The organism is Microbacterium sp. HMH0099 (assembly GCF_049384025.1).
GTDB lineage: Bacteria > Actinomycetota > Actinomycetes > Actinomycetales > Microbacteriaceae > Microbacterium.
In genome coordinates, this window is sequence record NZ_JBMRJR010000001.1 from 527,153 (window position 1) to 582,625 (window position 55,473).

Genomic DNA, 55,473 nt, shown 5'->3' on the forward strand with positions numbered 1-55,473 from the left:
AGCTGCTCGAGGTCGCCGAGCTTGGCGCGCAGACGGCGGACGTGGACGTCGACCGTGCGGGCCCCGCCGCGGAACGGATCAGAGTCCGACGTCGGAGGCCTTGAGGAAGCCCGAGTCGATGAGCTTGGACTGCACGTCGTCCTTGACGACGACCTCGGGCGTCAGCAGGAAGGACGGGACGACCTTCTCGCCGTTGTCGTAGGTCTCGGTGTCGTTGACCTCGACCTCGTCGCCGTCCTTGATCTGCTGGATCATCTCGAAGACGCGGTCGCCGAGGGCGCGGGTGTCCTTCCAGACGGTCATCGCCTGCGTGCCCTCGAGGATCGCCTTGACGTTGGCCTTGTCGGCATCCTGGCCCGTGATGATCGGGTAGTCGGTGCCCGCGGTGTAGCCGGCCGACTTGAGGGAGGCCTCGATGCCGATCGCCAGGCTGTCGTTCGGGGACAGCACGACGTTGACCTTCTTGCCGTCGCCGTAGAACGACGACAGGCGGTTGTCCATCTCGGCCTGCGCCTTGTCGGAGGCCCAGCCCTGGATGCCGATGGAGGCCCAGGCGTCGTCGTTCGCGGGCGACTTGCCGCTGGGGACCACGAGCTGGCCCTTCTCGACGTAGGGCTGGAGGACGTCCCAGGCGCCGGCGAAGAAGAACTTGGCGTTGTTGTCGTCGGGGCTGCCGGCGAAGGGCTCGAGGTTGAAGGGGCCCGCGCCGTCCTTCAGGCCGAGCTGCTCCTCGATGTACTGGCCCTGGAGCGTGCCGACCTTGTAGTTGTCGAAGGTGGCGTAGTAGTCCACGTTCTCGCTGCCGTTGATGAGGCGGTCGTAGGCGATGACCGTGGCGTTCTGCGCCTTGGCCTCCTCGAGGACCGGCCCCAGGGTCGAGCCGTCGATCGCCGCGATGACGAGGATCTTCGCCCCGCCGGAGATCTGGTTCTGGATCTGGCTGATCTGCTGGTCGGTCTTGTTGTCGGCGTACTGCAGGTCGACGGTGCAGCCGGCGTCGCTGAGCTTCTGCTGCAGCTGCTCGCCGTCGTTGATCCAGCGCTCCAGGCTGCGGGTCGGCATCGCGATGCCGACGTTGCACTCCCCGCTGCCGCCGGCGGCGGCGCCCCCGTCCGCCGGACGGGTGGAGCTGCACGCTCCCAGACCGACGGCGAGCGCGGCGATGGCCGCACCGGTCAGGATTTTCTTGAGCATGTGATCTGCGTTCCTCTCTGAACGGCAGGGACCCCCGAGGTCATACCCGCGCCTCCCGGGCGTCGGATCGGGTACGTCTATGTCCCGGCTCTATGGACCGTCGGATTATGACGGCTCCGAAAAATTATCCCCGCTGGGGGGTTTTGTCTAGAGGCACGACAAAATTGCCCCGCTCCGTGGCCGGACCGTGATCTGCGACCTCGAGGCCTCAACGCGTGTCGCGGTCGGCGCCCGTCCACAGGTCGCTGCACTCGACGGACTCCGCCCCCTGAGCGATCAGGTAGGCCCGGGCGCCGACGTCGCCGCGCACGCTCGCGGCGAGCGGCGACCAGTGGGCGCGGCCGAGGAGCACGGGATGACCCGGCGCCCCGGCGTACGTCGCCTGGACGAGGGCGTCGGCGCCGGCGCGACGCACGATGCGGGCCACGGCGGCGACGGGCAGGTCGGGGGTGTCCACCGGGACGACGACCGCCGCCACGGCTCCCGACGACTCGAGCGCGGTGAGGCCGGTGCGGAGGGATGCCGCGACCCCGCTCTCCCATCCGCTCGCCGTGACGGCGGTCGCTCCCTCAGGCACGAGGCCCCGCGCCTCCTCGGCACCGGCGCCGAGGACGACGACGACCTCGGCGCATCCCCCGGCGCGCAGTGCCCGGACGGCGAGGGCCAGCCACGGCGTACCGGCGGGAGTCCGGGCGAGGGCCTTGGGGCCGCCGAATCGGCGCCCGGCACCGGCGGCCAGCACGAGACCGAAGACGGGTCCAGCGGGCGCGGAGGGCATGGTCACGACAGCGTAGCGTGCGCGAAACACGCCCCGACTACCGTCGCGTCCATGCTCGAACTGGCCGCCGACCTGGTGCCGCTGCTCGACGCGGGCGTCCCCGTCGCGGCCGTCACGGTCACCCGCGTGGTGCGCAGCGCACCGCGCGGCGTCGGGGCCAGCCTCGCCGTGACGCGCGATGCGCGCGTGCTCGGCTCGATCTCGGGCGGGTGCGTCGAGAGCGACGCCGTGATGCTCGGGCTCGACGTCCTGCGCACCGGCGGCATGCGACGAGCCCGGTTCGGCTTCACCGACGACGGCGCCGTCACGCCGATCGCGGCCGGTCTCGCCTGCGGCGGCGCCGTCGACGTCGTGGCCTACCGCCTCGACGAGACGATGCGACCGGCCCTCGAAGACGTGCGCGCCGGGCGCGAGGCGACGCTGCGGCTCGACCTCGACGGGGACCCGTTGGACCTCCACCGCATCGCTCCCCCGCGACTCGTCATCCTCGGCGCCGGTGAGCACGCCGCCGCGCTGTGCCGCCTCGGAGCCGCCGCCGGCTTCGCTATCACCGTCTGCGACGACTGGGCCCTGCTGGTGACGCGCGAGCGCTTCCCCGACGCCACGGAGCTGGTGGTCGCCGCGCCGCACGAGTACCTCGCCGGCCTCCCTTCGCCCGACGCGCGCACGGCGGTCTGCGTCCTCACCCATGACGAGCGGCTCGACGTGCCCGCCCTGCGCACGGCCCTGCGCCTGCCGGTCGGCTTCGTCGGTGCGATGGGGGCGCGGGCCACCGTCGCCCGGCGCGCCGCGCTCCTCCGTGGGGCCGGAGTGACGGATGCCGAGCTCTCCCGCCTCCACTCCCCCCTCGGCCTCGACCTGGGGGGCTCGACCCCCGAGGAGACCGCCCTCTCCGTGATCGCGGAGATCGTGGCATCCCGCAACGCCGCCGGCGCCCGCCCCCTGCGCGAGCTGCCGGGGACGCGTCTGCATCTCGTCGCGGACGACACGGCGCCGGAAAGCTCCTGCGCGGTGAGGAGCGCGTGAGCGTCGTCGTCGTGCGCGTCCCCGCGGCGTTCGTCGCGCGACCGTCCGGGAGGGTGGCACGATGACCTCTATGGCCTCGGCGACCCCCGTCTCCCCCACCAGCGACGAGCGACTCGGGGCGCATCTGCGGAGCCTCCGCAAGGCGCGCGGCCTCACCCTGATGCAGCTGGCGGAGGCGGCCACCCTGTCGCACCCCTTCCTCAGCCAGCTCGAGCGCGGCCTGGCCCGCCCGAGCATGGCCAGCCTGGAACGATTGGCGCGCGCCCTGGGCACCAGCCGTGTCCAGCTCATCGCCGGCTCGGAGCCGCCCCGCGCCGACCACGACCCCGAGCCGTCGTTCGTCGGCGCGGACGAGGGCGTCATCGGCCCCTACGCCGAGGGGACCGCCCGCGTCCTCGTCACGGGCCCGCGCCGCTTCGAGCCGCTCGAGTTCACCGGGTCCAACGCCGAGCCCGGCGACCACTACGTCCACGACGAGGACGAGTTCCTCACGGTGCTCGAGGGATCGATCGTCATCTCGTTCGGGGCGTTCGGGGAGCGGACGCTCGTCGTCGGCGACTCGGTGTACTGCCGCTCGGGCACGCCCCACCGGTGGCACTCCCCCGACGGCACGACCTACCGGCTGCTCATCGTGAAGGACATCGTGCACGCCGACGGAGGGGACGCGCCCGACGGCGACGCCTGACGCGGGTGGGGCCGCCCGGTCCCGCCGTGACGGCGACCGGAGGGTCACGCGGGGGAAACGCCCCGGAAACAGGTGGTTCCTAGCATCGGAGAAGCACCGGATGTCGGGTCCATCACCACCCGGTGTCGCCGCTTCCTCGGGAGGACACCCATGAGCATCACCGCCGCCGACGTCGTCGTGTCCCCGCTGTCGGAGCCCGCGGCATCCCTTCCCCCCGTCGAGCCGCCGCACCCCCGCGCGGAAGGCGGGCGACGGGACTTCGGTGCGCGCGCCGTCCTGCTGGGGACGGCGGTGGCCGTGCTCGTCGTCCTCGTCGGCGCCTGGTACGCCGTCTCGATCATGCTCTCCGCGGCGGGCGCGGGCTTCGTGCTGCCCATGCCGCACGAGATGTTCGCCCTCGGGTCCGTCGACCCGCGGAGCGCCGAGCTGTTCGCCGCCGCCCTCGCGGCGTGCCTGGCGGGAGTGGGCGTGTTCGGCCTCGTCGGCCGGCTGTCGACGGCGGTCGCCGGCCGCCGCGCCGGCCGCACCCCCTGAGCCGCGCCTCGGAATCGGGCCGCAGAATCGGGGCCACGGAGTCGGCGCCGCGGAGTCGGGGCCGCAGAATCGGATCGACGCCGCAGAGTCGGACGGGATCTGTCTCCCCGTCCGACTCTGCGGCCGTCATCCGATTCCAGGACGGCCGGTCGCCGCCCGCCGACCGGTCAGGACGGCCGGTCGCCGCCCGCCGACGGGTCAGGACGCGTCGACGCTCTCGCGCTCGGGCGTCCGGGCCGCCGCGCGGCGTGCGACCACGCGGTTGCGCACGGCCACGGCGAGCACAACGAGGAGCACGGCGTAGATCGTCAGGACGATCGGACCCTGGAAGAGCGTGGTGAGGTCGCCGTTGGCGCTCATCGCGGCATCCCGGAGGCTCGTCTCGGCCAGCGGTCCCAGCACCATCCCGATGATGAGCGGCGCCAGCGGGAAGTCGTTCGCGCGCAGCAGGAAGCCGAGCAGACCGATGCCCAGCAGCAGGACGAGGTCGAACGTCGCCCCCGACGTGGCGTAGATGCCGAGACCGCAGAACAGGGCGATCGAGGCGTACAGGTACGGACGCGGGATGAGCAGCAGCTTCGCCCACACCATCGCGAAGGGGAGGTTGAGGATCAGCAGCACCACCATCGCGAGGAAGAAGCTCGCGATGAGCGCCCAGACGAGGTCCGGCGCCCGCTCGAACAGCAGCGGCCCCGGCTGCAGACCGTACTGGCGGAACGCCGCGAGCATGATCGCCGCGGTCGCCGACACCGGCAGCCCGAGCGCGAGGAGCGAGCCCATCGCCATGCCCGTGGTCGAGTTGCCCGCCGCCTCCGGCGCCGCCAGACCCCGGATCGCGCCGGTGCCGAAGCGCGGCTTCCTTCGGCGGGAGTCCAGGCGCTTCTCGAGGCCGTAAGCGAGGAACGTCGGGATCTCCGATCCGCCGGCCGGGATCACGCCGAACGGCAGACCGATCGCCGTTCCGCGCAGCCAGGCGGGCGTCGCCTCCTTCAGCTCCTTGCGTGAGAGCCACGGCCGACCCGTCGGACGGATCATGGTCTTGTTCGCCACATGCCGTTCGAGGCATGCGACGTAGATGACCTCGCCGAGGGCGAGGATGCCGACGGTCACGGTGATGAGCGAGATGCCGTCGAAGAGGTTCGGGGAGTCCATCGTGAACCGCGGCGCCCCGGTGACCCCGTCGACGCCGATCACGGTGATGCCGAGCCCGAGGAACAGCGAGGCCAGGCCCTTCACGGCGCTGTCCGTCACCACCGACGAGGTCGCGGCGAAGGCGAACACCGCGAGGGCGAAGAACTCCGCCGGCCCGAAGCTGCTCGACAGGTCCGCGAGCAGGGGCGCGAAGAACACGAGGAGGATCGACGCGATGATCCCGCCGATGAAGGCGCCGATCGCGGCGGTGGCGAGAGCCTGCGCCGCCCGTCCGTTGCGCGCCATCTTGTGACCCTCGAACGTCGATGCGATGGCGGACGCCTGCCCGGGGGTGTTCAGCAGGATGCCGGTGATCGAGTCGCCGAACAGGCCGCCGAAGTACACGCCCGAGAACATGATGAAGGCCGCGGTCGGGTCGAGCGAGAACGTCACCGGCAGCAGCAGGGCCACCGCCATCGACGAGCCGAGGCCGGGCATGACGCCGACCGCCGTGCCGAGCACGCATCCCACGAGCACCCAGATGAGGTTCTGCCAGGTGAGGGCGCCGGCGAATCCTTCGCCGAGGAGAACGAGAACGTCCATGTCAGAAGGCCCATCCCAGGATGCCGGAGGGCAAGGACAAGCCGAGCCCCATGTCGAACGCGATGTAGGTGAGAGAGCTGATCGTCACGCCGACGAACAGGGCGAACAGCACGTTGCGCTGCCCGAAACCGCGGGCGATGCCCGTGAACAGCAGGGCCGCGGCGATGATCCAGCCCAGGATGCCGAGCAGGAACGCGAACGCGAGGAACGACCCCACGACCCACGCGAAGGACCGCCAGTCCACCCCGACCGCCCGTTCGTCCGGCTCCGCGGCATCCGGGGTCCCGCCGATGGCGCGCACCGCGCCGATGCCGAGCACGATCGCGAAGACGTACAGGCCCGCCGCGATGATGCCGGGGAAGAACTGCGGACCGGGGAAGGCCGCGTTCGGGGGCACCCGCATCGTGACGATCCCGACGACGAGGTAGGTGGCGAACGCCGCGAGCACGAGCGGCATGGCCAGCGACTTGACGAGACCGACGAGTCCCCCGCCGCGACTGAGCCGCAGCCGGTTGCCGACAGTCGCCGACACGGACGTGGGGTTGTTCGACGGCATCACAGGCCCATCTCCTCGTACAGGCGCTCGATGCGCGTGCGCTCCTCGGCGAGGAACTCCGTGAGGTCGTCGCCGGTGATGATGCGCTCGGTCCAGTGGTACCGGGCGCGGGCGTCGGCCCACTCCGGGGTCGCCGTCGAGTCCAGGACGAGGTCCGTCAGCCCGGCGACCTGCTCGTCGTCGAGGCCGCTCGGAGCGGCGAGCATGCGCCAGTTGGTGAGGCCCATGTCGTACCCCTGCTCGACGGCCGTGGGGATGTCGATGCCGTCGAGGGGCTCGCTCGCGACCAGGGCCAGCGCGCGCAGACGCCCGGACTCGATCTGGTCGATGTTGTCGGGGTACCCGCCCGCCGCGGCCTGCGCCGTGCCGTTCAGCAGGGCCTGGATCGCCTCGCCGCCGCCGTCGGACGAGATGTAGGTCATCTCGACGGGAGGGATGCCGGCGGCGAGCGCCAGCTCGGCCACGACGAGCTGGTCGAACGAGCCGCCGCCGGTCCACGGCAGGGCGCGGGGGTCGGCCTTCCACGCCGCGACGAGGTCGTCGAGCGTCTGGAACGGCGAGCTCGCGGGGACGACGATGACGTCGTACTCCTCGACCATGACGGCCAGGGGCGTCACGTCGTCGAGCGTCGCCGCGGAGTCGAACTGCACGGTCGCCGCGAGCAGGCCGGTCCCGCCGACGAGCAGGTTGTTGGCCTGCCCGTTGAGCACCGAGACGTTGCCGAGGGCGATCGTGCCGCCCGCGCCCGGCATGTTGACCACCTGCACGTTGTTCACCAGGCCGTTGGCCTTCTGCGCCTGCTGCAGCTCGCGGGCGACGCCGTCCCAGCCGCCGCCCGCGGCCGCCGGGGCGATGATCGTCATCGAGGCGTGGATGTCGTCCCCCGCGGATGCCGAGGTGATCGAGCCGTAGGACGCGATCGCGATCGCCGAGACGGCGACGGCCCCGCCCAGGACGCGGCCGATCCACCGGCGCCGGGCGGGGGGACCCGTCGGCGTGTGGTCTGGGACAGATGAAGGCGTAGGCTCCGTCATCACAACTCCTCCTTGCGAACGTCGTCGTCTCGCAGAATGTGATGACGCTCCCAGGAGGACGCCCGCGGCGCACCCCCCGCCCGCTTTGTGCTCATAACTCGCGTCAGAGAGGACCCGGCCGTGCGCGATGCCCGCTCGACCGCCGCGCGCGCGGCGCGGTGGGGACTCGTCGTGCTTCCCAGCGTCATCGTCCTCGCCGCGGTCGGCCTCACCACCGTCATCGCCGCGGGGGTGCAGGAGCGGCGGATCCACGACGACACCGCGCAGCGCGTCTCGGAGGTGGCCACGAGCATCGCCGAGCTCGACGAGGTGCGCGGCACCGTGGCATCCATGTCCCCCGCCGGGAGCGCGACGGACCTCGCGGATGCCGCCGACCTGGCGCCCGCGACGGCGGCGTTGCAGCCGCTCACCGACCTCATCGAACGGACCACCGGCGTCTTCTACGTCGTCATCACCGATGACGAGGGCGTGCGCATCACGCACCCGTCCGCGGACCAGCGCGGACGGCAGGTGGAGACCGCCAACGCGAGCGTCCTGGCGGGGACGCCGTTCTTCGGCGTCGAGACCGGCCCCTCGGGCAGCTCGCTGCGCGCGAAGGTGCCCGTCCGCGACGGCGGGGACGTGGTCGGCATGGTCGCCGTCGGCGTCCTGCAGTCGAGCATCCTCACCGAGCGCGACGAGGCCCTGGGCGAGCTGATGCCGTGGGCCCTCGGCGCGCTCGTGGCGGGCACGCTCGCGTCGTCCGTCCTGGCCGCGCTGATCGAGCGGCGCTTCCGCCGCCTCGACGCCCTCGCCGCCGAGCAGGAGCAGACCGCGCGCACCATGGCCGCGCTGCGGGAGCAGGCCCATGAGTTCGGCACCCGCCTGCACGTCCTGCACGGTCTCGTCTCGCACGGCGACACGCAGGATGCCGTCGCCTACATCTCGGCGGCGATACCGGGGCTCGAGCCGCGTCCGACCGCGGACAGCCGGCTCGGCGCATCCCTCGTGAGCGCGAGCATCGAGGCGCTGCGCAGCGAGGTCGCGGCCCTCGGCGCCCGGCTGGAGACGCAGATCGACCCCGACGTCGCGATCGACGAGACGGTCGTGCTCATCCTCAGCAACCTCTGCCGGAACGCGGCCGAGGCCGGCGCCACGAGGGTGCGGTGCTCGCTCGCGCAGGTGGGTGGCATCCTCCACGGCGCCGTCGACGACGACGGCCCCGGCCTGGACCCGCGGGAGCAGGAGCGGGCGTTCGGTCTCGGCTTCTCGTCGAAGCCGGACCGGACCGGGACGGGGCGGGGCATCGGACTCGCCGTCGTCCGACGCGCGGTGACCGACCGCGGCGGCGAGCTCCTCGTCTCCCGCTCGGCGTGGGGCGGGGCGCGGTTCGCCTTCGACATGGAGGCGCGGGGATGATCCGGGTGCTCATCTGCGACGACGACGCCGCCGCGCGCGCCCTGCACGGCCGGTTCGTCGCCGCGGCGCCGGGCTTCGCGGTCGTCGGCTCCGCCGGGACCGGCACGGCCGCCGTGACGCAGGCGCAGGCGGGCGTCGACCTCGTCCTGCTGGACATGCGGCTGCCCGACATCAGCGGTGTCGAGGTGCTGCATCGGCTCCGCACGCTCGGCGCGGACGGCCCGGACGTCCTCGTCATCAGCTCGTCCCAGGACCAGGTGACCGTGCGGCAGGCACTGGCCGCCCACGTCGTCGGCTACCTGGTCAAGCCGTTCACGGAGGAGGTGCTGCACCGGCGTCTCGAGGCGTATGGCGCGGAGCGCCGGGAACGGACGGATGCCGCCCGCGAGCGGCGTCTGAGCCAGGGCGACATCGACCGGCTGCTCGACACCGGGACGGTGCGGGTGCCCGCGCCGCGGGCGGCCCCGGCGCTGCCGAAGGGACTCGCGGCCGTGACCCTCGACCGCGTGCAGGCGGCCCTGGACCCCGTGACCTTCGTCTCCGCCGAGGACGTCGCCGCGGCCAGCGGCGTGTCTCGCGCGACGGCGCAGCGCTACCTCGAGCACCTCGTCGCCGCGGGCGTCATCGACCTGGCGCACCGCTACGGCGCGCGCGGTCGTCCGCGGCTGCTGTACCGGCTCGCGCCGGCCGCGCCGGGGTGAGCCGGGGGTCGTGGTCGCGGGCGGGTCAGGGCGGTCGCGGGGGCGCGGAATCGGAGCGGGGCCGCGGAATCGGACGGGATCGGCGGCGGCGTCCGAATCTGCGGCCGTCATCCGATTCCGGCGCGGCCGGGCACCCGGCCGCGGAATCGGAGCGGGGCCGCGGAATCGGACCGGATGGGCTGCGGCGTCCGAATCTGCGGCCCACGTCCGATTCCGGCCGCGCCTCCGACGTGTCGGACCCGGCCGCCGCGAGGCCGCGGGTCAGAGGATGATGCCGTACTGGTCGACCAGCGCCGGCAGTTCCTCGTGCAGGACGCGCGACGCCTCCTCGGCGAGCGGGTTGGTCGAGACGCCGTTCTCGTTGACGAGCTTCCCGCCCACGTAGACCTGCTGCAGGTTGCGCAGGCCGCACGCCAGCACGTAGCTGCGGACGGGGTTCCACAGCGGCCCGACGTCCGGCTTGCGGGGGTCCACGACCACGAAGTCGGCGAACTTGCCCACCTCGAGGCTGCCGACGCGGTCGTCGACGCCCATGATCTCGGCCCCGCCGAGCGTGTGGAGGCGCAGCACGCGCTCCGGCATCATCGAGAGCGGGTCGTGGGTGCGGGCCCGCTGCATGAACATGCCGGTCCGCATGTTCTGCCACGGGTCGGCGACATCGGTGCACGCCTGATCGTCGAGGCCCATGCCCACCTTCATCCCGGCATCCAGCATCTCCGGGACGTGTGCGACGCCCGACGCGAGACGCCCGTTCGACGCGGGCTGCCAGGACATGCTGGCGCCGGCGGCGGCGGCATCCTGGATGATCTCCGGCGTCGTCTGGATGAAGTGGCCGAACATCATGCCCGGGCGGAGCGCGCCCGCGCGCTTGTAGAGCTGGAACTTCGACTGCTGGTGCTCGATGGCCTCGAACGTCTCGAGGAAGTGCGCCTGGTTGGTGACGCCGAACCGGTCCATGACCGCGACCTCGATCTCCGCGGCATCCGGTCGGGTCGACCACTGCACCTGGCCCATGATCGAGGCGCCCAGCGCGATGTCCGGATCCATGGCGAGCACGTGGTCGAGCGAGGCCTCGAAGCGGGCGAAGATCTCCTCGTCCGTGCCGACGGTGGCGTCCAGGGCGATCGAGTCGACGAAGCGGAGGCCCGCGTCGAGGCATCCGTCGCTCTGGCGCGTGTGCCAGGCGTGGTCGCGCAGGACGCCGCCGCCGTCGGCGCGCTTGCCCTCGACCATCGGCTCCCACGGCAGGAGGGGATCGGTGAAGTTGTAGGCGGTCGTGACGCCGTTGGCGAGGAAGTCGAACGAGCCGTGCAGCGTCGCCCAGTAGATGTGGTCCGGCGAGCCGTTGGTCAGGACGCTGAACATCGACGTGCACCACCCGTAGAGCGTCTGGTCGACGCCCAGACCGCGCGAGCCGCTGGTGAAGAGGTGGCTGTGCGAGGAGACGAATCCGGGAGCGACGAACTTGCCGTCGACGTCGAGGATCTCGTCGGCCGTGACGCCCGGGTCGGGGTCGCCGGCGCCGATCGCGGCGATGCGGCCGTCCCGCACGAGCATGTACCCGCGTTCGATGTAGCCGGGGTCGTCCGTCCCCGCGGGGACGGTGATCAGACGGGCGTTGAGGACCAGGAGCGACATGTTGATGACGGTAACAATCGCGTGTTTCGGCGGTGTTCCACGCGTGGGGCGGGGGTTTTGCGGGAGCCCCGGGCGGGGCTGCGGGGTCTGCGGGGTCTTGCCGGGCGGTGGCGCCCGCCCCGCGGCGACAGTTGGCGCTGCGGGGCGGCGGGCGGGCACCGCCCCGCGGCGAGAACAGGCGATGCGGCGAGAACAGGCGGACGCGGCGCAGATCGCCCTGTCCCGGTGCCATCGCCTGTTCTGGCGGCGGCCGGCGGGGGGATGCTGAAGGGGCGCGACCCTTCGGCCGCGCCCCTCGGCTCCGACTCAGTCCTCGCCGACCGGCGACCACGCCCCCGTCGCCACCGGCTCCGAGACCGTCTCTCCGACGAAGCGCGCGAACCGGAAGTCGTCGAGCAGCGGCGACGGCGCGCCCGCGACGATCTCCTCGGCGACGAGCTCTCCGAGGATCAGCCCCAGCGTCGCCCCCGAATGCGTGAAGAGGGCGGACAGGTTCCGGATGCCGGGGACCTCGCCCACGGCCGGGTCGCCGTCCCCGGGAATCGGCTTGAGACCGGCCCCGACGCGGGACGCCGTCAGCGTGGGGTGACCGGCGAGCACGCGCGAGGCCTCCTCGAGCAGGCCCGCGACCGACTCTTCCGGCACCGTGAGCGAGCCGTCGTCGGCGACCCGCACCGACTGCTCGGCCCAGTCGGCATCCAGCACGAGACGCCCATCGGGCGTGGGCCGCACGGCGACGCGCGGGGTGTTGAGCACGGTCTGCACGGGCACGTCGACCGGGTCGGTGAAGAGCACGAAGGCCGCGGGGGTGGCATCCGGAATCGTCACACCGAGAGCGGCGAGGTCGGCGGGGACCGCGGGGCCGGTGGCGAGCACGACGTGGTCGGCCTCGATACGGCTGCCGTCCGCGAGCACGACGCCGGTCGCGACACCGTCCTGCACATCGACGCGCGCGCGGCCGACGTTCTCGTGAACGATCGCACCGGCAGCGACGGCGTCGGCCACCAGCGCGGCGATGAGGTCGGGCATGCTCACCCATCCCTCGCCGGGGTTGAAGATGGCGCCCTCGGCGGCCACGGAGTCGGGGTCGACATCGGGGGCGATCGTGGCGATGTCGGCGCGCTCGACCCAGACCGCGTCGTAGCCGTTGCGGCGCTCGAAGTCGAACGTCTCGCGGAAGCTCTCGTCGGGTCCCGCCCACTTGAGGGCTCCGTCGAAGCGCAGGTACCGCTCGCTGCCCGGGTGGTGCGCGCCCCATGAGCGGTAGCGGTCGATGCCCACGATGCGCAGGTAGTGGTAGGCGGCGGAGCGGTCGCCGGAGGAGTTGAGCCAGGCGATCGAGCGTCCCGAGGCGCCGCTGGCCCAGGAGCCCTCGGTGAGCAGGGTGACGCGTGCGCCGGCGCGGACGAGGTGCGCCGCAGTCGAGACGCCGAGGATGCCCCCGCCGATGACGGCGACGTGCGTGGGAGTGGTCATGAGGATGTCTTTCTCTCGGGGGAGGATCAGGCGGTGACGGATGCCGCGGCGTGCACGCGCTCGATGATCTCGAGCACCGCGACGGCATCGTTCGGGTCGACGGGCAGCGGCCCCTGGCGGCGGAGGGCCGGGGCGAGAGCGCGGTAGAAAGCGCCGTAGTCACCCGCGAGGGTGGGGTGAGTCCGCGTGTCGTCGCCCGCGCCGACAGTGCCCCAACGCTCCTCCGGAACCTCGCCGAAGCCGGGATCGCCGGGGCGGGCGCCCGCGATCAGCGCGGGTTCCTGCGGGTCGAGGCCCCAGCTGGTCCAGCCGGCGAGCGAGCCGAGCACGTGGAACCGCGGGCCGCTGAGCGGAGCGACGGCGCTCATCCACAGGTGCGACGTCGTCCCCGAGGCGTGCCGCAGGGCGACGAACACGTCGTCGTCGGCCGCGGTGGCCTGCCGGCGACGGTGCACCTCCGAGGCGACGTCGTCGACCGGACCGAACAGCTGCACGGCCTGGTCGATGAGGTGCGTCCCCAGGTCGTACAGGATGCCGCCGCCCTCGGCCACGTCGGCCTCGGTCTTCCACGAGGACGACGGGTCGGGCTTCCACCACTCGAAGCGCGACTCGAAGCGCCGCACCTCGCCGAGCTCCCCGCTGTCGACGAGGGCGCGCAGGGTCCGGAAATCGCCGTCCCATCGACGGTTCTGGAACACGGTGATCGTGCGCCCGAGACGTTCGGCACGCGCGATGAGCGCACGGCCCTCCTCGGCGGTCACGGCGAAGGGCTTGTCGACGACGACATCGAGGCCGGCATCCAATGCCCGTTGCGCCAGCCGGGCGTGCGTGCCGCTGGGCGAGCCGATGACGACGAGGTCGAGCTCGTCGGCTGCGGCCCACACGGCCTCGACGTCGGAGACCACCCGGGCGGACGGATGCCGGGACTCGGCCTCGGCGCGACGCTCGGGGTTCGCGGTGACGATGAGGTCGAGCCGGTAGTCGGGGTCGGCGTCGAGGAAGGGGGCGTGGAACACCCGCCCCGACACGCCGAACCCGATGACCGCGGTGCGGAGGGGGGCGCTGTCGTTGTGCGCCGTCATCACAGCACCTCCGACAGGAAGCGCTGCAGGCGCGGGCTCTGCGGCCGTTCGAACAGGTCGGCGGGGGCACCCGCCTCGACGACGCGGCCCTCGTCCATGAAGACGACCTGGTCGGCCACCTTCCGTGCGAAGCCCATCTCGTGCGTGACGACGAGCATCGTCATCCCGCGCTGCGCGAGGCCCGCCATGAGGGTGAGCACGCCCTTCACCAGCTCGGGGTCGAGGGCGCTCGTCGCCTCGTCGAACAGCATGACCTCGGGCTCCATGGCCAGGGCCCGCGCGATCGCGACGCGCTGCTGCTGGCCGCCCGACAGGTCGCGCGGACGGTGATCACTGCGCTCCGCCAGGCCCACCTCGGCGAGACGCTCGGCGGCGATCCGCCGCGACTCGGATGCCGGCAGCCCCTTCACGTGGCGTAAGGCGAGTGCGACGTTCTCGAGCGCGGTGTGGTCGGGGAAGAGGTTGAAGTGCTGGAACACCAGGCCGATGCGCCGGCGCACGGCATCCGGCTTCTGCGTCAGCACGCTCTTGCCCGCCAGGAGCACGTCGCCCGACTTGGGCTCGTGGAGGCGGTTCACGCCACGCAGCAGCGTGGACTTGCCCGAGCCCGAGGGGCCGATGATGCAGGTGGTGGTGCCGGGCTTGACCTCGAGGCTCACCCCGCGCAGCACGTCGATGTCGCCGTACGCCATCGTGAGATCGCGGAGCTCGAGGCTCGAGCCTTCGTAGAGGTGCCCGTCGGTGACGGGGACCGGGGAGGTGTACGTCATGTGTTCGCTCCGTAGGTCAGGGCGGGGCCGGGGGTGGTCTCCTCGACCTCATCGAGGCCGCTCTTGGGCGGGGTCGGCTTGCGCCGGCCGGTGCGGAAGCGGTTGTCGAAGTAGTTGACGAGGTGCGTCAGCGGAACCGTGATGACGAGGTAGAGCACGCCCGCCGCGACGAGCGGCGACAGGTTGCCGGTGAGAACCGCGGCATCCTGTCCCACCCGGAAGAGCTCGCGCTCCGACACGAGCAGACCCAGGAAATACACCAGCGACGAGTCCTTGACGATCGCGATGAACTGGTTCACGAGCGCGGGCAGCACCCGCCGCACACCCTGGGGCACCACGACCAGGCGCATGGCCTTGCCGTAGCTCATCCCCAGGGCGCGGCACGCCTCGAGCTGACCGCGGTCGACACTCTGGATCCCGGCGCGGAAGATCTCGCCGATGTACGCCGAGGCGATGAGCGACAGGGCCAGGATGCCGAGCGGATACGGCGACGGTCCGAACAGCTGCTGGCTCAGCCGGGCGAAGCCCTGACCGATCAGCAGGATCGTGAGGATCGCGGGGAGCCCCCGGAAGACGTCGGTGTAGATGCGCGCCGGGGTGCGCAGCCACCGCGAGGGCGAGATGCCCAGGATGGCCACGACCATGCCCAGCACGATCCCGATCACCGTGGCGCAGACGGAGATGACGAGGGTGTTGACGAGGCCGGTGCCCAGCAGCTGCGGAAGCACCTGCGCCATCGCCTCGAAATCGAGGAACGTCTTGACGAGGTTGTCGAGCCAGTCCATCGGGGGCTCCTTTCAGATGGCCGCGAAGCGGCCGATCAGTTGCTCGCCGACGGCGAGGGGCTCGAGGTCTGCTCCGACGAGGGCAGGTACTGCTCCGGCATCGGCGAGCCCGGGAACCACTTCTGGTACAGCTCCTTCCACGTGCCGTCCTCCATCGCAGCGTGCAGACCCTCGTTCAGGGCGTCCTTGAACGCCTCGTGGTCCTTGGCGATGGCGAAGCCGGCGGGGGCGTCGAACGAGGGGATGTCGATCGCGTTCACCAGGCCGTACTGGGCGGCGTACTCCTTGGCGGCCTCGTAGTCGAGGAAGTGCGCGTCGATGGAGCCGCTGTTCACCGCCGAGATCGCCGAGTTGTTGTCGGGGAAGCGCACGAGCTCGGTCTCGGTGAAGTTCTTCACGGCGTAGGCCTCCTGCAGGGTGCCCTGCACGACGCCGAGGCGCTTGCCGGCGAGGCCGTCGACGTCGTCGATGCCGGCGGACGGGCTCGCCATGACCGTCAGGTAGCCGGCGAGGTAGCCGTCGGAGAAGTCGACGGTCTGCTCCCGCTCGGCCGTGATGCCGATCGCGGCGACGCCCACGTCGAACTGACCGTTGGACACGGCCGCGAGCAGGCCCGAGAAGTCCTGGCCGGTGAAGACGACGTCGTCGATGCCGATGCGCGACGCGACGTCCGTGAACAGCTCGACGTCGAAGCCGGTGAACTCACCGTTCTCGTCGGTGAACGTGTAGGGCTTCGAGTCGCCGAGGCTGGCGACGCGGATCTGTCCCGGCGTGATGAGGCCGTACGGGTTGTCCTCGCCGGACGACGAAGCGGCGGTGCCGCTGCAGGCGGTGAGGGCGATGGCGGCAGCGGCGGCCAGGGCGCCGACGAGGGTGCGACGCAGGTTCTTGCGGATGATCACGGTGGGTCCTCTCGGATGCGGGGAGGTGGTGCACGGGTTGACGCGACGGGGCGGGAGGCGCGGATGCGTCGCGGGTGGAGCGGCGGTGCTGTGGTGGTGCGCGGTTCCGGAAGGCGGTGCGGGGTGGTGCGACGCCTGGCGGCCCCGAGGTGCAGTCGTGATGCGGGTGGTGCGATGGAGCGGCGGTGCTTCTCGACCTGAGACCGGTCTCAATCCGGTAGGCTGAGACCGGTCTCAATTGGTTTCCCGCAACGTACGCCAAGATGGCGGGAATCGTCAACTCACGACACCGGAAGCGAAGCGATGTCTCACGACAGCGACACGGGTACCTCCCGCCGGGAGGTGACGGTCGCCGACGTCGCGGAGGCCGCCGGGGTGGCGAAGGCGACCGCGGCGCGTGCTCTCGGCGATTACGGCGCCGTGAGCGACAGCGTGCGCGACCGAGTCCTGACGGCCGCCGATCGTCTCGGCTACCGCCCCAACGCTCTGGCCCGCACGATGAGCACCGGCCGGTCGAACACCCTCGGCATCGTCGTCGGCGACATCGAGAACCCGTTCTTCGCGCAGGCCACCCGGGGCGCATCCGACGTCGCGAGCGCCGCCGGGCTGGACTTCATCCTCTCCAACTCCGACGAGGACCCGGGCGTCGAGGCGCAGGCCATCGCCGTCCAGCTCGCCAAGCGCGTGGACGGTCTGCTGCTGGCCCCCGCGTCGTCCACCGACCCGTCGAATCTCCGCAGCGTCCTCGATGCCGGGCGCCCCGTCGTACTGTTCGACCGGGTGGTCGAGGGCATCGAGGTGGATGCCGTGATCGCGGCGAACCGCAGCGGAGCCCGCACCGCGACGAGATTGCTCCTGGATGCCGGCCACCGGCGCATCGCGATGATCTCGACGCTCGAGCACGACGACGTCTACCGCGCCGGGGCGATGCTCACGATGTCGTCGGTCGCCGAGCGCGTCGACGGGTTCGTGAGCGCCCTCGCCGAAGCCGGTGTCGCCGATCCCGCGTCGTTCGTCCATCTCAACGCGCGCCGCGACGGTGTCGACACCATCGCGCGGCGGTTGCTGACCGACGGCTCCGGGATCACGGCGGTCATCGGATCCGACAGCCTCATCGCATTGCAGGTGTTCCGTGTCGCGCGGGAGCTGGGGCTCGGCATCCCGAACGATCTGTCGCTGATCGCCTTCGACGACGCCGACTGGACGTGGGTGTCGACCCCCGGTGTCACCGTCATGTCGCAGCCCATCCATGAGATCGGCGCGGAGGCCGCTCGTCTGCTGCTGCGTCGCGTGCGGGGCGATGCGGGTCCGCCCGTGGTGCGGGTGCTGGACCAGAAGCTCATCGAGCGGGGGTCGGTGGCGCCGCCGCGGTGACGCTGCTGCCGCCGCCGCGCCGAACTCCGGAGAAGCGGATGGCGGGGACGCGCGCGGTCCCGCCTCGGCTCGGGAAGACGGGCAACCCCCGAGCCGGACACGGCGCTCCGCGTCAGAACTCAGGAGTTGGGCGAGACCCGCGCCGGGTGCGCCACCCACCGGCGTCGCCGACGATGCAGGAAATGTTCGTGGCGGCAACATCGCCGAAACGCGGCCTGCCTACGCTCGGCACTGCTGCAGCTTCCCGGAGGTGGACATGATCACGGCCGGCATCCCGTTCGGTCCCGACGTCGTCGAGACCGTCGCGCTCGTCGACGACCCGCTGACGCCGATGCGGCGGTCGCCCGTCGACGTCGCGCGCCGTGCCCACGAGACGGCGGCGGACTGACATGGACATCACCACCGTCACGTCGTATCGCGCCGCCCGCACCCGCGCCGACCTCGCCCTGCGCCCGGGAGAGGTCGTCATCGCCGGCGGGACCTGGCTCATGAGCGAGCCGCAGCCCGAGACCACCGGCTTCGTCGACCTGACCACCCTCGCCTGGCCCGACATCGAGATCACCGCCGCCGGCCTCCGCATCGGCGCGACCTGCACGATCGCGCGTCTGCTCGCGTGGGTGGAGCGCGAGGCCCCGGCGGACTGGACGTCTCTCGCCCTCGCCCGGCCCGCCGCCGATGCGCTGCTCGCCTCCTTCAAGATCTGGAACACCGCCACCGTCGGCGGCAACGTCTGCCAGGCCTTCGCGGCCGGCGCGATGATCTCCCTGCTCTCGACCCTGGATGCTACGGCGGTGGTGTGGACGCCGGACGGGGGCGAGCGCCGGGTCGCCGTCGCCGACCTGGTGATCGACAACCAGGCAACCTCGCTCGCACACGGGGAAGTGCTGCGCGCGCTCGACGTCCCCGCGCACGCGCTGCGGTCGCGGGTCGGCCTGCGCAAGATCGCGCTCGCCGAGCTGGGCCGTTCCGGCGCCGTCGTCACCGCCCGCGTCGACCCGGACGGTGCCGCCGTGTTCGTCGTGACCGCCTCCGTGCGCCGGCCGCGCGTGCTGCGGTTCGCGCGTGTGCCGGGACCGGGAGAGCTACGGGATGCCGTGGCCTCGGCCACCGATTTCTACACCGATCCGCTGGGCAGCGCCGACTGGCGCCGCGGGGTGAGCGTCGTTCTGGCCGAGCGGCTGCGCACGCAGTTCGCGAAGGAGGCCGCCGCGTGAGGTTCGAGGTCAACGGGGCCGTCGTCGAGACGGATCCCCGTCCGGGTCAGTGCGCGCGGACGCTCCTGCGCGAGACCGGCCACGTCGAGGTGAAGAAGGGCTGCGACGCCGGCGACTGCGGCGCGTGCTCGATCCTCCTCGACGGCGAGCCGACGCACTCGTGCATCGTGCCGGCCATGCGGCTGGACGGGCGGTCGATCACCACGGCGGCGGGCCTCGCTCCCGGCGACGAGCTCCACCCGGTGCAGGAGGCTCTTGCGACGGGCTTCGGCTTCCAGTGCGGATTCTGCACGCCGGGCATGAGCGTGACGGCATCCACGCTCTCCGCCGACGACCTGCCGGACCTCGATCGCCGGATGAAGGGAAACCTCTGCCGCTGCACCGGGTACCGGCCCATCCGCGAGGCGATCCGGGCATCCGTGCTCGGGCCGGTGCGCGAGACCGGCGGCGCCGCGTCCGGCGGCTCTGCCTGCGTGACCCCCGCAGCTCCCGAGGCTGCGCGCTGCAGCGATGGCTTGGCGCAAACCCACGCCGAACCCGGCGCCGGGCGTACATCTGCGCCAAGTCACGGCAATGGCATCCCCGCGGCCCCCGGCGATGGCTTGGCGCAAACGCACGCCGAACCCGGCGCCGGGCGTACATCTGCGCCAAGTCACGGCAATGGCATCCCCGCGGCCCCCGGCGATGACTTGTCGCAAACGCACACCGAGACCGGCGCCGGGCGTACATCTGCGGCAAGTCACGGCCATGGCATCCCCGGGGGAGGAAAGGTCGGCAGCTCCGTCGTGCCCGAGGCCGCCCGCCGGATCGTGCAGGGACGCGAGCCGTACACCTTCGACGAGCCAGTGCCCGGCGGGCCCCCGCTGGTGCTCCGCGTCGTCACGTCGCCGCACCCGCACGCGCGCATCGTGTCGATCGACACGGCCGCCGCCCTCGCCGTCCCGGGCGTCGTCGCGGTGTTCACGCACGAGGACGCCCCGGACGTCCGCTACTCCACCGGACGCCACGAGCACCGCACCGACGACCCCGACGACACGCGCATGCTCGACGACGTCGTGCGGCACGTCGGGCAGCGCGTCGCGGCGGTCGTCGCCGACACGGCGGAGGCGGCGGACGCAGGATGCCGCGCCGTCACGGTCGCATACGAGGTCCTGCCCGCCGTGTTCGATCCGGACCAGGCCCGCACGCCCGGCGCTCCCCTCCTGCATCCCGACCGCACGCCCGAGGAGCGGGTGATGGATGCCGGCCGGAACGTCGTCGCGGGATTCCACCTCGGCCACGGCGGTGACATCGACGCGGCCCTCGCGGCCAGCCACACGACGGTGACCGGCGAGTGGCGCTCGTCGCGCGTCACGCACGCCGCCCTGGAGACGCACGGCGCGGTCGGCTGGCTCGACGACGACGGCCGGCTCGTCGTCCGATCCTCCACGCAGGTGCCGTTCCTCGTCCGCGACGAGCTCGCGCACATCTTCGACCTCGCGCACGACCGCGTCCGCGTCTACGCCCCCCGCGTCGGCGGCGGCTTCGGCGGCAAGCAGGAGCTCTTCACCGAGGACCTCACCGCCCTGGCGGTGCTCGCCCTCGGCCGGCCGGTCGCGTACGAGTACTCGCGCACCGACCAGTTCGTCCGCGCGTCGCTGCGGCATCCGATGCGCGTCCGGGCGACCCTGGGGGCGGACGCCGACGGCACCCTCACCGCCATGAAGCTCGACGTGCTCAGCGACACCGGCGCCTACGGCAACCACGCCATCGGCGTGCTGTTCCACTCGTGCGCGGAGTCGACGACGCTGTACCGCGTCCCGACGAAGTGGATCGACGCCGAGGCCGTCTACACGAACAACCCGCCGTCGGGCGCGTTCCGCGGGTACGGTCTCGGGCAGGTCGTCTTCGCCGTCGAGTCGGCGATGGACGCCCTCGCCATCGAGCTGGGCATCGACCCCTTCGATCTCCGCCGCCTCAACGCGGTGCGCGAGGGCGACTCGCTCCACCCCGATGTCGGCGAGGAGTCGCACGAGGAGGACCTCGTCTGGGGCAGCTACGGGCTCGACCAGTGCCTCGACCTGGCGCAGGACGCGCTGCGGCGCGGCAACGGCGTCGACGCCCCCGCGGGATGGCGGGTCGGCGAGGGCATGGCCGCGGCGATGATCGCGACGATGGCCCCGCGCGGGCACATCGCGCACACGACGGCGACGCTCCGCCCCGACGGGACCTTCCTGCTGCGGGTGGGCACCGCGGAGTTCGGCAACGGCACCTCCACCGTGCACCGGCAGATCGCGGCGACCGTCCTCGATGCCGCGCCCGACCGGCTGGAGCTGTGGGCCGCCGACACCGACGCCGTCCGGCACGACACGGGAGCGTTCGCGTCGGCCGGGACCACCGTCGCCGGCAAGGCCCTGCACGCCGCGTGCACCGTGCTGCGCCGTCGGATGATCGACATCGCCGCGGAACTCGTCGGGGCGGATGCCGCGGGGGCCACGCTCGTGGCATCCGGGGTCCGCGTCGGCGACGAGGTCGTCCCGTGGGCGCGCGTGATCGCGGCCGCCCCGGCGGATCAGGTGGATGCCACGGGTCTCACGGCCGACGGTGCCGAGTTCGGCGACTTCCGCTCGCTGGCGTTCAACGTGCACGCGGTGCGGGTCGCGGTCGATCCGGAGACCGGGACGGTGAAGGTGCTGCAGTCGGTGCAGACCGCCGACGCCGGCGTCGTGATCAACCCGGCGCAGTGCCGCGGGCAGATCGAGGGCGGCGCCGCGCAGGCCCTCGGCGGCGCGCTGTACGAGGAGGTGTACGTGGAGGACGGCGTGGTGCTGAACCCGGTGTTCCGCACGTATCGGGTGCCGCAGTTCGCGGACGTGCCGGACACCGAGGTGTACTTCGCCGAGACCGACGACAGCCTCGGCCCGTTCGGCGCGAAGTCGATGAGCGAGTCGCCGTACAACCCGGTCGGCGCGGCGATCGGCAACGCCGTGTCCCGCGCGCTCGGGCGGCGGGGATACGAGCTCCCCTTCTCGCGCGACCGCGTGTGGCGGCTGGCCGGCGGCGCCCCTTCGCCCGCTACCGTGTGACGGGCGCCGCCCCGCCGACGACCGAGAGGCCGCTGTGACCGCATTCCCGCCCCTTCCCCCGCCTCGGGCCGAGGGCGAGAGCCTGCGGGTGCAGCACGGTCTGCTCCGTCATGTGCGTGAGGCCGCGGCATCCGGCGCACCGCTCCCGGGCGAGCTCGATCTGACCGCCCGGCTGGGCTGCACCCGCCAGCAGCTGCGCCGCGCGATGGCCGCACTGGAAGCCCCGGGGATCGTCCGGCGGCGTCAGGGGTCGGTCACGACCGTCGACCCGATCGCGCTGCGTCTGAGCGTGCGGCTGGAGGAGCAGTTCGACCACGCCGAGCTGCTGGACCGGCTGGGGTACCGGGCGGAGGTGGAAACCCTCGCGGTCCGCCAGGTGGAGCTCGGCGCCGACTCCGCGGCCGTGATGGAGCTCGCCCCGAGCACCCCCGCCCTGGCCGTCCGCAAGCGCTGGCGGGCCGACGGCACCGTGGCGATGATCGCCGACGACGTGGTGCCGCTCGCGGGGGAGATGCCGGAGGATGCCGCGGAGTCGGTCTTCACCGTCGCCGCGCGCATCTGGGGCGAGCCGATCATCTGGGAGGTCGCCACACCGGGGGTCTTGGCGCTCGATCCCGCCCTGGCCGACCTCTTCGAACGCCCCGTGGGCACCCCCGTCATGACCCTGGAGGTCATCGGCATCGGTGCCAGCGGCCGGCGGCTGCTGCACAGCCGGGAGTATCACGACCCGACGCTGGTGTCCTACGCCTTCGTGCGCACGGTCCGCCCACCGTGGGGCGGGGCGGCGCGGCCGCCGCGGGGCTGACGGCCCGGGGACTCCGGCCTGCCGCGGGGTCCGACTCGGACCGCTCCGACAGTGACCAGGGCAGCGTCTGCGGCGCGACCGCCTCAGACCCAGAAGCCCTCGTGCGCCCGGGCGGCCTCGTCCTCGAGCAGAGGCCCGACGACCTCGATCGTCCGCTGGCCGCGGGCGAAGACCTCGCGACAGGGCAGCGAGAAAGTCGGGTTCTCGGGGTGGTCTCCGGTCAGCACCAGCAGACGCTCCTCGGACAGGGCGTAGACGACCCGATCGATGCCGCACCAGTAGACCGCGCCCGCGCACATGGCGCACGGCTCGGCACTGGTGAAGAGGGTGGTCCCCGCCATGTTGTCCGGTCCGAGCGCGCGGAACGCGGCCGCGACGGCGCGCATCTCGGCGTGCTGCGTGGGGTCGCCCTCCGGGGGAAGCGAATTGTTGCTGGCGGAGCTCACGACCTCGCCGGCCGCGGTCACCACGATGGCGCCGAACGGGTGGGCGCCCTCGTCGCGGGAGCGTTCTGCGACCGCGATGCTCTGGCGGACGAACGCCAGATCAGCCGGGGCGAGGTCGTCGGTGTGGTCGGTCGTCACGGGGCTCCTTGTGAACAAGTCAGGTGGGACGAGGGGGATGTCTCCCATCCTGTCCTCGGTGTGTTGCAGTGTCATTACGCAAGGCGAACGGTTCGGGCCCCACTTGTCGACAAGTGCCGGACGGGGTGGGAGGGGGCGTGTCCCACTTCGTGCAGGGAACACCCCTCCCACCCGCACGAAGTGGGACATGCCGGTCCGGGCCGGCGCGGGGTCAGAGGGGCGTCGCCGTCCCCCGCACATGGATGCCACCGGATGCCGGGACCTCGACCTCCAGCACGCTCGGCCGGCCGATGTGCCGACCCTGGCGCACGGTGAAGCCGAACGGCGCCGGGACGCCGACGCGGTCGCGGAGGTACGCGCCCAGCGAGGCCGCGGCGGAGCCCGTGGCGGGGTCCTCGGTGATGTCCGCGACGGGGAACAGATTGCGCGCCTCGATGACGACGCCGTCGGCGATGTCGGCGTCGACGTGCAGGACGATGACCGTGCCCTTCCAGCCGCGTTCGTCGAGCAGGGCGCGAACGGCGGCCGGGTCGAAGGCGAAAGAGTCGAAGACGACGCGGGAGGCGATCGCGACCACGGGGTGCAGGTTGCCGGCGAAGGACTGGGCGAGCGGCATCCGGTCGTCCAGGTCGTCCCGGGTCAGTCCGAGGAGCGTCAGCAGGCGGTCCGCCACGTCGTCCTCGAGGTCGATGACGTAGGGCTCCACGCTGGTGAACCCGGCGGTCACGTGCCCGTCGTCGGCGCGGGCGGTGATCACCTCCACCCTTCCGGCCGCGGTGTCGAAGAGGAACGCCCCGGGGCCCTCCGCCTCGGCGAGCGCGACGGCGGTCGCGATGGTGGCGTGCCCGCAGAACGGGACCTCGGCGTCGGGAGAGAAGTAGCGCACGTCGACGCGCCGTCCGTCCCGGGCCCCGACGAAGGCCGTCTCGGGATGTCCGAGGTCGGCCGCGATGCGCTGCATGTCGGCCACGGTGAGGGTCCGCGCGTCGAGGACGACGCCGGCCGGGTTGCCGCCGCCGGGTTCGGCGGCGAAGGCGAGGAGCTCGAGCAGGGCGGGGGCGTCGGTCATCCGTCGATTCTCCCGCTCTCGCAGCGATAGGCGAGGGGCCACCGGCCGACGCGTGGACGCATCGGTCAGCGAGGCTCGGCGGCGAGGTGCAGCACCGCCTCGGCGAGGGCCTGGATGCCGACGGCGACGTCGTCGCCGGAGACGGCCTCGTCGGGATGGTGGCTGATGCCGTCGGGGTTGCGGAGGAAGAGCATGCCGACGTCGGTGATCGCGCCGATGGACATCGCGTCGTGTCCGGCGCGGCTGAAGAGCGTCGGGGCCTCCCCGCCGATGCCGGCGCGGACGACGTCCTGCAGCAGCGGGGCGCAGAACACGGCGGGGGCGCTGTGCACCTCGCGCGCCTGCCAGCTCAGCCCGCGGCGTCCCATGATGGCATCCAGCTCCCGGGCGATCTCGTCCCAGGTGTGGTCACGGGTGTCGTCGAACTCGCCGCGCAGGTCGAGGGAGAAGTGCGCCTCCCCCGGCACGACGTTGACCGCTCCGGGGAACGCCTCCAGCTGCCCGACGGTGCCGACGATGTGGTGCTCGCCGCGGCAGATGCGTTCGACGGCGAGTGCCGCCTCGCTCGCCCCCAGCAGGGCGTCGCGGCGCATGTCGTAAGGGGTGCCGCCGGCGTGGCGCGCCTCCCCTTCGACGATCAGCTGGAACCGGCGTGCCGACGCGATCGACGACACCGCGGCGAGCGCCTGGCCGCTGCGGTGCAGCTCCGGTCCCTGCTCGATGTGGGCTTCCAGGTAGGCGACGAGCTCGTCCGGTCGCCGCGCGGCCTCGCCGACACGCCCCGGGTCGAGACCGAACTCGCGGAACGCCTCGCGCAGGGTGACGCCGTCCTCGTCGGCGAGATCCCACCACGACGCCTCCCATTGCCCCGCGACGGCGGAGGAGCCGAGCAGCGCCTTGCCGAAGCGCGTGCCCTCCTCATCGCTGAAGGCGATGACCTCGAGCGCGAACGGGAAGGGACTGGATGCCACCCCGTCGTCGTCCCGTCGACGGACGAGCCGCACGACCTCGAGCGCCATGAGAACCCCGATGATGCCGTCGAAGCGGCCGGCATCCGGAACCGTGTCGAGGTGAGATCCGAGGAGGAGCGCCGGGGCGTCGGGGATTCCGAGGGGCGCGAGGCGTCCCACCTGATTGCCCGCGGCGTCCTGCCGCGTCGTCATCCCGAGCTCGCGCATCCATTCGGCCGCGAGCCGGTTCACGCGGGCGTGCTCGGGCGAGAGGTAGACCCGCGTGATGCTCCCGGGCGTGGACGTGACGCGCGCGAGCTCCTCGCACCGGGCCATCACGCGCCGGGCCGCCGCCGCGATGAGCTCGGGCGGCACCTGCAGGCGCGTGGCGAGCGCCATCAGAGGGCCGCTCCGTAGACGTCCTGAGCCGCCTCGACGCCGCCGCCCGCGGGGACCGCCGCACCGTGCCGGCGGAGGACCGCCTCCAGAGCGGCGAGCGTGGTGAGAACGGCGTCCGTGCGGGCGTTGTATCCCATCGTGCCGATGCGCCAGACCCGGCCGTGCAGGGGCCCGAACGAGGTGCCGATCTCGATGCCGAAGTCGGTCAGCAGCTCGGCCCGCACGGCGTCGCCGACGACGCCCTCGGGGATCTCGACCGCGACCACGTTGGTCATCTTGTGCGCGACGTCGCCGAAGACGGTGAGGCCCAGACCCTGCACCCCGGCGAGCATCGCGTCGCCGTGCAGGCGGTGGCGGTCGATGACGGCATCCCGACCCTCGAGCAGGAGGACGCGGGCGCATTCGCGTGCGCCGTACAGCATCGTCGTGGCCTCGGTGTGGTGGTTGAGGCGCCGCGGACCCCAGTAGTCGAGGATCATCGCCAAGTCGAAGTAGTTGGACCGGATGAAGTCGGACGACACGGCGTCCCCCTCTTCGCGGATCCCGGCCTCGACACGGGCGCGCGAGCGCGCGACCTCGACGGCGCGCTCCGACAGGCTGATGGGCGCCGAACCGGACGGCCCGCCCAGGCACTTCTGCAGGCCCGCGGTCGCGGCATCCAGCCCCCATCCGTCCATCTCGAAGGGGTTGCCGCCGAGCGAGGCGGTGGCGTCCGTGTAGAACAGGGCGCCGTGCGCGCGGCAGATCTCGCCGATCTCGTCGAGCGGCTGCAGCATCGTGGTGGACGTGTCGCCCTGGACGCAGGCGACGAGGTGCGGCTGCACGCGCTCGATCGCCTCGCGGATGGCGGAGACGGGGAACACCTGGCCCCACGGCACCTCGATCGTGTGCACCTCGGCGAGCGCACGCTCGGCGATCTCCGCCAGAAGGTGGCCGAACCGGCCGAAGACGGGGACGAGCACGCGGTCGCCGGGGCGCACGAGCGACACGATCGCCGCCTCGATGCCCGCGCGGCTCGTGCCGTCGATGAGCAGCGTGGCCTCGTTCCGGGTGCCCCAGACCTGGCGGTAGAGCTCCTGCGTCTCGTTCATCGTCGAGGTCATGAACGGGTCGTACTGGCCGACGAGCGGCGCGCCCATCGCCCGCAGGACGCTCGGGTAGGCCGAGATCGGACCCGGCCCCATGAGCAGGCGGGCGGGCGGGTCGATCGGGCCGGGGATGGTGCTGTTCACGAGATCTCCGTGGGACGAGAGCGGATGGATGCCACGAGTGCGGCGACACGTCGGGCGAGGCGGACGAGGGCGATGTCGGTGCCGGCGCGCGAGACGAGGCAGACGCCGACGGGTGCGGGCCCGGCGGCCGTCGGCAGGGTCAGCAGCGGCACCGAGATGGACGGCAGCCCCGCGACGGCGGCGGGCGCCGTCATGCGCAGCGTCGCGGACCGCACGGCGTCGATGTCGGCGGTGCGCTGCGGTGCCGGACCGGGAACGGTCGGGAACATCATCACGGCCCCGTCGACCAGCTCGGTCAGGTGCGCGGCGATGGACTCCAGCTCGCCCCGCGCGGCGGACTCCTCGGCGGCGGTGATGCCGGATGCGAGGCGGAAGCGGTCGGCGACGGCGGCACCCATGGCGTCCGGGTGGGCACGCACCCAGTCGCCGTTGTTGCGCCACGCCTCGGCTCCCTGCACGGTGCGGAACGCAGCGAAGGTGGCATCCAGGTCGCCGGTGTGGACGGCGCGGAACGACGGCGGGTCGTCCGAGGCGGAGAGCGCCGCCAGCAGGCGCGAGAAGGCCTCCCGGGTCGCGGGCTCGGCGCACGCGAGGATCTCGTCCGGCACGAGGAAGCGCCACGGCAGGTCGTCCTGCGAGGCGCCGAGGACGTTCTCGGTGGATGCCGAGGAGTCGTAGCTCAGGCACCAGTCGGCCACGCGCTGCAGCGTCTCGCCGTCGCGGGCGAGCCACCCGATCGTGTCGAACGACTGCGCCAGCGGCAGCATGCCCTGACGCGGGACGAGGTCGTGCGTCGTGCGCAGTCCCCAGAGGCCCTGATAGGAGGCGGGGACTCGGATGGAGCCGGCGGTGTCGGTCGCGAGACCGATGTCGGCGTGCCCGGCGGCGACGGCCGAGGCGGGTCCGCTGGACGAGCCGCCGGGCAGCGCCCCGACCACCGCGCCATTGGGCGGGGTGCCGTAGTGGACGTTGTCGCCGGCGATCGAGTAGGCGAACTCGTCGGTGCGGGCGATGCCGCGGAGGGAGGCTCCGCCGCGCAGCAGATCGGCGACCGCGGGCGCCGTCGCCTTCTCGGGGCGCGCCTCCTCCAGGAACGCGGGGTTGCCCGCACCGATGCGGAATCCCGCGATCGCGAAGAGGTCCTTCACCGCGACGGTGAGCCCGGCGAGCGGACCCTCCCACGCGCCCTGCAGGAACGGGTCGCCGACACTGCGCCAGATCGTGCGGTCCAGGGCGGGCGTCCGGGGCGTCACGTGCGCGGCCGTGATGAGCCAGTGCCCGTCGATCCGCTGCCACACCTGCGTCTGCAGGCCCCGACCCCCGCCGTCGAAGCGCGAGACCGACACCAGCAGGGCGACGTCGCCGTCGCTGCTGGGACCCCCGACGGCGGCGGTGGAAAGCGGGCGGTAGTGGATCTCGGAGATCTCGCGCGGCGGCACGCCCCCGCGCAGCGAGCGGAAGCCGCTGATGGCGTCGTGCCCGACGAGCAGCCCCGCCGCGTCGCCGCGCAGGGTGTCCGTGCCCGGGGCGAAAGACGCGTCGAGCGCATCGAGGTCGTTCGCGATGATCGCGCGCTCGTACGCGTCGAACGCCGCCTTGAGGTCGTCGGGCAGGGACGGGTGCGGCCCGGTGGACGGAGCGACGGGCGCTGCCGGCGCCGCGACGGCGGAGTCCTCGCTGCGGAGCGTCATCAGGCCTCCTCTCGGCCGGAGACCTCCGGCGTTCCGGCGGCCTCGCGCGCAGCAGTCGGCGTCCCCTCGCGGAGCGGCTCGGGTTCGACGGCGGGGACGCCCGCGAAGTCGGACTCGCGGATGCGTGCGTGGACACCCGAGACGATGTCGACGACCTGCGAGATGTCGAAGTCCGTCGCGGCGCTGAGATACGCGTAGGCCAGGTGCTCGTCCATGCCCCAGCGGCCGTCGATCAGGGCGAGCGACGCCCGCACGCACGCACGCATCGCGGCATCGAGATCGGGATCGAGGCCGGTCGGCACGAGGTATTCAGGGGTACGGACGAGCGGTCCGGTGACCTCGCCGAATGCCGCGCGGGCGGCATCCGCGGGGATGACGTCGAACCGCAACGTGGCCCGCAGCGACGCCTCCAGCGCGGTGAGCGCGACCTCGCCGTCGCCCTGCGCGAAGTGCGGGTCGCCGACGTAGGCGAGCGCCCCCTCGACCTGGACGGGCAGGAACAGCGTCGTCCCCTCCACGAGCAGGTTGATGTCGATGTTGCCGCCGTGCGTCCCGGGCGGGACGGAGTGCGGCCGGTCGTCGCCGGCGACGGCGACGCCCATGGTGCCGAGGAACGGCGCGAGCGGGAACGCCACGACCGGTTCGGCGCCCGCGGCCACGGGCAGCGTCCCGTGCAGCACGCCGTCGCGCACGGCCACCGCGGAGAAGACGCTGACGTTGTGCTCGCTGCGGGGCAGCTCACCGACCAGGGCGCCCTTGCCGTGACGGTTCGAGATGACGCCGTACGGCACGCGCGGGACCAGCGCCTCGACGGTGATACGCAGCAGGTCGCCCGGTCGCGCACCGCGCACGTGCACGGGGCCCACGACCACGTGCGGACCGTCGGCGAAGGGGTCGCGGGCGACGGATGCCGCGATCTCGATCGCGTCGTCGAGGACCTCGTCCGCGGGGACGCCGTGCCCCGCGAAGAACCCGCGCGGGTCCTTGCCCTGGTCGTCGAGGATGCCCTCGTGGCTGACGGTGTCGAAGGTGACGCTCTCACCGGAGGCGATCTCGAGGACGGCCGCGTCGGAGGCGCAGGGCAGTCGGCCCCACAGCACGGTCTCCGGGGTGGCGCGCACGTAGTGGTCGCCGGGGATGGGGCCCACCCCGGGCTGCAGGATCGGCACCGGTCCGGCCGCCGGGCGGGAGGCGGCGTTTCCTGTGGACCCGGCCACCGCGGTCTCGGCGGCGCTCACGCGTCCACCACGGAGGCCGCGCTCAGCAGCTCCCGTCCCGCACGACGCGTCACCGCGTCTCCCCGACGGTAGACGGGCTCCCCCCGCAGCCAGGTCTCGCGGACCACGCCGGTCAGCGTCTGTCCGTGCCACGGCGAGACCGGGTTGCGGTACTCGAGGGCGGCGGCATCCACGACGAACTCCTCCTCGGGGGCGAAGACGGCCAGGTGCGCCGGCGCGCCGGGGGCGATGACGCCCAGACCGTCGAGTCCGGCGATGCGGGCCGGGCCGGTGGTCAGCAGCGGGAGGAGGGTGGACAGTGGGATGCCGCGGGACAGCGCGGCCGTGTGCACCGACGAGAGCCCCGTCTGAACTCCCGCGATGCCGCCCCAGGCGAGCCCGAAGTCGGGGTTGCCCTTCAGCTCGGCCGTGGCCGGCGAGTGGTCGCTGACGATCGCGTCGATGGTCCCGTCGACGACGCCCGCCCAGAGGAGGTCGCGATTGCCGGCGCCGCGGATGGGCGGGCAGCACTTGAAGGCGCCCGCGCCGTCCGGCACCTCCGCGGCATCCAGGGTCAGGTAGTGCGGGCAGGTCTCGACGGTGAGCCGGACGCCCTCCGCCTTCGCCGCACGCACGTCGTCGAGGGCTCCGCCGTCGGAGACGTGCACGATGTGCGCTCGAGCGCCCGTGCGGCGCGCGGCGTCGATGACCCGCCGGATCGCCGCCCGCTCGCTCATCGGCGGGCGGCTGGCCTCGAAGTCCCGGTAGCGCGGACCGAGGGCGCCGTCGTCGTGAAGGTGGGCGGGGTCCTCGGCGTGGACGATGAGCAGGCCGTCGAACTCCGCGAGCTCGGCGAGGCATCGCTCGAGCTGCTCGGCATCGAGGTGACCGAACTCGTCGATCCCGCTCGGGGACAGGAAGCACTTGACGCCCACCACGCCGGCGTCGGCGAGGGCCCGCAGGGAGCCGAGGTTCTCCGGGACGGCGCCGCCCCAGTAGGCCACGTCGACCGCGAGCTTGCCCACGGCCGCGGCGCGCTTGGCATCCAGGGCCTCCACCGTCGTGGTGACGGGCGAGCTGTTGAGGGGCATGTCGACGACCGTCGTCACTCCCCCGGCCGCCGCGGCGGCGGTGCCGGTGGCGAATCCCTCCCACTCGGTGCGACCGGGCTCGTCGAGGTGCACGTGCGAGTCGACCAGGCCGGGCAGCAGGGCCTCGTCGACGGCCAGCACCCGGTCGGCGGCGGGGTCGAAGGGCGTCACCGCGGTGATGACGCCGTCGTCGACGACGACCGTCGCGGGAGAGAAGGCCCCGTCGACGAAGACCCGTCGGGCGGCGATTCGTGTGCTCATGCCGACCACGCTATGCGCCGTGCGTTTCGCAGATGTAACCGTCATCAACATTCATGCGAAAACCGCCGCATTCTTCACCTGGGGAGGAGAGGTGTGGCCACCCGGCGACGTCGAGGCCGTGACGGCAGGCGGCGTCGCGCCGTCCGAAAGTGGCCCCGGGGCGCCGGAGGTGGCCGCGGGGCCACCCGCGAGCACGCGGGGCGGCAGCGCGTACTCGTCGCGCTTGCTCGTCCCGAGGCCCATGCGCACCATCCCGGATGCCATCCCCACCGCGGCCGCGACCCCGTCGACGACCGGCACGCCGACCCGGAGCGTCAGCTCCGCGCACAGGTCGGCCATTCCGGCGCAGCCGAGGACCACGACGTCGGCCCCGCCCTCGACGGCCTCGGCGCTCGCACGCTCGATGGTCGTCACGGCATCCGATCCGGTGTCCTCCAGGTCCAGGACCGGGATGCCGGTCGCGGCCAGCGACACGCAGGCTCGCTCCATCCCGTACCGCGCGACGAGGTCGTGCGCGCGCCCGAGCGTGCGGCTCAGCGTCGTCACGACACCGAAGTGCCGGCCCGAGACCGCCGCGAGGTGCATCGCCGCCTCCGCGATCCCCACCACGGGGACGGAGACGAGCTCTCGAGCGGCATCCAGGCCCGGATCACCGAAGCAGGCGATGACGTACGCGTCGGCCGGGGCCCCGCCGTCGCGGTCCGCCGCGATCAGCTCGACCACCGCGGCGGCGGCCGCGATCTCGTCGGTGTGGCTCTCGATCGCGTCGGCGCCCGTCAGGGGACACACGGCGTCGATGTCGACGTCGGGTCCCGCCACCCCCCGGGCGGCGTCCGCGATCTTCGCGGTCATCGCCCGGGAGGTGTTGGGGTTGATCAGGAGGATCCTCACGCGGGCGCGCCCGTCGCCGGGGGCGTCGCGGCGGAGCCGAACGGCGCCGCGGTCGAGGTCGACGCGACCGGGAGCGCACCGGAGATGGCCGCCGGCTCGGAGGCCGCGGTGGCCGCGGCCCCGTCGACGGTGCCGTCCGAGATGCCCTCGGTCTCGCCGTCGAAGGTGGGGATGCGCGGGTCCATGCGCTCGAAGAGGAGGAACAGGACGTAGCCGAGGCCGCAGCCGATGAACCAGCTGTAGTCGCTGACGGCGGACACATTGAAGAGGCCGAGGTCGGCGAAGAGCTTCGGGAAGATCGCGATCGCCACGGTCGGCACACCGGCCGCGATGACGGCCTTGACGGCGTTCGGGTTGAAGCCGTTCCGGTACCAGTAGGGGCCCTTGGCATCCATCGTGAACATCGCATCCACCTTCACGCGCTGACGGGCGGCGATGTAGTAACCGGCGATCAGGATGCCGAAGAGGGGGCCGATCAGCGCGCCGAGGACGCCGAGCGAGTAGTGGATGGCGTCGGCGTTGGAGTACCAGTTCCACGGCATGAGGAAGGTCGAGCCGACGGCGGCGATCATGCCGCCCGCGCGCCACGAGATCTTTTTCGGGGCGACGTTGGAGAAGTCGAAGGCCGGCGAGATGAAGTTCGCGACGATGTTGATGCCGACCGTCGCGGTGACGAAGGTCAGGCCGCCCAGGAGGATCGCGAAGGGCGTGTCGATCTGCTCGACCGTCTTGATCGGGTCGGTGATCAGCGCGCCGAACACCGGAACCGTCGCGGATGCCGTGATGACGGTGAGCAGCGAGAAGAAGAGGAAGTTGATCGGCAGGCCCCAGAAGTTGCCCTTCTTGACCGCCTCGAAGCTCTTGCCGTAGCGGGCGAAGTCGCCGAAGTTCAGCATCGGCCCCGAGAAGTAGGACACCACGAGGGCGATCGCCGCGAACATCACCGGGATCGAGGCCCAGAAGTCGAGCTGCGTCGTCGACAGGGTGAAGGAGATGTTCTGGATGCCGGCCTGCGAGACCAGGTAGACGGCGAGCACGATCATGACGAGGTACACGGCGGGACCGGCCCAGTCGATGAAGCGGCGGATGACCTCCATGCCGTTCCAGAACAGCAGGAACTGCGCGAACCACAGGATGCCGTACGAGATCCAGCCCAGCGCCGACAGCCCCGCGAACGAGACGTCGAGCAGCGCGGCCGAGCCCGGGACGAACTTGAGGAACACGATGTTCAGCGACTCCGCCGCGAGGAAGGTCTGCACGCCGTACCAGGCGATCGCGATGAGCCCGCGGATGATCGCCGGGATGTTCGCCCCGCGGATGCCGAACACCACGCGGTTGATGACGGGGTAGGGCACGCCCGTCTTCTGGCTCGGCTTGGCGACCATGTTCGCGAAGACCTGGACGATGACGATGCCGGCGATGAGGGCCACGAGCACCTGCCAGGACTGCAGGCCGAGCGCGAACAGCGAGCCGGCCGTGACGTAGCCGCCGACGGAGTGCACGTCGCTCATCCAGAACGCGAAGATGTTGTAGCTCGACCACTTCTGCTTCCGCAGCGGGGCGAGGTCCTCGTTGGCGAGCCGGTCGTCGTACTGCGGCTTCATGTTGCCGCCCCCGTGGGGGTGTCCGGCCGCCTCCACGAGATCGTGGGGACCGGTGAGCGGTGTCGTGGTCATGTCTTTCCTCTCAGGACGATGGATGCCACGACGTGGAGTCCGCGGCCAGAGTGGTGCACTGATGTGAAGTTATGGGTTCACGCCGCCCCCTCGGTTTCGTGTGTGTAACGAGCATGTGAAGTCGGTCCTTCACACCGCGGTCGCTCCTAGACTCGGGGCATGTCGTCGCCCGCCACCGAGGCCCCCGCGAGCGTCGGGACGCGGATCCGCGAGCTCCGGCAGGCGCGCGGTATCTCGGCCCGCGCCCTCGCCGCTGCCCTGGACATCTCCCCCAGCGCCGTCTCGCAGATCGAGCGCGGGGTCCTGCAGCCGAGCGTCTCGCGGCTCATCGCCATCACCGACGCCCTCGGCGTCCCCCTCGTGGCGGCTTTCGATCCGGCATCCGGTCGCCCGTCCGAACCGGTGGGACCGTCCGGCTTCACGCTGCAGCGTGCCGGGCAGTCGGCTGACATCGTCCTGGACAGCGGGGTGTCCTTCCGCCGGCTCACCCCCGGCACTTCGCCCGGCGTCGACTATTTCGAGTCGATCTACCCGCCGGGGGCGTCCGCGCACGGGGCCGACGGGCTGTTCCACCACGAGGGGTACGAGGTCGGCACCGTCGTGGCCGGCGAGCTCACCATCGACTTCGAGGCCGAGCGCGTCGTCCTCCGCGCCGGCGACGCCATCAGCTACCCCTGCTCCGTGCCCCACCGGCTGCACAACGCCGGGGACGTGGATGCCGTGGCGCACTGGCTCATCGTCCACGCCTGAGCCGCACCGTCGCGCGGGCGCAGGTGGCCCCGGGGCCACTTTGCGCGCCCCGGGGCCACTCCGGCACGCGCGACCCGCCGCGTCCGGCATGCCGCCAACGACCGCAGGCGACGCGGCCGCAGGCGACGCGCGGCCGCGCGTGGCCCCGGGGCCACTTTGCGCGCCCCGGGGCCACTTCGACACAGCGACGAGCCCCCGGAATGTTCCCCACAGCAACATCGCCGACACATCGCGCCACAGCGCCGTAACGCACGCGGCCTAGCGTGGACGGCATGCACCTCTCCGACTTCAACGTCGCCGACGACGCGGAAGCCGTCGCCGTCGTGCGCGTCTGGGCCGACGTCCCGGGGTGGGTCGACGCCGTCGTCGCGGCCCGCCCGTACGCCGACGTCGACGCTCTCGCCTCCTACGCCGGCGCCCTCGCCGAGGCCTGGTCCCCCGACGACCTCGCCGCTGCGCTGCACGCCCATCCGCGCATCGGGGCGAAGGTCGCCGGCGACGGCGCCGAGGCGGCGGCATCCCGTCGGGAACAGGGCTCGATGAGCACCGCCGCCGACGACGACGTCGCCGCGATCGCCGCCGGGAACGTCGCGTACGAGGAGCGGTTCGGACGGGTCTTCCTCATCCGCGCCGCCGGTCGCACCCCCGGTGAGATGCGCGCCGAGCTGGAGCGCCGGCTGCACAACACCCCCGACGCCGAGACGATCGAGGCGACACGGCAGCTCGCGGAGATCGCGCTGCTGCGCCTGCGCACCACGTTCGCCGACGACGCCACGGCAGAACCGGAGCCCGCGGAATGACCCACCTCACCACGCACGTCCTGGATGCCGCGACGGGAACGCCCGCGTCCGGCGTCGCGGTCACCCTCGCGCACCTCGACGGACCGACCATCGACTCCGCGACGACCGACGACGACGGCCGCCTGGCCCTCGGCCCCGACCGTCTCGAGGACGGCGACTACGCGCTGACCTTCGGCACGGGCCCCTACTTCCGGGAGCGGGGCGTCGCGTCGTTCCATCCCGTCGCGACGATCGCGTTCACCGTCTCGGGCGAGGCGCACCTGCACGTGCCGCTGCTGCTGAGCCCCTTCGCCTACTCGACCTACCGCGGCAGCTGAGGAGAACGCCCATGAAGGTCATCGTCATCGGCGCCGGCGTCGGCGGCACCTCCGCGGCGCTCGCGCTGCAGAAGCTCGGCCACGAGGTCGTCGTCTACGACCGCATGCGCGAGAACCGCCCCGTCGGCGCGGCGCTGTCGCTGTGGTCGAACGGCGTGAAGGTGCTCAACTGGCTCGGTCTCGGCCCGCAGGTCGCCGCCCTCGGCGGCCGCATGGACGACATGGCCTACTACGACGGCCACACCGGCGAGGAACTGTGCCGCTTCAGTCTCGCCCCGGTCACGGCGCAGACCGGTCAGCGCCCCTACCCCGTCGTCCGCGCCGACCTGCAGCAGGTGATGATGGATGCCGTCGGCCCGACGAACATCCGCCTCGGCAAACAGCTGGTCGGTCTCGCCGACGATGGCGTCACGGTCACCGCCACCTTCGCCGACGGCTCCACGGACACGGCCGACATGCTCATCGGCGCGGACGGCGCCCGGTCGATCGTCCGCGACTACGTCACCGAGCCCGGTGGCATCCGTCCGGAACGCCGTTACTCCGGCTACGTCAACTTCAACGGCCTCGTCGCCGCGGACGAGCGCATCGGCCCTCTCGACCAGTGGACCACCTACGTCGGCGACGGCAAGCGCTGCGCGGTGATGCCGGTGGCGGGCGACCGCTTCTACTTCTTCGTCGACGTGCCCGGACCGTCGGGCGTGATCGAGGACCGCATGGCGGCCCTGGAGGACGCGTTCGGATCGTGGGGTGCGCCGGGCGTGCGCGCACTGCTGGACGGCATCGACCCGGACGAGTCGCTGAACCGCGTCGAGATCTGGGACATCGACCCGTTCGACACGTGGGTGCGCGGACGCGTGGCGATCCTCGGCGACGCCGCCCACAACACCGCGCCGGACATCGGCCAGGGGGCGTGCTCGGCGCTAGAGGACAGCTTCGCGCTCGGCATCGTCTTCGCGACGTCGACCCTCGGCATCGAGGACTCGCTGACGCGCTACGCGCGCATCCGTGCCGAGCGGGCGGGCGACCTGGTGCTCCGGGCGCGCAAGCGCGCCCACGAGACGCACGCCTTCGACGTGGCCGCGACGCAGGCCTGGTACGACGGCCTGCGGCACGAGGACGGGACCGGCGTCATCCGGGGCATCGTCGGGAACATCGAGGGCAGCCCCGTCGAGCTGGGGGCGAGCGTCCTGCGCTGAGAGGTTCCCCGCCGGCATGTCCCACAATGTGCGACGAAGCAGGGCCTGTCCTGCACGAAGTGGGACACGCCAGCAGGGGCAGGGGCACAGCAGGGGCGGCAGGCCACCCCGGCGTGTGTCGGCGTGTGACAGGGGCACGCTGACGAGCGACATCGGGCGTGACAGCGTGGGGGGAGGCATCCATCACCCCTCTGGAGAGAACGTGACCGAGTACTTCGACCGCACCGCCGACAAGACCTACACCAAGGTCTACAAGGCCGAGACGCCCGACATCCTCGCTGCGTTCGCCGCGTTCGACCAGGCGGTGTTCGCCCCCGAAGGCCGCGCGATCCCGTTGAAGTACCGCGAGCTCATCGCCCTCGCGGTCGGCATCACCACCCAGTGCGTGTACTGCATCGACGGGCACTCGCAGAACGCGGTCAGGGCGGGCGCCACCGAGGCGGAGCTGGCCGAGGCGGCCTGGGTCGCCACCGCGATCCGCGCGGGCGGCGGCTACGCGCACGGGCGCCTCGCGTTCAAGCTCGCCGACGACGCCCGCCCGCACCAGCACTGATGGCATCCGTCGTCTCCCCGCTCGAGGCCGAGGCGCTGGAGTTCATCCGCGGGCTCATCCGCATCGACAGCGTCAACACCGGCGAGGCCGCGACGATCGGGGACGGCGAGACCCGCGCCGCGCTCTTCGTGAAGGAGCGCCTCGAGGAGGTCGGCTACGAGACGGTCCTCGTCGAACCGCGCCCCGGGCGGGCGAGCCTGATCGCGCGTCTGGCGGGGGCGGATCCGGATGCCGGTGCCCTCGTCGCCCATGCCCACCTCGACGTCGTGCCGGTCGAGGCGGAGAACTGGTCGTACCCGCCGTTCGGCGCCGAGATCCACGACGGCATGCTCTACGGACGCGGCGCGGTGGACATGAAGGACTTCGCGGGGATGCTGCTCGCGATCGCGCGCGCCTTCCGGCGCGAAGGGGTCGTCCCCCGCCGCGACCTGATCTTCGCGTTCTTCGCCGACGAGGAGGCCGGCGGCGTCTGGGGCGCCCGCTGGATCGTCGAGAACCGTCCCGAGCTGTTCGCCGGGGCGACCGAGGCCCTCAGCGAGGTCGGCGGCTTCTCCCTGCCGCTGCCCGACGACCGCCGCGCCTACCTCGTCGCCACCGCCGAGAAGGGCGTGACCTGGGCCACGCTCACCGCGCGCGGGCACGCCGCGCACGGATCGCTCCCCACGGCCGACAACGCCGTCGTGCGCGTCGCGCAGGCTGTCGCGGCGGTCGGCGCGCACCGGTTCCCGGTCGTCCGCACGGCCACGCTCGAGCGGTTCCTCGACCTCTACGCCCGGGCGGGCGGCGATGTCGACGACCTCGGGTTCGCGGCATCCCTCCTGGATGCCGGGACGCGCACGACCGCGTCGCCGACCGTGCTGCAGGCGGGTGGGAAGACGAACGTCATCCCCTCGTCGGCCTCGGCGCGACTCGACATCCGCGTGCTGCCCGGGCAGGACGACGCCCTGCGGGCGCAGCTCGCCGAGCTCGTCGGTCCCGACATCGAGATCGCGTGGGGGCGCGAGGTGCGGGCGATCGAGTCGCCCGTGGACGCCCGGCTCGTCGGCATCCTGCAGGAGGCCGTCTCGGCGGAGGACCCGGGCGGCACCGTCGTGCCGTACCTGCTGCCGGCCAGCACGGACAACAAGCACCTCGCCCGGCTCGGCATCCGCGGCTACGGCTTCGTGCCGCTCCGCGTGCCGGCGGACTTCGACGTGTTCGGGCAGTTCCACACGGCTGACGAGCACGTCCCGGTCGAGGCCCTGCATTTCGGCACCCGGGTGACCGCGCGGATCCTCCGCGACGCCTGACCCGGGATGCCGCGGGGGCCGGGCTCCGGAGGAGCAGCCCCTCCCGTGCGTTCCGCTGCCCCCGCCGCCGGTCGGTCGACTTCTCCGGAGCCGGGCATACGACGACCCCGGGCGCGGCGCGAGGCCGGACCCGGGGTCGTCGCCGCGGTCAGGCGGAGACCGTGGGCCGGACCTTCTCGCGCAGCTTCCGGGCAGGCGCCGTCTTCGCGTGCGTGACGTAGATCACGAGCCCGACGAAGGTGAGACCGCCGACGAGGTTGCCGAGGACCGTGGGGATCTCGTTCCAGATCAGGTAGTCGCCGATGGTGAAGTCGGCGCCGAGCATCAGGCCGATGGGGAACAGGAACATGTTGACCACCGAGTGCTCGAAGCCCATGTAGAAGAACAGCATGATCGGCATCCACATCGCGATGACCTTGCCGGGGAGGCTGTCGGACATCATCGCGCCGACGACGCCGGTCGAGACCATCCAGTTGCAGAGGACTCCGCGGACGAACAGGGTCAGCATGCCCGCGGCGCCGAACTCGGAGTAGCCGACGGTGCGCCCTTCGCCGATGTGGCCGATGGCCTGACCGACCTCGCTCACGTCCGTCGAGAAGCCGTACGTGAAGACGATCGCCATGAGGAGGGCGACGGTCAGGGCCCCGCCGAAGTTGCCGAGGAAGACGAGGCCCCAGTTGCGCAGCATGCCGCGCAGGGTCACCCCCGGGCGCCGGTCGAGCAGCGCGAGCGGCACCAGCGTGAACACACCGGTCAGCAGGTCGAAGCCGAGCAGGTAGAGCATGACGAAGCCGACGGGGAACAGCAGGGCGCCGATCAGCGGCGACCCCGTCTGCACGCTGACGGTCACGGCGAACACCGCCGCGAGGGCGAGGATCGCGCCGGCCATGTAGGCGCGGATGAGGGTGTCCCGTGCCGAGAGCGCGACCTTGGCCTGCCCGGCGTCGATCATGCGGACGGCGAAGTCCTTGGGTGCGACGTAGCTCATGGTCGTGTCCTCTCCGCCGTCACCACTGGTACTTCAGGAACTTGCCGTCGATGACGATCCGCACGCGGTCGCCGTCGGGGTCGCTGCGCCGGTCGATCTCGATGTTGCAGTTGATCGCGCTCATGATGCCGTCGCCGAACTCCTCGTGGATCGCCTCCTTGAGCGCCGGGCCGTAGACCCCGAGCAGCTCGTAGAAGCGGTAGATGGTCGGGTCCGCGCGCAGCTCGTCGCCGCGGGTGCGGTACGGCTGCACCTGCAGAGCGGCGACGGTCTCGTCGTCGAGCCCGAGCAGCTCCCCCGCCCGGACGGCGAGCTCCGCCGGGAGGGCGTGCGAGCCGAGCAGCGCCGCGATGGTCCACAGCAGCGGCCGGTCGAGCGCGCCGGCGAGGTCGGCCCACGAGCGCTCGGAGCCCGCGACGGCCCTCCGGACGGCGTCGGTCGCCTGGTCGCGGCGTGCGTTCCACTCGGTCATGTCTGGTCTCCTCGGGTCGGTCGATCGGACGGGTCGTGCGATCGGTCAGTGACCCCACTGTCCGGCCGGCGGCGCCTGGTCGAGCAGGCTTTCCGCGCACGGCATCCGACGATCTGCGCACGGCGACGAAGCATTCACACGCACGAAACGACACCGCAACAGGGCGGCGCCGGAACGGCGTTTACGGTGATCCCGTGGCAGGCCCGACGACCGATGACGCGACGCGTCCGCAGGACGCGATGTTCCTGTCGACCGTCCTGCAGAGCGCCCCGGTGCCGCTCTGGGTCATCGACGAGGACGGCCTGGTCGCGCTCGCGAACGACGCCGCCCTCCGCTTCCTCGGTCACCGTCAGGGCACCGACCTGCGCGGCGGCGCGAGCCACGACCTGCTGCACCGGCACCGTCCGGACGGGTCGCCGTACCCGACGCACGAGTGCCCGATCATCCACGCGAAGCAGCCGCTGGCCTCGTCCGAGTGGTTCGTCACCCGCGCCGGCGACGTCCGTCCGGTGCAGTGGTCGACCCGGCCCGTGCCCGGCACCGGCAGCGTGCTGCTGAGCTTCGCCTCCCTCGGCCCGCTGCCGGCCGGCCCGGGCGGCGGACGGCGAGCGCTCGTTCCGCCCCGCGCCACGCGGGAGGAGACCCGGGCGCGGCTGCTCCGGCAGATGCAGCAGGCGATCACCGCCCGCTTCACCGACCCGTCGTTCTCGCCCGCGACCCTGGCCGACGACGCCCACCTGTCGGTGCGCTCCGTCCAGGCGATCTTCGCCGAGGTCGGGACCTCCCCCGCCGCCGAGATCCGCCTGCACCGTCTGGAGCACGCGCGCGTCCTCCTCGCGCAGGGGCAGAGCGTGCAGTGGGCGTGCCACGCGTCCGGCTTCCAGGACGTCGGCAGCTTCGCCCGCGCCTACCGCCAGCACTTCGGCTTCGCGCCCAGCCGCACCCGCGGGGCATAGCGGCTCCGCGCCCAGCCGCACCCGCGGGGCATAGGCCCCCGCGCCGAGCCGGACCCGCGGGGCGCAGGTCTCCTCGCGCCGGCGGGCCCGCTGCCCTTGCACGTCCGCCGCCGTGTTACCTCGCGTGGCGATCCGTTTCAACGGATGACCGGCCGTTTCGACGTGTGAAACGGCGCATCGCCGACCCTCGGACGCGGTCGTAGCGTTCCCCTGACCCGCCGGCCCCGCGCCGGTCCGATTCAGAGGAGCACGCCATGACCACCACCGCGCCGGCCGCCGCCGCCGCCTCGGCGACGCCCGCACCTCGCGCGAAGGTCGACCTCGGCACGATCGCCGTCGTCCCGACGCGCCACTGGTGGCGCTGGATCCTCACCGCGCTGCTCGTGTTCGTCGTCGCGCAGTTCGCCTGGAGCCTCGTCACGAACGACCGCTACATGTGGGGCACCTTCGCGCAGTACTTCTTCTCGGAGCCGGTGCTCATCGGGATCGGGTACACGCTGGCGCTGACGGCCATCTCGACCGTCGTCGGCTTCGTCCTCGGCACGATCCTCGCGCTCGGCCGGCTCTCTCCGTCGCCGCTGCTGAACGCCGCCGCGTGGGGCTACATCTGGTTCTTCCGGTCCGTGCCCCTCGTCGTGCAGATCATCGTCTGGTACAACCTGGGGTACCTGTACCCGACCCTGGGCCTGGGCACCCCGTTCACGACAGACTTCTGGATCGTCGAGTTCCCCACGGTCCAGCTGATCAGCGCGTTCGCGGCGGCGATCCTCGGTCTCGGGCTGCATCAGGCCGCCTATTCGGCCGAGATCATCCGCGGCGGGCTCGTCTCCGTCGACCCCGGACAGCACGAGGCTGCGGCGGCCCTCGGCATCCCGGCATCCCGTCGCCTGTTCCGCATCATCCTGCCGCAGGCCATGCGCTCGATCGTGCCGAACGCCACCAACGAGGTCATCGGCCTCGTCAAGGGCGCATCGGTGGTGTTCGTCATCGCGATCCCCGAGCTGTTCTACGCGGTGCAGGTGATCTACAACCGCAACAGCCGCGTCATCCCGCTGCTGATGGTCGCGGTGGTCTGGTACACCCTCATCACCACGATCCTCAGCGTCGCCCAGTACTACATCGAGCGGCACTACGCCCGCGGGTCCGCGCGCGCGCTCCCCCCGACCCCGCTGCAACGCGCCCGCAGCTGGGTCGGCACGCAGTGGGCCCGGCTCGGCGACGACCCCGCTCCGCCCGGCGGGACGCGACACGAGCCCCGTTCGCGGGGCACGACGGGGACGAATAGCACCGCCGTGGCATCCATCCGCGACACCGCCGAGGCGAAGGAGAGCCGCGCATGAGCATCACCACGAAGGCACCCGCCCGGGGGCTCGTCGAGATCCACGACGTGCACAAGTCCTTCCACGGCGTCGAGGTGCTGAAGGGCATCGACCTGACCGTGCGCCCCGGGGAGGTCGTCGCCCTGCTGGGTCCGAGCGGCTCCGGCAAGTCGACGCTGCTGCGGACGATCAACCACCTCGAACGGGTGGATGCCGGATCCGTCACGGTCGACGGCGAGTTCATCGGGTACCAGCTGCGGCACGGCCGCCTGCACGAGCTGCACGAGCGCGAGATCCTGCAGCGGCGGACGCGGGTGGGGATCGTGTTCCAGAACTTCCACCTGTTCCCGCACCTCACGGCGTTGGAGAACATCACGGAGGCGCCCCTCGCGCTGCGGCGCCTCACCCGGGCGGAAGCGCGTGAACGCGCCCTCGGCCTGCTCGAGCGGGTCGGCCTCGCCGAGAAGGCCGACGCCTACCCGCGGCAGCTGTCCGGCGGGCAGCAGCAGCGGGTCGCGATCGCCCGCGCCCTCGCGCTGCAGCCGCAGGTGCTGCTGTTCGACGAGCCGACCAGCGCCCTGGACCCGGAGCTCGTCGGCGAGGTGCTCGACGTCATCCGCGACCTGGCGAAGCTCGGCACGACCCTCGTGATCGTCACGCACGAGATGGGCTTCGCCCGTGAGGTCGCCGACCGCGTCGTGCTCCTCGACCAGGGCCGCATCGTCGAGCAGGGCACGCCGGACGAGGTCCTCAGCCGTCCGCAGCACCCCCGCACGCGGGAGTTCCTGGCCAAGGTGCTCGGCTGACGCCTCCCGGCGGCAGCCTCCTCATTCACATCCCACTCGCACAAGGAGACACAGCATGGCACTGAGCAAGAAGCAAGGCATCGCGGTCGGCGTGATCGCGGCGGCGGTCGTCGCCGTCATCGGCGGCGTCGCGATCGGCGTGAACCGCCCCGCGGAGGCGGTCGCGGCGCCCGAGCCGGCGGCATCCACCCCCGCCCCCGACATCACGTGGGTGCACACCGAAGAGGTTCCGGAGGCGGTCGCAGCGCTGCAGGAGAGCGGCTTCCAGCCGATCGAGCCGGGCAAGCTCACCGTCGCCGTCGGCGCGTTCGTCCCGCCGCTGAGCTACGTGCCCGACGGCGAGACGCTCCCCGCCGGGACCGAGCCGAACATCGGCTCGCTCATCGCGGAGGGTCTCGGCCTCGAGTACAACCCCGTCGTCGTCGCGTGGGCGGACTGGCCGCTCGGCATCCAGTCCGGCAAGTACGACCTCATCACCTCGAACGTGACCGTCACCGAGGAGCGCAAGGAGCTGTACGACTTCGCCAGCTACCGTCAGGACCTGCTCGGCTTCTACGTCCGCGCCGACAGCCCGATCGAGAGCATCGAGAAGGCCGCGGACATCTCGGGGCTGAAGGTCGTCGTGGGCTCCGGCACCAACCAGGAGAAGGTCCTCCTCAGCTGGAACGAGGAGCTCGCCGCCGCCGGCGAGGCCCCCGCCGAGCTGCAGTACTACGACGACACCGCCGCGGCCACCCTCGCGCTCCAGTCAGGCCGCGCCGACGCCACGTTCGGTCCGAACGCCACCGCCGCGTGGGCCGCAAAGGAGACCGGCGAGACGAAGCTCGTCGGCATCATCCCGGGCGGCTGGCCGCTGCAGGCCGACATCGCCGCGGGCACGAAGAAGGGCAACGGCCTCATCGAGCCGGTCCAGATCGTGCTCGCGCAGCTCATCGAGGACGGGACCTACGCCGAGGTGCTCGAGGCGTGGAATCTCGAGTCCGAGGGCGTCGAGTCCTCGCAGATCAACCCGCCGGGACTGCCGAAGTCCTGAGCGCCCGTGCGGCCCGGTCTTCCGCGGACCGGGCCGCACGAGCGTCTCGACTCGGAGAATGGATGCCATGACCTCCTCGCTCACGACCCCCGACACCGCGCCCGCCGGGGACCCGACCATCCGGCTCGTCGCCCCCGAGGAGTTCGACGAGGCCGGGCGGGTGACCGCCCAGGCCTACCGGCAGAGCTACGACGGCCTCACGGAGGGGTATCTCGCGTCGCTCGCCGACGTGGCGGGCCGCGTCGCCCAGGGCGAGGTGTGGGTCGCCGTCGACGGCGGCGCCATCGTCGGCACGGTGTGGGTCCCCCGCCCCGGCGAGCGTCTGTCGCCTCTCGCGCAGGACGGGGAGCTCGACTTCCGCCAGCTCGCGGTCGCGCCGGCCGCTCGCGGCCGCGGGGTCGGGGCGGCTCTCACCCGCCACGTCATCGCGCTGGCGCGCGAGCGCGGCGCCCGTCGCGTCGTGATGAACAGCGGGCCGGAGATGCTCGGCGCGCACGCGCTCTACCTCAAGCTCGGCTTCCGCCGCCTGACGGAGCGCGAGCATCCGGTGGAGGTCGAGCCGGGCCGCTTCCTCGACCTGCGGGCGTTCGCCCTCGACCTCTGACGGCGCGGCCGGGGTCTCTTTCGTAACTTTCGCAACGCGCGTAGACTGGCAGGCCGACAGAGGAGATGACATGCCCGATCTCGCCGAAGACATCGTCGCGCCGACGACTGCCGACGTCTCCGAATTCGCGAAGGTCATCAGCTTCCTCGAAGCGCACGAGCGGGCGAGAGGCGCGACCGTGGAGCCGCGCTACTACCTGTCGGGGGCGGACGAACATGACCGGGTCGAACTCTCCAGCCAGCTGCACGACATTCTCAAACAGGCAGCGGAAGCGCTCACAGCTGGCAGATCGGTGAGCATCCTTACACGTCGGCAGGAGATCACCACCCAGCAGGCGGCGGACATCCTCGGCGTGAGCCGCCCCACCGTCGTACGGCTGATCGAAGACGGAGAGATTCCGGCGACCGTGCCCGGTGCCGTCCGGCGGAAGCTCCTGCTGGAGGACGTCCTCCAGTACCGCGCGCAGCTCTACGAGCGCCGGAACTCCTTCATCGCCGAGACCTCTTCGCCCGTCGACGACGACCTCGAGCTGGACGTCGTGCAGCACCTGCTCGACGAGGCACGCCGGAAGCCCTGATCGATCACGCACCGCGTCGATGTTCCGCGCTTTCCTGGACACCTGCGTTCTCGTGCCGAGCCTGCAGAGGGACTTCCTCCTGCAGCTGGCCACCGAGGGATGTTTCGCCCCCCTGTGGGGGACGGGCGTCCTCGAGGAACTCGGGTACGTCCTGCCGGTGTTGTACACGCGTCGCGGACTCGACGACGCCGTGGCGAGATCGAGGTCGGCGCGCCTCATCTCGCAGATGGAGTCGGCTTTCCCCGGCGCGACCATCGCGGCGCCGAAGGCGTCGTATCCGTACGCGCTCGCGGATCCCGATGACGCTCACATCGCGCACGGAGCGATCTTCGGCGGAGCGGATGCCATCGTCACTGACGACCGTCGCGCGGGACTGTCGGCCAACGCCGCCCTGATGAATGCCGCCATCGAGGTTCTCAAAGCACCGGATTTCGTCGCCAATACCGTCGCCGCGCACCCGCAGCAGGCGCGAGACTCGCTCCTCGTCATGAGTTCCCGATTCGAGTCCCCGCCGATGAGCCCGCTCCGCATCCTCCAGACATTGCGCGATCAATACGGCTTCGCAGAGGCGTTCGAGCTCCTCGCCGACGAGTTGTAGGCGCCGCTGCGGGCGTTCGCCCTCGACCTCTGACGGCGCGGCCCCGCCGACAGGGCCGGCGCACCCGCGCGCAGCGCTGCCGCCCGGGATCAGCTGTCGTGCACCACCGCGGTCAGCTCCGGCAGCAGATCGCGTGCGAGGTAGCCGATGCCGAGCCGCTCGGTCAGGCGGTCGCCCGCGCGGGCGTGCGTCCACCCGCCCCAGACCGCCGCGCGCTCGGGCTCCATGCCGAGCGCCGCGAACCCGGCGATCGTCCCCGACAGCACATCGCCGCTCCCGGCGGTGCCGAGCCCCGACCCGCCCGGCTCCGCCTGCCAGCAGCGCCCGTCCGGCGTCGCCACGGTGCCGAAGCAATGGACCACGGCGGCGTACCGGCGGGCGATCTCCGCGACGTCCTGTGCGCGGTCGTCTCCGAGATCCCGCCCGAGAAGCAGCGCCGCCTCCTCCTCGTTGGCGTTGATCAGCAGCTCGTCCGGGAGGGTGGCGCGATCGACGTCGGGCAGGATGCCGAGGGCGAACGCGTCCAGCACGAGCCGACCCACGTCGGCGGCGGTCACTGCGGCGAGCGCTGCCCGGGTGGCATCCGGATCATCGAATCCCGGGCCGAGGAGGACCGCATCGGCCGACTCCACGGCGGACCGGAGGGCGTCGTCGAGCGGCTGCGACCCCGCGGGCAGGACGTACACGCCTGCTTCGGGCATGGCGGGGCCGAGACCGGGCGCGACCTCGTCCGGGCCGACCAGGCCGACACGCCCCGCGCCGACACGGAGGGCCGCCTCGCCGGAGAGCAGCAGCGCGCCGGCGGACCGCGGCGATCCCCCGACGACCACGACCTGGCCGCGGGACTTCTTCGAGCCGGTCGGATCGGGACGCCCCCACTCGCGCAGCAGCGCCAGGGTGACCGGCTCAGGCGGGGTGGGCATCGTCTTCTCCGGCGTGGACGGTGATGTCGGCGCCCTCGCGGGCGAGGTGCTCGACCGAGGAGAAGGCGGCCAGGGACCACCCCTCCGCGGTCCGCACGAGCTCCGTCACGGAGGCGTTGCGTACGGTGCGGGTCGCCGCGAAGTCGAGCAGCGCCTCTTCGTCGAGGGGAAGGAGCACCGATAGGATCAGCATGATCACCGCGTCGTGGGCGACGACGAGGACCTCGTCCGCCGGCCGCTCCAGCCGCTCGCCGAGGAAGGACCGCAGCCGCAGGGCGACGTCGGCCCACGACTCCCCGCCGGGCGGTCGATAGAAGTACTTGCCCAGGTGGCGGCGCCGCGCCGCCTCGTCGGGATGACGTGCCTCCACCCCGCGCGAGGTCAGGAGATCCAGGATGCCGAGCTCCCGGTCCCGCAGCCGTTCGTCGACGATCACCGGCACGGCGTCGTCCCCGACGGCCAGCTCGAGCGTCTGACGGGCGCGACGGTAGGGCGACACCCAGCACTCGCCGACGGACCGCCCCGACGACGCCCACCAGGTGCGCAGCGCCTGCGCCTGCTCGCGCCCGACGGCGGAGAGCTCCACGTCGGCGTCGCGCGCGGCGAGGTCGATCACCTCCGCCCCCGCCCGGTCGGCCGCGGTCGCCGCGACGTTCCCTTCGCTCTCCCCGTGTCGAACCAGCCAGAGTCGCTTCACCGCCATCGGGTCACCGTACGGCGACGGCGGCAGGCCCCGTTCGGGCGTTGACAGGACGGGATGCCATGCGCGACAGCGGCCGTCCGGCGCTCGTTCTACGAGGCGGTGTCCGCGAGCGGCTTGGCGAAGCAGCGCGAGGCCGGGAAGCGCGTGTACGGCGGGAAGACCTCGATCGGACGGTAGCCGATCCGCTCGTACAGGGCGATGGCCTCGGGCTGCCGGTCGCCGGTCTGCAGGATGAGCTGCGACGCGCCGCGCGCGAGGGCGAGGCGTTCGAGTTCGGACATGAGGGCACGGCTCGCGCCCTGGCCTCGAGCACGGCGCTGCACGAAGACCCGTTTGACCTCCAGCTCGCCCCCGAGGGCGCGGAGGGCCGCGTGGCCGACCGGCTCCCCCGCGGCATCCCTCACCAGGACGACGTCGACGATCGTCGCGGGATCGACGGCGAAGTCCTCCGCCAGGACGGCCTGGGTCTGCTCGTCGAACTCCGCGAAGACGGGGGCGTACCGGGGACCGATCTCGTCGTCCATCGCGGCGCGCAGCGCGACGGCGCGCTCGTCGTGCCAGTCGACGCGTTCGATGGTCCAGGTCGCGTGCCCCGTCGTCATCCCGTCAGTATCGCCGGGGCCGCGTGCCGCCGTGCGCGCGCGGAAACCGCGGGTAACACCGGTGGCGCTCCGTTCGACGTCTCGTCACGCGGCGACGCGCGGGTTCACGGGCCGACACAGAACGGACGCCCTCGCCGCGCCGGTTTGCCCGCCGCGGCGGAGAGGCGCAGAGTGGCCCGGTGACCGCTGCCTCGACCCTCGACATCCCGCACGCCGACGCCACCGTCCTCGACAACGCCGCCTGGCACTCGCTGGCCGGCCCGCACGCGTCGTTCGCGATCGGCGGGGACCTCGTGCGGCGCTACCCGGCCGACGTCGCTCCCTTCGTCGCGGTGCGCACGTGGGACGAACCCGGCGTGTGGGACGCGCTGCGCGACCTCGTCGGACCCGGCGCCGACGTGGGCCTGTCGGGCTACGACGGCGAGATCCCCGCCGGCTGGGAGTACGTCGGCGGCGGTGAGGGCGTGCAGCTCGTCGAGACCGACGCGCTGCAGACGCGCCCCGACGACGAGGCGGTCGAATTGGATGCCGCGGACGCGGCCGACATGCTCGCGATCGTCGACCGCAATCAGCCCGGCCCGTTCCGGCCCCGGACCTACGAGCTCGGCCGCTACATCGGTATCCGCCGGGAGGGCCGACTCGTCGCCATGGCGGGCGAGCGCCTGCACCCCACCGGGTGGACGGAGATCAGCGCCGTCGCGGTCGACGCCGATCACCGGCGCCAGGGCCTCGCCTCGCGCCTCGTGCTGGACGTCGCCTTCCACATCCAGCAGCGCGGCGACCGGGCGCTGCTCCACGCGGCGGCGACGAACGTCAACGCGATCGCCGCGTACGAGAAGCTGGGCTTCGCGCTCCGTCGCCGCAACCGCTTCGCCGCGGTCCGCACCCCCGCCTGACCCCCGAGCCCTCTTCCCGGCCGCAACGCGCAAACCCGTGAAGGCCGTGACGTGCCGCAGATGCACACCAGGGGCAGCCCCGCGCGTACATCTGTGACAAGTCAGCGCCGGGGGGGCGACCCGTGAAGCCCGTGACTTGCCGCAGATGCGCGCCAAACCGGCGAGTGCCCGGTCTGTCTATCTGTGGACGTCAACGCACGTCAGGTTCGCCGCCTGAACCTTCGGGACGCTGCAGCCCGAGCGCGCTCCCGCAGCTAGCGCAGTGAGCTGGCGGCGGCTCGGCTTCGCCCGAAACAATCCGAACTCGTTCCGTGTGGACAATGCGCAGATACTTCAAGTCCAGCGCGAGCATAGCGCGAAGCAATGAGCCGAGGGACGAGCCTCCCGATCCTGACTCGAGCCGGCGGTAGGTCTGCACGGCAATATTCGCATCGAGGGCTACCCGCTCCTGCGAGCGGCTCAGAGCCCCCCGAGTCACATAGAGCTGCCCCGCGACTATCGGCAAAGCGTGCTCGATCTGGCACATCCGCCCTCCTGGCCGCTTGATGCGTTCTCCAACGGCACCAAAACCTAGTCCGCCGCCCACGAGCAGCGCCATCACCCGCCTGGGAAGGACCAGGTGAAAAATGCTTCGCGATGTCAGACGCGGCAGGTGGGGTCAAGGCATCCTCCGCTCTGGTCTTCTCTCCGCCCTTGGGATTTTCTCGCCGTCGGGCGCGACTGCGTCTGACGAGAGCACACGAAGGTGAGGAAGAGATGACCGATTTCGCCGTTCCAAGAATGCGCAAGCGTTTTCTTCAGGCCCCGGGCATAGCAGCATTGCTTGCCTTCACCGCCGGTTTCGCGAATGCTACGCCGGCGGAGGCGGGTGATGCTCGCTGCGCGACTGCTTCAATCGACTGCGGCGTCATATATAACACTTCTGACGTCAATATCAGGATCGCGACGAACTTTTCGCCAACATATAGCGACAACGTGGGCACCGTCTCCGGCGTGACCGCGACGCTGGGGAGTCAGCAGAATTCTAACCGATTCAAGGATTCGTCCGGTCGTTTTTATGACTGGGATGCCGTCTATGTCCCACCAAAGTCCTGCATATTCACGAAGGTGGGCCCAGGCCTTGGAACACACGACTACTATAGGAACCCGCGGGATTATGGAGTTTGGTACAAGGTCAACAACCTTGGAGCCAACGTGCGTGGCCTACGTTCGTGTTGACTTCCGGACCGCCAAGACGGTTTGACCAGACGTCTCAGCCCCAGAGGTCTACGCTTTCGGGCATGACAGCACGACGGGTCGGCTACCGTTTGGCACTGTCGCTCGTCCCCCTAGCGCTGGTGGGGGCTTCGTTGTGGGTGACCTGGGTGACGGCCGCCTACTGGGCGCCGTGCATCGGTTTGGATCGGCGCCGCATCGACAACGCCTGTGCTGAAGCGATGTCCACATTCAGTCAGGTACCCGTCTTCAACCTGTGGGCTGTCATGGCCGCGCTAGTCCTCTTTGTCGTCACGGCACGGCTAGTCCCACGCCTCCCCGGTGGCGTGATCGCCATCACGGCGGTGGCCCTCGCCTGCCCCTTAGCCGACCCCGGGTTCTTCTGGGTGCAGTGGGGCAGCGCCGACGGCATCCCGGGTCAGGGGTCCTGGACCGCCATAATGTTTGCGCTCGCTGGCATCGGCATGCTCCTTCCGACGTGGACTAACGGAAGCAGCACGATCACCAACACGGAGTCACTGGCCCCATCCGATACAGATTCGGCGGGCATGCCCTCCTGTCGGTGACAATCGGTAGGGCACGTGGTGCAGTACGGCTCACGTGCCCTACCTCTTACCACCGCTCCGGTCAGACACAGTGCAGCGATCAAGACCGACCCAGTGGGGGCCGTGACTTGCCGCAGATGCACGCCAGAAGCAGCCCCCCGCGGGCATTTGTGACAAGTCAGCGCCGGCGGAGTGCGACCAGCGGAGGCCGTGACTTGGCGCAAATGCACACCAGGGGCAGCCCCGCGCGCACATCTGTGACAAGTCAGCGCCGGCGAACGGACCCGTGAGGGCCGTCACTTGGCGCAGATGTACGCCAGAAGCAGCCCCGCGCGTACATCTGTGACAAGTCAGCGCTGAGGGGGGCACCGCCGCGGCTAGCGTGGCGATGTGACCCGACCGCTGCGCTCCCTCGGCTTCCTCACCATCGGCCTCTTCGACCGCGACGACCCCCGCGCCGGGCACGAGACCACGCTGTCGATCATCGAACGCGGCGAGCGCCTCGGCTTCGACAGCGCCTGGCTGCGCGACCGCCACCTGCAGTACGGCATCTCCTCGCCCGTGGCCGTGCTGGCCGCGGCATCCCAGCGCACGAGCAGCATCCGCCTCGGCACCGCGGTCATCCCGCTCGGATGGGAGAACCCGCTCCGCCTCGCCGAGGACCTCGCGACCGTCGACGTGCTCTCGGGCGGCCGGTTGGAGCCCGGCTTCTCGGTCGGGCCGCCCCGTCGCCTCGAGGAGATCGCCCCCGCGCTCTACCCCGACACGGCCGACCGCGAGGACTTCGGGTACGAACGCCTCGCGCGCCTGCGCCGCTTCCTCGCCGGCGCGCAGGTCAGCCCGTTCGCCGGGACGGAGGGCATCGAGGAGTACTCCGAACGCATCGAGCCGCACGCCGCCGGTCTCTCCGACCGTCTCTGGTACGGCGCGGGCAGTCCGACGTCCACGGCCTGGGCGGCCGAGAACGGCTTCCATCTGCTGACGAGCAGCGTCATCCAGTCCGTGCACTCCACCGACTTCGACGCCGAGCAGGACGCGCAGATCCGCCAGTACCGCGAGACGCACCCGGACGGCGAGCGCGCGCGGGTGTCGCAGGGCCTGGTCGTGGTCCCGACCGACTCGGCCACCCCGGAGCAGGTCCGAAGCTACGAGGCCTACGCCGAGGCGCGACGCGGACGGGTCGGCATCCCTCAGGGCCCCAAGGGACTGCTCTTCGCGGAAGACATCGTCGGCACCTCGGAGCAGATCGCGGAGCGGCTGCTGTCGTCGCGCTCCTTCCCGCAGGTCGACGAGGTGGCGTTCGCTCTGCCGTTCGACTTCGCCCCCGACGACTACGCGCAGATCCTCGAGGACATCGCGGGGCGGCTCGGGCCCCTGCTCGGCTGGCGATCGCCCGCCGCCTGACCCTCCGTTCCCAACGCTTCCGGAGAGGAGAAGCCGCATGTCGCTTCCCACCAAGGCCCTCGTCACGCTCCTGCACCTGCGGCCGAAGCCGCTCGCCTCCGCCGAGGCGATCGCCGCCGAGGTCGCCCACGACCGTGTGAACGCCGATGTCCCGTCGAGCCTCGAGCGCAGCCACGACATCGTCCGTTCGGTCGTGGACGGGATGCCGGTGCTCACGCTGTCGCCGAAGGGCTCGGCGCCGACCGGCGAGCTGCTGTACCTGCACGGCGGCGCGTACGTGCACCCCCTCATCGACCTGCACTGGCAGATCATCGAGCACCTCGCCGCAGAGACACCCGTGCGGGTGACCGTCCCCCTTTACCCGCTCGCGCCCGAGCACACCTGCGACGAGACGTTCCCGGCGCTCCACGCCGTCTACGACGGCCTCGCGTCGTCCGGCCTGCCCCTCGTCGTCGCGGGGGACTCGGCGGGCGGAACCCTCGCCGTGGCATCCGTCCTCCGCGCTCGCGACGAGGGACTCGGCTCGCCGGCGGCGGTCCTGCTGTTCGCCCCGTGGGTCGACGCGCGCATGACCAACCCGGCGATCGCCGACATCGAGGCCCACGACCCCGTCCTCGGCAGGGCCGGGCTGGTGTGGGCCGCGCAGAAGTGGGCCGGCGGCCGGCCCCTCGCCGACCCGTGGCTGAGCCCGCTGACCGACACGCTCGCAGGCCTCCCGCCGCTGGCGGTCTTCCAAGGCGGCGTCGACATCTTCGCCCCCGACGTCCAGCTCTTCGCCGAGAAGGCGGCGGCGGCCGGGACGCCGGTCGAGCTGCACCTGTACCCGGACGCGTTCCACGTCTTCGTCGCCGTGCCTCAGCTTCCGGAGGCGAAGGAGGCGCTCGCGCGGGCGCAGGAGATCATCGCCTCGGCCGCCGCTGGACCCGCCGCCTGAGGCGACGACCCGGATCTCGCAGAATCGGCCCCTCCTCGCAGCTTCCGGCCGACATTCTGCGAGGTCGGCGCCCTTCTGCGAGGTCGGCGCCCTTCTGCGAGTTCCGCCCCGCGGTCGGCGCCGCGCCGCCACGGCGCGGTCAGCGCCGCGCCGCGCGGACGGTCATCGCCCCACCGGCGACCCCGGATGCCGGCTCGCGACCACGGCCGCACCGCGACCGCCCGCACCGCCCTCACCTCTGCCGCGCCACCGCCCTGGCCAGCCGCGCCGCCGCCTCGCGCAACGACTCCTCCGACGTGTCTCCGTAGGCGAGGCGCAGGTGCCGGTCGGCATCCGTCCCCGGTCCCGAGGGGAAGAACGACCCCCGCTGGTACTCCACGCCCTCGACGGTCGCGTCGGCGGCGAGCCGGTCGGCGTCGAGCGCGTCGTCGGTCAGCCGCGGCCACAGGAACAGCCCGCCGTCGGGAACCGTCACGTCGAAGACTCCAGGCGCCGCCGTCGAGAGCGCGTCCGCCAGCGCGTGCGCGCGGGAGCGGTACAGCGCCCGCGCCTCGCCGAGCACCCGCGGGAACAGCCCCGCGTCGCTGGTGAGCAGCTCCGCCACGACGGCCTGCACGAAGGTCGAGGAGTGCCCGTCCTGACGGCTGCGCAAGGCCACGGCATCCGGGATCAGACGGTCCGGCAGGACGACCCACCCCAGGCGCAGGCCCGGGCCGAGGGTCTTGGTGAAGGTGTTGACGTGGATGACGTGATCGGAGTCGTGGAACGGCGCGAGCGACTCCGCCTCGCCGTGGAAGCGCAGCTCGCGGTAGCGGTCGTCGGCGAAGACGACGAAGCCGTACCTTTCGGCCAGCTCGACGAGGTCGCGGCGGCGCGCGGTCGGCAGCGACGACTGCGACGGGTTGTGGAACTCGGGCACGGTGTAGACCGCGGCCGGGTGGGCGCCGGCGTGCAGCTGCGCCGCCAGCGCGTCGACGTCGAGGCCGTCGGCGCCCACAGGGATCGGCAGCACCCGCGCGTCCGCGAGCTGCAGACCGCGCAGGAACAGCGGGAAGACGGGGTTGTCGACCGCGACGAGGTCGCCGCGCTCGAGCACCGTCTGCACCGCGATCGACAGACCGTGGAAGCCGCCGTTGGTGACGAGGACGCGGTCCACGGCGACGCCCTCGTGCGCGGCGATCCATTCGCGCAGCGCCGGGATGCCCTCGGTCCGCGAGTACTGCAGCGACGGCGCACCGGGCTGCGCCAGCACCCGGGCGGTCGCCTCGGCGAGCTCGGCCGTCGGCAGCACGGAGGGATCCGGAATGCCGCCGAGCAGCTCGATCGCGTCGGGACGGCGATCGCGGAGGGTCTGGTCGCCGAACCCCTTCGGGGCGGTGAAGGCCGCGACGAGCGCGGGGCGGGAGCGGGGAGGGGAGAGCAGGGTCATCGGGGGCTCCGGAGGTCGGGGACGGGGATGGCGTCGACGAGCGCCCGCGTGTACTCCTCGCGCGGGTGCGAGAGCACGTCGGCGACGCGGCCGGCCTCGACGACCCGTCCGTCCTTCAGCACCGAGACGGTGTCGGCGATCTGCCGGACGAGGGCGAGGTCGTGCGAGACGAACAGGTAGGTGAGGCCGCGCTCGCGCTGCAGACGGCGGAGCACGTCGAACACCCCGGCCTGCACGGTGACGTCGAGCGCGGAGGTCGGCTCGTCGAGCACGATGACGTCGGGCTCGAGCACGAGGGCTCGAGCGATGGCCACGCGTTGACGCTGGCCCCCCGACAGTGCGTCGGGACGGCGTCGTGCCAGGTGCGGCGACAGGCCCACGGCATCCAGGGCCTCCGCCGCTCTCGCCGCGCGCGAGGTGCGCGTCCCGACGCGGTACTGGTCGAGGGGTTCGCGGACGATGCGCCCGACGCTCCAGGTGGGATCGAGCGAGGTGAACGGGTTCTGGTAGACGAGCTGGAGGTGACGACGGATGCCGCGGAGCTCCGCCGGCGTCCGCCCGCCGACCGCCGCCCCGTCGACGTGGATCTCGCCGGCGTCGGGCGTCTCGAGCCCGAGCAGCAGCCGCACCGTCGTCGTCTTGCCCGAGCCGGACTCGCCGACGAGGGCGTGCGTGGTGCCCGCGGGGATGCGGAACGACACGTCCGATACCGCCGCGCGGGCCGTCCCGTCGACGACGAAGCTCTTCGAGAT

At 72.1% G+C, this 55,473-nt stretch carries 55 protein-coding genes and 1 pseudogene (1 of these 56 running past the window's edge); 28 read left to right on the plus strand and 28 right to left on the minus strand.

Translation table 11 applies throughout. The features are described from left to right. The 3 genes and pseudogenes from ACO03V_RS02290 to ACO03V_RS02300 all read right to left on the minus strand — a co-directional run. Nucleotides 1-68 (minus strand): annotated as a pseudogene (locus ACO03V_RS02290) (DNA-binding response regulator); the annotation flags it as partial. A 10-nt stretch (nt 69-78) separates the two neighbouring features. After that, the gene (chvE, locus tag ACO03V_RS02295) at nt 79-1,194 is read right to left on the minus strand and encodes a multiple monosaccharide ABC transporter substrate-binding protein (RefSeq protein ID WP_367734189.1); all 1,116 of its coding nucleotides are present in this window, start codon (nt 1,192-1,194) and stop codon (nt 79-81) included. A 208-nt stretch (nt 1,195-1,402) separates the two neighbouring features. Next, on the minus strand, nt 1,403-1,972 hold the full coding sequence (locus ACO03V_RS02300) for a nucleotidyltransferase family protein (protein WP_423136454.1): 570 nt from the start codon (nt 1,970-1,972) through the stop codon (nt 1,403-1,405). A 51-nt stretch (nt 1,973-2,023) separates the two neighbouring features. Here ACO03V_RS02300 and ACO03V_RS02305 point away from each other — a divergent pair, with 51 nt between their 5' ends. From ACO03V_RS02305 to ACO03V_RS02315, 3 genes are all read left to right on the plus strand, one after another. Further along, a complete protein-coding gene (locus tag ACO03V_RS02305; protein ID WP_423136455.1) occupies nt 2,024-2,998 on the plus strand; it encodes an XdhC family protein in 975 nt (324 codons plus the stop codon). 61 nt (nt 2,999-3,059) lie between these two features. Continuing rightward, nucleotides 3,060-3,683 (plus strand): helix-turn-helix domain-containing protein, encoded by a 624-nt coding sequence (locus ACO03V_RS02310; protein WP_387055224.1) that lies wholly within the window; start codon nt 3,060-3,062, stop codon nt 3,681-3,683. 150 nt (nt 3,684-3,833) lie between these two features. Continuing rightward, complete coding sequence (locus ACO03V_RS02315; RefSeq protein ID WP_423136456.1) at nt 3,834-4,217, plus strand: hypothetical protein; 384 nt, start codon at nt 3,834-3,836, stop codon at nt 4,215-4,217. Nucleotides 4,218-4,415: 198 nt separating this feature from the next. Here the strand turns inward: ACO03V_RS02315 and ACO03V_RS02320 are convergent, their stop codons facing one another. The 3 genes from ACO03V_RS02320 to ACO03V_RS02330 are packed head-to-tail and all read right to left on the minus strand — an operon-like array spanning nt 4,416 to nt 7,541. Then, the gene (locus ACO03V_RS02320; protein WP_423136457.1) at nt 4,416-5,951 is read right to left on the minus strand and encodes a tripartite tricarboxylate transporter permease; all 1,536 of its coding nucleotides are present in this window, start codon (nt 5,949-5,951) and stop codon (nt 4,416-4,418) included. Nucleotide 5,952: 1 nt separating this feature from the next. Beyond that, a complete protein-coding gene (locus ACO03V_RS02325) occupies nt 5,953-6,483 on the minus strand; it encodes a tripartite tricarboxylate transporter TctB family protein (RefSeq protein WP_423136458.1) in 531 nt (176 codons plus the stop codon). A gap of 23 nt (nt 6,484-6,506) precedes the next feature. Then, a complete protein-coding gene (locus ACO03V_RS02330) occupies nt 6,507-7,541 on the minus strand; it encodes a tripartite tricarboxylate transporter substrate binding protein (RefSeq protein ID WP_423136459.1) in 1,035 nt (344 codons plus the stop codon). A 120-nt stretch (nt 7,542-7,661) separates the two neighbouring features. Between ACO03V_RS02330 and ACO03V_RS02335 the strand changes: the two genes are divergently transcribed. Both ACO03V_RS02335 and ACO03V_RS02340 read left to right on the plus strand, forming a co-directional pair. Beyond that, nucleotides 7,662-8,939: a sensor histidine kinase gene (locus tag ACO03V_RS02335; protein ID WP_423136461.1), complete on the plus strand. Its 1,278-nt coding sequence runs from the start codon at nt 7,662-7,664 to the stop codon at nt 8,937-8,939. Beyond that, nucleotides 8,936-9,640, plus strand: a complete 705-nt coding sequence (locus ACO03V_RS02340) for a response regulator (protein WP_423136462.1) — start codon at nt 8,936-8,938, stop codon at nt 9,638-9,640. Before ACO03V_RS02335 ends, ACO03V_RS02340 begins: the two co-directional genes overlap by 4 nt. Nucleotides 9,641-9,901: 261 nt before the next feature. Here ACO03V_RS02340 and ACO03V_RS02345 read toward each other — a convergent pair whose 3' ends face one another. From ACO03V_RS02345 to ACO03V_RS02370, 6 genes are all read right to left on the minus strand, one after another. After that, nucleotides 9,902-11,278, minus strand: coding sequence for an amidohydrolase family protein (locus ACO03V_RS02345; protein ID WP_423136463.1), 1,377 nt, complete (start codon nt 11,276-11,278; stop codon nt 9,902-9,904). 306 nt (nt 11,279-11,584) lie between these two features. Then, on the minus strand, nt 11,585-12,754 hold the full coding sequence (locus ACO03V_RS02350; RefSeq protein WP_367734165.1) for an NAD(P)/FAD-dependent oxidoreductase: 1,170 nt from the start codon (nt 12,752-12,754) through the stop codon (nt 11,585-11,587). 26 nt (nt 12,755-12,780) lie between these two features. Continuing rightward, nucleotides 12,781-13,836 (minus strand): Gfo/Idh/MocA family protein, encoded by a 1,056-nt coding sequence (locus tag ACO03V_RS02355; RefSeq protein WP_423136464.1) that lies wholly within the window; start codon nt 13,834-13,836, stop codon nt 12,781-12,783. Continuing rightward, nucleotides 13,836-14,606, minus strand: coding sequence for an amino acid ABC transporter ATP-binding protein (locus ACO03V_RS02360; protein ID WP_423136465.1), 771 nt, complete (start codon nt 14,604-14,606; stop codon nt 13,836-13,838). Before ACO03V_RS02360 ends, ACO03V_RS02355 begins: the two co-directional genes overlap by 1 nt. Next, on the minus strand, nt 14,603-15,391 hold the full coding sequence (locus tag ACO03V_RS02365) for an amino acid ABC transporter permease (RefSeq protein ID WP_367734160.1): 789 nt from the start codon (nt 15,389-15,391) through the stop codon (nt 14,603-14,605). Before ACO03V_RS02365 ends, ACO03V_RS02360 begins: the two co-directional genes overlap by 4 nt. 35 nt (nt 15,392-15,426) lie before the next feature. Further along, complete coding sequence (locus tag ACO03V_RS02370) at nt 15,427-16,290, minus strand: ABC transporter substrate-binding protein (protein WP_423136670.1); 864 nt, start codon at nt 16,288-16,290, stop codon at nt 15,427-15,429. Nucleotides 16,291-16,596: 306 nt separating this feature from the next. Between ACO03V_RS02370 and ACO03V_RS02375 the strand changes: the two genes are divergently transcribed. The 5 genes from ACO03V_RS02375 (at nt 16,597) to ACO03V_RS02395 (ending at nt 22,751) form a co-directional block, all read left to right on the plus strand. After that, entirely contained in the window at nt 16,597-17,667 is a 1,071-nt protein-coding gene (locus ACO03V_RS02375; RefSeq protein WP_423136466.1) for a LacI family DNA-binding transcriptional regulator, read from the plus strand. A 250-nt stretch (nt 17,668-17,917) separates the two neighbouring features. Next, complete coding sequence (locus tag ACO03V_RS02380) at nt 17,918-18,055, plus strand: hypothetical protein (protein WP_367734155.1); 138 nt, start codon at nt 17,918-17,920, stop codon at nt 18,053-18,055. 1 nt (nt 18,056) lies between these two features. Continuing rightward, entirely contained in the window at nt 18,057-18,881 is an 825-nt protein-coding gene (locus tag ACO03V_RS02385) for an FAD binding domain-containing protein (protein ID WP_423136467.1), read from the plus strand. Beyond that, the gene (locus ACO03V_RS02390; protein ID WP_423136468.1) at nt 18,878-21,946 is read left to right on the plus strand and encodes a molybdopterin-dependent oxidoreductase; all 3,069 of its coding nucleotides are present in this window, start codon (nt 18,878-18,880) and stop codon (nt 21,944-21,946) included. Before ACO03V_RS02385 ends, ACO03V_RS02390 begins: the two co-directional genes overlap by 4 nt. Before the next feature lie 34 nt (nt 21,947-21,980). Then, nucleotides 21,981-22,751: a GntR family transcriptional regulator gene (locus ACO03V_RS02395; RefSeq protein ID WP_423136469.1), complete on the plus strand. Its 771-nt coding sequence runs from the start codon at nt 21,981-21,983 to the stop codon at nt 22,749-22,751. A gap of 83 nt (nt 22,752-22,834) precedes the next feature. Here the strand turns inward: ACO03V_RS02395 and ACO03V_RS02400 are convergent, their stop codons facing one another. The 9 genes from ACO03V_RS02400 to ACO03V_RS02440 all read right to left on the minus strand — a co-directional run bounded on the left by ACO03V_RS02400 (nt 22,835) and on the right by ACO03V_RS02440 (nt 33,812). Beyond that, nucleotides 22,835-23,335 carry a nucleoside deaminase gene (locus ACO03V_RS02400; RefSeq protein ID WP_423136470.1) on the minus strand — a complete coding sequence of 167 codons (501 nt, stop codon included), beginning with the start codon at nt 23,333-23,335 and terminating at the stop codon, nt 22,835-22,837. Nucleotides 23,336-23,546: 211 nt separating this feature from the next. After that, nucleotides 23,547-24,404 carry a PhzF family phenazine biosynthesis protein gene (locus tag ACO03V_RS02405; protein ID WP_423136471.1) on the minus strand — a complete coding sequence of 286 codons (858 nt, stop codon included), beginning with the start codon at nt 24,402-24,404 and terminating at the stop codon, nt 23,547-23,549. Nucleotides 24,405-24,469: 65 nt separating this feature from the next. Continuing rightward, a complete protein-coding gene (locus ACO03V_RS02410; RefSeq protein WP_423136472.1) occupies nt 24,470-25,753 on the minus strand; it encodes an allantoate amidohydrolase in 1,284 nt (427 codons plus the stop codon). Further along, a complete protein-coding gene (locus ACO03V_RS02415; protein ID WP_423136671.1) occupies nt 25,753-26,937 on the minus strand; it encodes a pyridoxal-phosphate-dependent aminotransferase family protein in 1,185 nt (394 codons plus the stop codon). The genes ACO03V_RS02410 and ACO03V_RS02415 overlap by 1 nt, the downstream gene beginning before the upstream one ends. A gap of 44 nt (nt 26,938-26,981) precedes the next feature. Further along, the gene (locus ACO03V_RS02420) at nt 26,982-28,676 is read right to left on the minus strand and encodes an AtzH-like domain-containing protein (protein WP_423136473.1); all 1,695 of its coding nucleotides are present in this window, start codon (nt 28,674-28,676) and stop codon (nt 26,982-26,984) included. Then, the gene (locus ACO03V_RS02425) at nt 28,676-29,893 is read right to left on the minus strand and encodes an acetamidase/formamidase family protein (RefSeq protein WP_423136672.1); all 1,218 of its coding nucleotides are present in this window, start codon (nt 29,891-29,893) and stop codon (nt 28,676-28,678) included. Before ACO03V_RS02425 ends, ACO03V_RS02420 begins: the two co-directional genes overlap by 1 nt. A gap of 17 nt (nt 29,894-29,910) precedes the next feature. Next, nucleotides 29,911-31,245, minus strand: coding sequence for an allantoinase AllB (allB, locus tag ACO03V_RS02430; RefSeq protein WP_423136474.1), 1,335 nt, complete (start codon nt 31,243-31,245; stop codon nt 29,911-29,913). 51 nt (nt 31,246-31,296) lie between these two features. Next, on the minus strand, nt 31,297-32,136 hold the full coding sequence (locus ACO03V_RS02435) for an aspartate/glutamate racemase family protein (RefSeq protein WP_423136475.1): 840 nt from the start codon (nt 32,134-32,136) through the stop codon (nt 31,297-31,299). After that, nucleotides 32,133-33,812, minus strand: coding sequence for an NCS1 family nucleobase:cation symporter-1 (locus tag ACO03V_RS02440; RefSeq protein ID WP_423136476.1), 1,680 nt, complete (start codon nt 33,810-33,812; stop codon nt 32,133-32,135). Before ACO03V_RS02440 ends, ACO03V_RS02435 begins: the two co-directional genes overlap by 4 nt. A 159-nt stretch (nt 33,813-33,971) precedes the next feature. Here ACO03V_RS02440 and ACO03V_RS02445 point away from each other — a divergent pair, with 159 nt between their 5' ends. From ACO03V_RS02445 to ACO03V_RS02470, 6 genes are all read left to right on the plus strand, one after another. Continuing rightward, on the plus strand, nt 33,972-34,562 hold the full coding sequence (locus ACO03V_RS02445) for a helix-turn-helix domain-containing protein (protein WP_423136477.1): 591 nt from the start codon (nt 33,972-33,974) through the stop codon (nt 34,560-34,562). Nucleotides 34,563-34,834: 272 nt separating this feature from the next. Then, a complete protein-coding gene (gene uraD / locus ACO03V_RS02450) occupies nt 34,835-35,362 on the plus strand; it encodes a 2-oxo-4-hydroxy-4-carboxy-5-ureidoimidazoline decarboxylase (protein ID WP_367734134.1) in 528 nt (175 codons plus the stop codon). Then, nucleotides 35,359-35,679 (plus strand): hydroxyisourate hydrolase, encoded by a 321-nt coding sequence (uraH, locus tag ACO03V_RS02455; protein WP_387055177.1) that lies wholly within the window; start codon nt 35,359-35,361, stop codon nt 35,677-35,679. Before uraD ends, uraH begins: the two co-directional genes overlap by 4 nt. An 11-nt stretch (nt 35,680-35,690) precedes the next feature. Then, nucleotides 35,691-36,875 (plus strand): FAD-dependent urate hydroxylase HpxO, encoded by a 1,185-nt coding sequence (gene hpxO, locus ACO03V_RS02460; protein ID WP_423136478.1) that lies wholly within the window; start codon nt 35,691-35,693, stop codon nt 36,873-36,875. A gap of 202 nt (nt 36,876-37,077) precedes the next feature. Next, on the plus strand, nt 37,078-37,428 hold the full coding sequence (locus tag ACO03V_RS02465; protein ID WP_367734128.1) for a carboxymuconolactone decarboxylase family protein: 351 nt from the start codon (nt 37,078-37,080) through the stop codon (nt 37,426-37,428). Continuing rightward, nucleotides 37,428-38,717 (plus strand): M20/M25/M40 family metallo-hydrolase, encoded by a 1,290-nt coding sequence (locus ACO03V_RS02470; RefSeq protein WP_423136479.1) that lies wholly within the window; start codon nt 37,428-37,430, stop codon nt 38,715-38,717. Before ACO03V_RS02465 ends, ACO03V_RS02470 begins: the two co-directional genes overlap by 1 nt. 148 nt (nt 38,718-38,865) lie before the next feature. On the opposite strand, the gene ACO03V_RS02475 is transcribed toward ACO03V_RS02470, so the two are convergent. Both ACO03V_RS02475 and cynS read right to left on the minus strand, forming a co-directional pair. Continuing rightward, nucleotides 38,866-39,705, minus strand: a complete 840-nt coding sequence (locus ACO03V_RS02475) for a formate/nitrite transporter family protein (RefSeq protein WP_367734126.1) — start codon at nt 39,703-39,705, stop codon at nt 38,866-38,868. A gap of 19 nt (nt 39,706-39,724) precedes the next feature. Beyond that, complete coding sequence (gene cynS / locus ACO03V_RS02480; protein ID WP_423136480.1) at nt 39,725-40,177, minus strand: cyanase; 453 nt, start codon at nt 40,175-40,177, stop codon at nt 39,725-39,727. Between the two features lie 194 nt (nt 40,178-40,371). Here cynS and ACO03V_RS02485 point away from each other — a divergent pair, with 194 nt between their 5' ends. The 7 genes from ACO03V_RS02485 to ACO03V_RS02515 all read left to right on the plus strand — a co-directional run bounded on the left by ACO03V_RS02485 (nt 40,372) and on the right by ACO03V_RS02515 (nt 46,070). Then, nucleotides 40,372-41,133, plus strand: coding sequence for a helix-turn-helix domain-containing protein (locus ACO03V_RS02485; protein ID WP_423136481.1), 762 nt, complete (start codon nt 40,372-40,374; stop codon nt 41,131-41,133). A 254-nt stretch (nt 41,134-41,387) separates the two neighbouring features. Next, entirely contained in the window at nt 41,388-42,473 is a 1,086-nt protein-coding gene (locus tag ACO03V_RS02490) for an amino acid ABC transporter permease (protein WP_423136482.1), read from the plus strand. Then, nucleotides 42,470-43,258 (plus strand): amino acid ABC transporter ATP-binding protein, encoded by a 789-nt coding sequence (locus ACO03V_RS02495; protein WP_423136483.1) that lies wholly within the window; start codon nt 42,470-42,472, stop codon nt 43,256-43,258. Before ACO03V_RS02490 ends, ACO03V_RS02495 begins: the two co-directional genes overlap by 4 nt. A gap of 55 nt (nt 43,259-43,313) precedes the next feature. Next, on the plus strand, nt 43,314-44,291 hold the full coding sequence (locus ACO03V_RS02500; RefSeq protein ID WP_423136484.1) for an ABC transporter substrate-binding protein: 978 nt from the start codon (nt 43,314-43,316) through the stop codon (nt 44,289-44,291). 67 nt (nt 44,292-44,358) lie between these two features. Continuing rightward, nucleotides 44,359-44,895, plus strand: coding sequence for a GNAT family N-acetyltransferase (locus ACO03V_RS02505; protein WP_423136485.1), 537 nt, complete (start codon nt 44,359-44,361; stop codon nt 44,893-44,895). Between the two features lie 70 nt (nt 44,896-44,965). Then, the gene (locus ACO03V_RS02510; RefSeq protein WP_423136486.1) at nt 44,966-45,472 is read left to right on the plus strand and encodes an excisionase family DNA-binding protein; all 507 of its coding nucleotides are present in this window, start codon (nt 44,966-44,968) and stop codon (nt 45,470-45,472) included. Nucleotides 45,473-45,491: 19 nt separating this feature from the next. Next, a complete protein-coding gene (locus tag ACO03V_RS02515) occupies nt 45,492-46,070 on the plus strand; it encodes a PIN domain-containing protein (protein WP_423136487.1) in 579 nt (192 codons plus the stop codon). Between the two features lie 89 nt (nt 46,071-46,159). Here ACO03V_RS02515 and ACO03V_RS02520 read toward each other — a convergent pair whose 3' ends face one another. The 3 genes from ACO03V_RS02520 to ACO03V_RS02530 form a co-directional block, all read right to left on the minus strand. Further along, a complete protein-coding gene (locus tag ACO03V_RS02520) occupies nt 46,160-46,993 on the minus strand; it encodes an ADP-dependent NAD(P)H-hydrate dehydratase (protein WP_423136488.1) in 834 nt (277 codons plus the stop codon). Further along, nucleotides 46,977-47,696, minus strand: a complete 720-nt coding sequence (locus tag ACO03V_RS02525; protein ID WP_423136489.1) for a histidine phosphatase family protein — start codon at nt 47,694-47,696, stop codon at nt 46,977-46,979. The genes ACO03V_RS02520 and ACO03V_RS02525 overlap by 17 nt, the downstream gene beginning before the upstream one ends. Nucleotides 47,697-47,785: 89 nt before the next feature. Then, nucleotides 47,786-48,298, minus strand: a complete 513-nt coding sequence (locus tag ACO03V_RS02530) for a GNAT family N-acetyltransferase (protein ID WP_423136490.1) — start codon at nt 48,296-48,298, stop codon at nt 47,786-47,788. A gap of 179 nt (nt 48,299-48,477) precedes the next feature. Between ACO03V_RS02530 and ACO03V_RS02535 the strand changes: the two genes are divergently transcribed. From ACO03V_RS02535 to ACO03V_RS02555, 5 genes are all read left to right on the plus strand, one after another. Beyond that, a complete protein-coding gene (locus ACO03V_RS02535; protein WP_423136491.1) occupies nt 48,478-49,194 on the plus strand; it encodes a GNAT family N-acetyltransferase in 717 nt (238 codons plus the stop codon). A gap of 756 nt (nt 49,195-49,950) precedes the next feature. Next, on the plus strand, nt 49,951-50,412 hold the full coding sequence (locus tag ACO03V_RS02540; protein ID WP_423136492.1) for a hypothetical protein: 462 nt from the start codon (nt 49,951-49,953) through the stop codon (nt 50,410-50,412). 62 nt (nt 50,413-50,474) lie between these two features. Continuing rightward, entirely contained in the window at nt 50,475-50,975 is a 501-nt protein-coding gene (locus tag ACO03V_RS02545) for a hypothetical protein (RefSeq protein ID WP_423136493.1), read from the plus strand. 369 nt (nt 50,976-51,344) lie between these two features. Continuing rightward, nucleotides 51,345-52,358, plus strand: a complete 1,014-nt coding sequence (locus ACO03V_RS02550; protein WP_423136494.1) for an LLM class flavin-dependent oxidoreductase — start codon at nt 51,345-51,347, stop codon at nt 52,356-52,358. Nucleotides 52,359-52,395: 37 nt separating this feature from the next. Next, nucleotides 52,396-53,292: an alpha/beta hydrolase gene (locus tag ACO03V_RS02555; RefSeq protein ID WP_423136495.1), complete on the plus strand. Its 897-nt coding sequence runs from the start codon at nt 52,396-52,398 to the stop codon at nt 53,290-53,292. 232 nt (nt 53,293-53,524) lie between these two features. Here ACO03V_RS02555 and ACO03V_RS02560 read toward each other — a convergent pair whose 3' ends face one another. Both ACO03V_RS02560 and ACO03V_RS02565 read right to left on the minus strand, forming a co-directional pair. Further along, on the minus strand, nt 53,525-54,721 hold the full coding sequence (locus tag ACO03V_RS02560; protein ID WP_423136496.1) for a PLP-dependent aminotransferase family protein: 1,197 nt from the start codon (nt 54,719-54,721) through the stop codon (nt 53,525-53,527). Further along, nucleotides 54,718-55,473: the 3' end of a dipeptide ABC transporter ATP-binding protein gene (locus tag ACO03V_RS02565; protein WP_423136497.1), read on the minus strand. The gene runs 1,713 nt beyond the window's last position; the window shows 756 of its 2,469 coding nt (coding positions 1,714-2,469); its start codon lies beyond the right edge, outside the window — the gene reads right to left on this strand; its stop codon occupies nt 54,718-54,720. Before ACO03V_RS02565 ends, ACO03V_RS02560 begins: the two co-directional genes overlap by 4 nt.

What these genes read in the sequence shown, in the direction of transcription:
- ACO03V_RS02305 (WP_423136455.1), top strand. Translation starts at nt 2,024, where the DNA reads ATGCTCGAACTGGCCGCCGACCTGGTGCCGCTGCTCGACGCGGGCGTC.
- ACO03V_RS02520 (WP_423136488.1), bottom strand. Translation starts at nt 46,993, where the DNA reads ATGCCCACCCCGCCTGAGCCGGTCACCCTGGCGCTGCTGCGCGAGTGG.
- ACO03V_RS02320 (WP_423136457.1), bottom strand. Translation starts at nt 5,951, where the DNA reads ATGGACGTTCTCGTTCTCCTCGGCGAAGGATTCGCCGGCGCCCTCACC.
- allB (WP_423136474.1), bottom strand. Translation starts at nt 31,245, where the DNA reads ATGAGCACACGAATCGCCGCCCGACGGGTCTTCGTCGACGGGGCCTTC.
- ACO03V_RS02505 (WP_423136485.1), top strand. Translation starts at nt 44,359, where the DNA reads ATGACCTCCTCGCTCACGACCCCCGACACCGCGCCCGCCGGGGACCCG.
- ACO03V_RS02530 (WP_423136490.1), bottom strand. Translation starts at nt 48,298, where the DNA reads ATGACGACGGGGCACGCGACCTGGACCATCGAACGCGTCGACTGGCAC.
- ACO03V_RS02375 (WP_423136466.1), top strand. Translation starts at nt 16,597, where the DNA reads ATGTCTCACGACAGCGACACGGGTACCTCCCGCCGGGAGGTGACGGTC.
- ACO03V_RS02300 (WP_423136454.1), bottom strand. Translation starts at nt 1,972, where the DNA reads ATGCCCTCCGCGCCCGCTGGACCCGTCTTCGGTCTCGTGCTGGCCGCC.
- ACO03V_RS02410 (WP_423136472.1), bottom strand. Translation starts at nt 25,753, where the DNA reads ATGGCGCTCGCCACGCGCCTGCAGGTGCCGCCCGAGCTCATCGCGGCG.
- ACO03V_RS02350 (WP_367734165.1), bottom strand. Translation starts at nt 12,754, where the DNA reads ATGACCACTCCCACGCACGTCGCCGTCATCGGCGGGGGCATCCTCGGC.
- ACO03V_RS02415 (WP_423136671.1), bottom strand. Translation starts at nt 26,937, where the DNA reads ATGGGGCCGGGTCCGATCTCGGCCTACCCGAGCGTCCTGCGGGCGATG.
- chvE (WP_367734189.1), bottom strand. Translation starts at nt 1,194, where the DNA reads ATGCTCAAGAAAATCCTGACCGGTGCGGCCATCGCCGCGCTCGCCGTC.
- ACO03V_RS02330 (WP_423136459.1), bottom strand. Translation starts at nt 7,541, where the DNA reads ATGACGGAGCCTACGCCTTCATCTGTCCCAGACCACACGCCGACGGGT.
- ACO03V_RS02495 (WP_423136483.1), top strand. Translation starts at nt 42,470, where the DNA reads ATGAGCATCACCACGAAGGCACCCGCCCGGGGGCTCGTCGAGATCCAC.
- ACO03V_RS02500 (WP_423136484.1), top strand. Translation starts at nt 43,314, where the DNA reads ATGGCACTGAGCAAGAAGCAAGGCATCGCGGTCGGCGTGATCGCGGCG.
- ACO03V_RS02490 (WP_423136482.1), top strand. Translation starts at nt 41,388, where the DNA reads ATGACCACCACCGCGCCGGCCGCCGCCGCCGCCTCGGCGACGCCCGCA.
- ACO03V_RS02310 (WP_387055224.1), top strand. Translation starts at nt 3,060, where the DNA reads ATGACCTCTATGGCCTCGGCGACCCCCGTCTCCCCCACCAGCGACGAG.
- ACO03V_RS02525 (WP_423136489.1), bottom strand. Translation starts at nt 47,696, where the DNA reads ATGGCGGTGAAGCGACTCTGGCTGGTTCGACACGGGGAGAGCGAAGGG.
- ACO03V_RS02510 (WP_423136486.1), top strand. Translation starts at nt 44,966, where the DNA reads ATGCCCGATCTCGCCGAAGACATCGTCGCGCCGACGACTGCCGACGTC.
- ACO03V_RS02515 (WP_423136487.1), top strand. Translation starts at nt 45,492, where the DNA reads ATGTTCCGCGCTTTCCTGGACACCTGCGTTCTCGTGCCGAGCCTGCAG.
- cynS (WP_423136480.1), bottom strand. Translation starts at nt 40,177, where the DNA reads ATGACCGAGTGGAACGCACGCCGCGACCAGGCGACCGACGCCGTCCGG.
- ACO03V_RS02315 (WP_423136456.1), top strand. Translation starts at nt 3,834, where the DNA reads ATGAGCATCACCGCCGCCGACGTCGTCGTGTCCCCGCTGTCGGAGCCC.
- ACO03V_RS02345 (WP_423136463.1), bottom strand. Translation starts at nt 11,278, where the DNA reads ATGTCGCTCCTGGTCCTCAACGCCCGTCTGATCACCGTCCCCGCGGGG.
- ACO03V_RS02540 (WP_423136492.1), top strand. Translation starts at nt 49,951, where the DNA reads ATGACCGATTTCGCCGTTCCAAGAATGCGCAAGCGTTTTCTTCAGGCC.
- ACO03V_RS02360 (WP_423136465.1), bottom strand. Translation starts at nt 14,606, where the DNA reads ATGACGTACACCTCCCCGGTCCCCGTCACCGACGGGCACCTCTACGAA.
- ACO03V_RS02555 (WP_423136495.1), top strand. Translation starts at nt 52,396, where the DNA reads ATGTCGCTTCCCACCAAGGCCCTCGTCACGCTCCTGCACCTGCGGCCG.
- ACO03V_RS02365 (WP_367734160.1), bottom strand. Translation starts at nt 15,391, where the DNA reads ATGGACTGGCTCGACAACCTCGTCAAGACGTTCCTCGATTTCGAGGCG.
- uraD (WP_367734134.1), top strand. Translation starts at nt 34,835, where the DNA reads ATGCACCTCTCCGACTTCAACGTCGCCGACGACGCGGAAGCCGTCGCC.
- ACO03V_RS02420 (WP_423136473.1), bottom strand. Translation starts at nt 28,676, where the DNA reads ATGACGCTCCGCAGCGAGGACTCCGCCGTCGCGGCGCCGGCAGCGCCC.
- ACO03V_RS02475 (WP_367734126.1), bottom strand. Translation starts at nt 39,705, where the DNA reads ATGAGCTACGTCGCACCCAAGGACTTCGCCGTCCGCATGATCGACGCC.
- ACO03V_RS02560 (WP_423136496.1), bottom strand. Translation starts at nt 54,721, where the DNA reads ATGACCCTGCTCTCCCCTCCCCGCTCCCGCCCCGCGCTCGTCGCGGCC.
- ACO03V_RS02340 (WP_423136462.1), top strand. Translation starts at nt 8,936, where the DNA reads ATGATCCGGGTGCTCATCTGCGACGACGACGCCGCCGCGCGCGCCCTG.
- ACO03V_RS02355 (WP_423136464.1), bottom strand. Translation starts at nt 13,836, where the DNA reads ATGACGGCGCACAACGACAGCGCCCCCCTCCGCACCGCGGTCATCGGG.
- ACO03V_RS02405 (WP_423136471.1), bottom strand. Translation starts at nt 24,404, where the DNA reads ATGACCGACGCCCCCGCCCTGCTCGAGCTCCTCGCCTTCGCCGCCGAA.
- ACO03V_RS02445 (WP_423136477.1), top strand. Translation starts at nt 33,972, where the DNA reads ATGTCGTCGCCCGCCACCGAGGCCCCCGCGAGCGTCGGGACGCGGATC.
- ACO03V_RS02545 (WP_423136493.1), top strand. Translation starts at nt 50,475, where the DNA reads ATGACAGCACGACGGGTCGGCTACCGTTTGGCACTGTCGCTCGTCCCC.
- uraH (WP_387055177.1), top strand. Translation starts at nt 35,359, where the DNA reads ATGACCCACCTCACCACGCACGTCCTGGATGCCGCGACGGGAACGCCC.
- ACO03V_RS02440 (WP_423136476.1), bottom strand. Translation starts at nt 33,812, where the DNA reads ATGACCACGACACCGCTCACCGGTCCCCACGATCTCGTGGAGGCGGCC.
- ACO03V_RS02385 (WP_423136467.1), top strand. Translation starts at nt 18,057, where the DNA reads ATGGACATCACCACCGTCACGTCGTATCGCGCCGCCCGCACCCGCGCC.
- ACO03V_RS02470 (WP_423136479.1), top strand. Translation starts at nt 37,428, where the DNA reads ATGGCATCCGTCGTCTCCCCGCTCGAGGCCGAGGCGCTGGAGTTCATC.
- hpxO (WP_423136478.1), top strand. Translation starts at nt 35,691, where the DNA reads ATGAAGGTCATCGTCATCGGCGCCGGCGTCGGCGGCACCTCCGCGGCG.